This is a genomic window from Dyadobacter sp. CECT 9275 (assembly GCF_907164905.1).
GTDB classification, from domain to species: Bacteria; Bacteroidota; Bacteroidia; order Cytophagales; family Spirosomataceae; genus Dyadobacter; species Dyadobacter helix.
In genome coordinates, this window is the sequence record NZ_CAJRAF010000001.1 from 864,042 (window position 1) to 921,712 (window position 57,671).

Genomic DNA, 57,671 nt, shown 5'->3' on the forward strand with positions numbered 1-57,671 from the left:
AAGAAACACCCCGTCAAAAGATGATTGGAATGATGTATCTGGTGCTTACAGCAATGCTTGCATTGCAGGTAAGTTCGGCCATCATTGAAAAATTCATCCTCTTGAACAATTCTCTGGAGCTGTCCTCCGGAGCAGCCAATAAATTAAACCAGGAAACGGTACTTAAAATAAAAGCGGCAGTCGAAAAGTCGGGTAACCGTGCAAGTGACGTGGCGGTAATGAAACAGGCGGATGAAGTACGCCAGTCTTCTACCGATATGATTAATCAGTTGAATGCGCTGAAACAGGAAATTATTTCCGGTGCAGGTGGCGGGCTGAATGAAGAAGGCGGAATTAAAAACCCGCAGGAGGAAAGCAAAGTGGCGGAATTGATGGTGGGTGTTCAGAAAAACGGAAAGGCGTACAAGCTGAAGGAAGCCCTCAACGGTTATGTTACGAAACTGAATGGGTACGTTCCAAACCAATTTCAGATGCTGGCACTGGATGGTAAAGAAGATCCTATTACCAAGGATAATAAAGAGCAAAAGAATAAAGACTTTGCAGAACTGAACTTTGCCCAAACTCCTGTTGCTGCTGCGCTCGCAGTATTGAGCCAGAAACAAACGGATATCCGCAGAATGGAAGGCGAAGCACTCACTTATCTTGCAAGCAAGGTAGGCGCTGCCGACATAAAATTCGACCGGGTATTGGCCATGGTAAGTGCCGATGCAAAGACTGTCGTAGCAGGTACCAAGTTTAAGGGGCAGATGTTTATTGCTGCTTCTGCTTCGGGTATCACACCGCGCATGAGCTTAAACGGCGCGCCTGTTAAGGTGGAAAATGGCGTAGGGCTCATAGAGTTTACAGCCCAGGGTGGCGGGTACAATGCCGAAGGTCTGGCACGCAGGGAATTGAAAGGGCAAATCACGATACCAACTCCTTCGGGAAGAGACACAACTTATACCATGACACAGGAGTATTTTGTTGTGAAGCCGTCTTATCAGATCGAGACAGGTACTTTACCCCCGTTGTATCTGGGTTGTGCTAACAAATTAAGCATTCAGAGCCCTGCCTTAGGAGCTTTGTGGGCACCAAGTTTTTCTACTGATGGTGGTGAAATTATCCCCAGCGGTGCGAAGGGTAAATTTACGATCGTACCATCGAAGGCGCAGTTGAACATTACAGTAAGCAATGCGGGCAATGTATTGGGTACGGAACCATTCAGAGTGAACCGGGTACCTAAGCCTTCCATTGAAGTAAGAGTGAATGGTGCAACTTTTGATGAGCGACGAGGAGCTCCTGCTGCCGGTACGAGGAGTCTTCAGGTATTGGCTATCCCTGATGAAAGTTTTAAAAACTTCTCTCCTGAGGATGCTAAGTTCCGGGTGTCACAGATTGAGGTTTCACTGGCAAGAGGGAACAGGCGGATTGCAGGGGTAACACTGAATGGAGGTGGAGGGTCAATTTCTTCACTTGCACAGCAGGCCCAGCCCAATGACCGTTACGTGATTACCATTTTGAAGGTTGAAAGACAGAATTTCAAAGGTGCGATCAACGATGTAGAAATGGGAACTCAAATTCGCCAGATCACTTTGTACTAAAATATACTTTTAGTCGTTGCTAAGGCAATAAAACTATATGCTTGATATGAGAAAAATGAATGGTAAAACAATCGCTTGGTCGTTATTATCCTTTTCACTTGGGACTGGCTCGGTTTTTGCCCAGGAGAAGTTGGATTCTACGGTGAACCAGTTTTCGTCGCGTCCGATTAGTGACGGTGATATTATGATGAAGCGAACGCTTTGGAGAAGAGTGGACCTGAAGGAGAAGCAGAACGTTGCCATGTTTTCCAAAAATAATGAGATCACCCGTTATTTGTTGGAAGCAGCCAAAGCGGGGTTGATAGAAGCATATACGAATGATTCCTGTGCCACTCCTTTGACGAAGGAGGAGCTACACAAAAGAATTGTAATCCCTAATCAGACGGCAGGTTTGTCGGCCGAGGAAGTTGCAGCCGGGTTTGGTGCTGCTCCTGCTGCCAACAATGCGGATGGCTGGGGTGATCAAAAACCAAAGACAGATCCAAGCAAACAGGCTAACGCCGCTGGTGACGGTTGGGATACCCCTAAAAAGGACACTAAAAAGGAGGTAGCTGTGGAGGATGATGGCTGGGGACCCCCGAAGAAGAAAAGCAAAAAAGGTTCTAAAAAAACGGAGGTTCCCAAAGAGGAGCCAGTCGTAGAAAAGCCTAAGGTTGACACTACCACTTTTAACACTGCGGTGGCCGTAACAGAAGAGGAGTATTTCCCTGATCAGCTGTCCATTCTGGAGGTTAAGGAAGACTGGGTTTTTGACAGAAAAAGATCAAGACAGTATAACGATATTCAGACACTGTCCATCATTCTGCCTTCGGAGCAGACAGCAACAGGTCTGGAATTGCCGGTAGCTTCTTTCCGATATAAGGATGTGGAGAGGCTTTTCAGAAGTGATCCTAAGAAGTATATCTGGTATAACTCCCGTAATACAGCCCAGAACAAAAATCTTGCTGATGCTTTTGATTTAAGGTTGTTTTACGGAAGGATCGTAAAATACAGCAATGCAAATGACAAGGCATTTCTGGACATCTACGGTGGTGAAAAGGAAGCTTTAACGAAATCATTGAATTACGAACAGGAGCTCATGGAGCTGGAACACGGCCTTTGGGAGTACTGATCAGTAGGATAGCGTAAGAAACGAATATGGAAGAAAAGAGGGACCAGTGATGATCCCTCTTTTCTTTGTTGCCCAGGCGAAGGGTGATGGAGCTAAAAATCTTAAAAACCTTCTTCGTTCGGATACCGAGGGGACATGGCACGAAAGGTGCCGGACATATATATGAGATTTTCTACCTGATCATAAGCCTTCCGGAAAATGAATGAGCTATACCCCTGACTGATCAGCATCAGGAAAATATCCTTCAGTATAAGAAGTTCGTCGGTATGCTGTGAAAAATCCTCCACTACAAACATTTGAAATCCCCGGTCACCGGGGGTGGCAAAGTAGAGCACAAGATGAAGATTGTCTTTATGAAAGAACTTAATGGCCTGGTCGGACTCATAACCGGATGGCATTTCATGATGGTCGGTAAGCAAGTCAATTATGATGACCTCGTCCCGGGTCATATACATGTGCTCGGTAAGATAATTGGTTGCTGATTCCATTGATGCCAAGGTTAAATTATCTGCGCCTGTTCCACTCAACGGTTCTGTAACCAATGAGTAAATCGGATCTTCCGGCAGGTGGACGGTAGTATACCAGAATATCAAAATCGTTTTCAGTAGTGGCATAATTTCCTTCTACATAAGCTTCGTCCGATTTCTGGTCAGTATTGTTAACGGCTACGTAATCGTAATTAATAACACCCTGTTTGATCATTATTTCAACTTCATACACCTTCAAATCCGGGTTATAAGTCATTTTATTCCGCTCGTTCAGCTGCCACAGATTGAAAGCTCCGTTGGCATAGTAGGTGAGGCCGGGATCTTCTTCGGTTTTCAAAGTAAAAAGTACCGGTGTGTAGTCGGCCTCAATACTTCCCCTGCCAGACTCCCGGTGATCTATCACATACTGACCGTTAAAATCATCAATCTGCAAATAGCCATTATCAGCCCTGAATTTATCCGGGAAAAGCAGGAGGCGTGTGAAATCCTGGGTTTTTTCCAGTGCCTGAATACCATACCCCCTTGCAGCGGTGGTCCGGCTATCGAAATACCGGAATTCGTTTCCTCCGGGAAATGTGTTTTCGAGGTCAAAGAAATTATATTCAAGCAACTGGTCAAAAGGTCGTACGTTGGTGGGCTTGAAACCTGTACGGATCTGATCCCATCTGAAATTTTTTCTCATCACCACTTTCAGATCTGACTGCGGAGCGTTCAGGGGCAAACCTTTGTAATCAATCTTGAAATCGATCTGCTGGTCGGAGAACTGCTGTTGAATGCCCTGCGAAAAACGCGCTTGTGCAGTGATATTTACTTTGGTATCATAAAGCATGAACCGACGGCTTAAAACTGGTTTTCTGTCATCGTCATAAATAACCACCAGGTAATTTCCTGAAAGCTTCAACCTCGGTATTTCAAAGCTGTAGTGCACATAGGGTACCTTGGTGCTGAAAGACTGGGTCCTGTCGATCAGCGGGTAATCATTAAATTCAAAGGTGAACTCTATATCATTAAGATTGGATTTCTTCCAATCGGCGTTACAGTGGAAAATCTTGGCACGGTACCCGACAGATCTGCCCGACAGATCATCAAATTCCAGGACAAGAGGTACCTGGCTCAGCAGAGGAATGACAGGAGGGCTCAAAAGTCTTTTGGGGTTTTCAGGGTCATTTATGGCCGGATAAAGCAGTACAGTCGCTATGTTGGGATTATAAATATGATCTTCAAACAACACCGGTGCTTGCTGGGCACGTGATGAAGTGTAACAAAAAACGATCAGGATGATCAGAACGCTTCGCATGGTCGGGGTTTTTGATTTTAACGCAATTTTCCTGGCTTTAAGTACAATGTAGGTTTTATTCCTGGGATGGGCAATACAACAAAAAGAGGAAGCCTTTGTAGAGCCTCCTCTTTCATATTTGATTTGGATAATGTTATCCGGCCAGTTCTTCCACCGCCATCATTGCTTTTTCCCAATCTGCGGTTGCATTATCCAGCTTGTTTTTTACATCGGTATAAAACCTGTTAAGCTCTGCCAGCGCAACGGGATCGTTGTATATTTTAGGGTCCGCCAGTTTAGTTTCGGTATCGGCCTTCTTGTTTTCCAGATTATTGATCGTATTCTCGAGTTCCTCTACCTGTTTTTGTGCTTTCTTCAATTTCTGCACATCCTCATTGCTGGTTGGTTTTGCGGGCTTGTTTTGGTTTCCCGCTGACTGCGCAGATTTCTTTTGGGGTGGTGCGCTGCTCACGACTGCTTTTTCACTTACGGCCGATTGCAAGCCTCTTTCCGCCACCCAGATTTCGTACTCTTCATACGTGCCAGGGTATTCCTTGATCTGATGATCCTCGATGTACCAGATCTTGTTGGCGATATTCTCTACGAAGTAACGGTCGTGGGAAACAACGATGTAACTGCCTTCATACTGCTGCAATGCCTGGATAAGAATGTTAACCGACTGCATATCCAAGTGGTTGGTAGGCTCATCCAGTAAAAGGAAATTGGCTTGCGAAAGCAATACCTTTGCCAAAGCAACCCTGGATTTTTCACCTCCAGATAATACCTTTATCTTTTTGAATACATCGTCTCCCGAAAAAAGAAAACAGCCCAGTACGGTCCGCAGTTCTGTTTCCGTTTTGGTCGAGTTTGCGTATTTAAGTTCTTCTAGCAGGTTATGCTGAACATTAAGGGACTCAAGCTGGTGCTGTGCGTAAAATGTGAAGGATACATTGTGACCAAGCCTTCTCTTGCCTTCAATCGGTTCGGTACCTGCTACCACGCGCAAGACGGTGGACTTACCTCTTCCGTTGGCGCCTATCAGGGCAATTTTATCGCCCCGTTCCATGCTGATATTGGTGCCTTCCAGAATGACTTTGTCGCCGTATGCTTTCGAGGCGTCTTCCAGCTGGAATACATGGCGGCCGGGCTGGGTTGTAAACTGGAACCTGAAATGCACTTTTGCATTTTCATCAATTACTTCATCCACGGTTTCCATCCGGTCAAGCGCTTTCACACGGCTTTGTACCTGTTTGGATTTGGTAGCTTTGGCTTTAAATCGTTCAATAAAGCGCTCTGTCTGGCGGATCTTGGCCTGCTGATTTTCGTATGCGCCACGCTGTATATCATTACGCAGTGCTTTTTCTTCGATATAAAAAGAATAGTTTCCTGCGTAATAATTGAGTTTTCCTCCTGAAACTTCCACGGTTGTATCAATGGTATTGTCCAGGAACTGCCTGTCGTGAGAAACAACGATCACTGCTCCTTCATAGCTTTGTACATATTTCTCCACCCACTGGATAGATGGTAAGTCAAGGTGGTTGGTAGGCTCATCGAGCATCAGCAGCGATGGTTTCTGAAGCAAAAGCTTGGCCAGCATCACACGCATACGCCACCCTCCGGAGAACAACCGTAAAGGCCTGTGAAGATCATCGGTTACAAAACCAAGACCCTCCAGGATAGCCTCTGCCTTGGATTGAACGGTATATCCGTCCAGTGCCTCAAATTCTTCCTGTACACGGGCCAGTTTATCCACGAGTTCATCACGGTAATTGTGCTCCATTTCATGCAGGATTTTATCTATCTGTACTTGCAGTTCATTTTGCCGTTCGAAGGCCTGCATGGCTACGGATAAAATGGAATCGTCGCTTTGATAGGAAAGTAAATCCTGGTTAAGAAAGCCGATTGTACAGTCGCCTGATTTGGAAATGTGCCCACCATCCGGCTGGAATTCACCGTTGATCATTCTCAAAAGGGTAGACTTCCCCGTTCCGTTGAGTCCGATAAGGCCTATTTTTTGTTTTGGCTTAATATGTAACGACGCGCTGTCATAAAGTGCGCGGTCGCCAAGAAAATAACTGAGGTTCGTAATCGCGATCATGTCGCAAAGGTACGGCGAAAGATGCAGATAGCGAAAGGGTAATTGTTGGAATAGTTATAAAATGAAACACTTGGTAAGTAATCCAACATTATTCCTGTAAATTTGGGTAGGAAATTGTGCAAATAATTTCTTGCGTACCTTTCTCAAACCAATAGGGCCTGGTGTTACCAGTTTGCAGACGTAAGCCCAGGTCACTGTACTTAACCAACTATCTTTTGAACAACCTATTTCCCATATTCGTCAAACTGGAACAACTTCATACTTTAATCGTAGGGGGAGGTTATGTTGGATTAGAAAAGATCAGCGCGGTACTGGCCAATTCCCCTCAAGCAATGGTTACACTGGTAGCACCTGAAATCAGGGAGGAAATCAGGGAGTTGGCAGCGAGCAATGCAAAAGTGTCACTGATCAACAGGAAATTTGAAGAAACAGATTTGTTTGAGAAAGATCTCGTTATTGTTGCAACCAATGACAAAGCCGAAAATGAAAATATCAGCAATCTGGCGCGAGCCCGTCACTTGCTCACCAACGTTGCAGATACCCCGGGCCTTTGTGATTTTTACCTTTCTTCGGTTGTCAGGAAGGGTAACCTGAAGGTTGCTATCTCAACCAACGGTATGTCACCGACTATGGCAAAGCGTTTGAAAGAAGTACTTGCAGAGGCACTTCCGGATAACCTGGAAACTGCTATGGAGCAGCTCAAGGCCGTCAGAGAGATGTTGCGCGGTGATTTTACCAGCAAAGTTGATGAGCTCAACAAAATTACCTCGGTTCTGATCAGCAGGAAGGAGGAATAACAACACCGTCAAGGACAGTTCGAGGAATGTTGGTTGCGATTCTTTTTTGGTTCTATTCACGCTCCAATCGCATGCCTCAAAAAATGAAAGTGTTGAAAACATACGCCTGGCTAGGTTGGTGAGATCCGTCTTGCCAGGCTATGTATTGCAACTAGTTCTAGTTTCGGTGTTAAATTTTTTGAAGTAATTTGACAAGGTTGTTTGTGTAAAAGCTGGGAAACCACTTACATTTATGGAATTTAAACGCACGGCAACAGTTCATTCCGGTCAAATCTTTTTTGGTACTACCTTTCTTTTGGGCATTTTATGGCAATTCGCCTCTTAATTGTTGATGATCACTCCGTAGTGAGGCAAGGAATTATAGCCCTTCTTGAAGACGAAGAGGATATTGATATTGTAGGAGAGGCAGGTGATGGGGACGAGGTAGCCGAGGCAATCATCAGGTACAGCCCGGATGTTATTCTTCTGGACATCACAATGCCCAGGATGTCGGGTACGGAGGTGATGCAGTGGATGCCTGCCCGCTTTCCAGAAGTAAAAATTTTGATTTTCAGTATGCACAATAATCCGGATTATATCCTGGCCGCTGTGCATTATGGTGCTTCGGGTTATCTCCAGAAGGATACCAGCCGCGCCGAAATTCTGAGAGCGGTAAGAAGTGTAGCGAAAGGTGAGCTCTATTTTCCACCCAAGGTATCTTCTATCATCATTCAGAACCTTGTAAAAAACGGCAATCATGGCGCGAAACCGAATCTTGTAGGGATAGAGGAAAAAAATGGGGAGTCGGTCTGGAAAAAAATAACTTCCAGAGAGCAGCAGATCCTAGAATGTCTGATAGAGGGCATGAGCAGCAAAGATATTGCCGAACGTTTTGAGCTCAGTACCAACACCGTGGCTAATCAGCGCGCAAGTATCATCAAAAAGGCTAACGTAAAAAATACGGCCGAACTGGTGAGCCTTGCATTGAGAGAAAAGTCCAGGGTATAATTACAATAAAAGGACTTCTAAAATAGTTGTATTAATGAAAAATTGGCCTTTAGGTCAAATCACCCCACGTCGAAGAAAGGTTTCCGGGAATTATTTACCTATCGGTTACCATTCTTGAAATTCTATATTTTACTTTTATTGAAAATTAATTGCGGTCGGTAAGGGATAAAGAACTTCTCGTTTTTTATTTTATTATTGTGTATTATTGATTTTAGGAACCTATAAATCCCTTTTATTTAGCGTTATACCTGTACTTTTTACATATGAAGGTTTATTATCGGATTCGTGGGCTGCGGCTTTGGACGTCTCTCCAGATTGTAGCGTTTATTGCCATATTTTCATTTCTTTCTCCTTTAGGTGTTTCTGCCGCCATTATTGACGTAAAAGGAGTTGTAAAAAGTGGAACGGGTGAAGTACTGATCGGCTCTACGATCAGAGTAAAAGGTACTCAGAAGGGAACCGTTACCAACGAAAAAGGGGAGTTCCAGTTACAGGATGTGAACGAAGGTGCCACGCTTGTGGTGACGATGATCGGTTTCCTCTCTAAAGAGGTACCGGCTTCCCGTAATATGTCCATTGAACTGCAGGAAGATGCCGTTGGGCTACAGGATGTGGTGGTAACGGGGTTTCAACAGATTGACAAAAACAAGTTCACTGGATCGGCGGTTACACTCAAATCGGATGATGTAAAAATTGATGGCCTTCCCGACGTAAGCCGTATGCTGGAAGGCCGTGCGGCGGGTGTTTCCATCCAAAGTGTTTCAGGTACTTTCGGCGCTGCGCCCAAGGTCCGTATCCGTGGGGCTACTTCGCTAAACGGGGATAACAAACCTTTATGGGTAGTAGATGGCGTTGTGCTGGAAGATATCGTCAATATTTCCAACGATCAGCTTTCCAGTGGAGATCCCACCACGTTGCTGGGTTCGGCGGTTGCCGGGCTTAATCCCAATGATATTGAAACTTTTGATATCCTGAAGGACGCTGCCGCTGCGGCATTATACGGTGCCCGCGCCATGAATGGCGTAATCGTGATCACAACCAAAAAAGGTAAAAGTGGAAAGCCCGTTATTTCCTATTCCGGGAACTTCAGTACGCAGATGAAGCCTCAGTACCGCAATTTCAATATTATGAATTCTGCGGAACAAATGTCCGTGCTAGGTGAACTGGAAAGAAAAGGCTACCTGAATTCAGACATCCTGTCTAAACCCGATTATGGCGTTTATGGTAAATTTTACGCCTCTCTGGCCGGGGATGACCAGGGGAATTTCCCGATTGTCAACACGCCTGAATCCAAACGAAATTTTCTTTTAAGGTATGCCAAAGCCAATACCGACTGGTTTGATGTACTCTTTAAGCAGAATTTCATCCAGGAGCATTCACTGAGTATCTCCTTCGGAACGGATAAGTCACAAAGCTATTTTTCAACCAGTTACCTGCACGACAATGGATGGACTATCGCCGACAAGGTAAGCAGGTATACGTTGAATTTCAGAAATAATTATAAACTTTCCGATAAGGTATCGCTCGGTTTTTCAACACTGGCATCTGTCAGGAGACAGCAGGTACCGGGTTCTTTAAACAGGAGAAGTAATCCGGTAGAAGGAAAGTTTGACCGGGATTTTGATATCAATCCATTCAGTTATGCGCTGAACACAAGCAGAACACTTACCGCTTATGACGAAAACGGTGATCTTGAATATTTTCGCAGGAACTTTGCACCTTTTAATATTATCTCCGAACTGGCCAATAACAAGATTGAGCTGAACCTGGCCGACATAAGGCTGCAAGGTGATTTTTCATACAAGATTACGGATCACCTCACGTACGATTTCCTGGGTGCATTAAGGTATATTCAGACAGGGAGGGAGCATCGCATTACGGAACATTCCAACATGGCGAATGCCTACCGCGCCGCTGATAATGCCACCATCGCCGATGCCAACAAGTATCTCTACCGCGATCCGGACGATCCGAACGCTTTCCCGGTGGTAGTACTTCCAAGCGGTGGTTTTTATAACCGGAACGAAGACCAGATGATCTTCTATAATGTCCGTAATAATTTAAGATATAACCAGACCTTTAGGGAGCGGCACGCGGTTAACTTGCTGGTAGGCCAGGAAATAAAATATACCGACCGGAAAAATAGCAACAATACAGGTTACGGTTTTCAGTACGACCAGGGAGGAACACCATTTGTTGACTATAGAATCCTGAAACAGACAATAGAATCCAATTTCCCTTACTATGGGATGAGAGAGGACTATGAAAGGTTTGCCGCCTTTTACGGAAGTGCGGGGTATACCCTGGATGACAAATACAACTTTACTGCCTACCTCCGTTATGACGGGTCCAATGGCTTTGGTAAATCAGCTATTGCGCGCTGGCTGCCCACATATACCGTTGCGGGATCCTGGAATTTTGACCGGGAGAATTTTATTAAGAAATTTTCCTGGCTGAGCATGGGGCGGCTCCGGGCCAGCTACGGTCTGTCGGCAGATACAGGGCCAGCAACCAATTCGGCGGTTTTGTTTCAAAGTATCATTACCAGAAGGCCTTTTGCTGACGAAAAAGAGTCTGCGCTGCAACTTGCCTCTCTTGAAAATACAGAACTTACCTGGGAAAAGCTTTACAGCGGCAATGTCGGGCTGGACCTGGGCTTCATGGCTAACCGTGTAAATGTTTCGATTGATGGATACATCAGAAACAGTTTTGACCTTATAGACGAAATCAAGACGTCCGGAATTGGAGGACAAATCTACAAGGTTGCCAACTATGCGGATATGGAGTCGCACGGTGTGGATGTATCTCTGAATGGTGTAATTTTCAAAAACAAGGACTGGGATCTTCGTTCTACGGTTAATTTTGGTTATGCCAAAACACTGATTACCAGCGTAGATAACAATCCTGGTATTTTCGATCTGGTCAAGGCAGAGGGCGCTAACATGCAGGGGCGACCCGTGAGAAGTTTGTTCTCTATTGACTACAAGGCTTTGAATCCCAAAACAGGTGTCCCGATTTTTGTAAATGAAAATGGAGAGGTAAGCTCTGATGTATATCTTCAGGATCAGAATGTCAGTTACCTGAAATACGAAGGACCCGTGGATCCGCCTTTTACAGGAGGTTTTAACAATACGCTTACTTATAAGAATATTTCGCTCAACATTCTTTTTACGGCCCAGGCAGGAAATAAAATCCGCCTCAATCCGCTTTACAAAGGGTCGTTCAGTGATCTGGACGCGATGCCCAAGGAATTTCTGGACAGGTGGGTAATCCCCGGGGACGAGACGGTAACCAATATGCCTTCCATCAGTGATAAGCTGGAGCAGCAGTATCTGACGGGCACCTACCCTTATAATATCTATAATTATTCAACGGAAAGGGTTGCAAAAGGAGATTTTATCCGCCTGAAAACGGTATCAGTTTCCTATAAAGTACCCTTGCCTGCAGTGAAAAAAGTAGGACTTTCGGGAGCAAATATCCAGATTTCATCCATTAATCCATGGCTTGTTTATGCCGATAAAAAATTGAAAGGACAGGATCCCGAGTTCTTCAACTCAGGAGGGGTTGCCCAGCCTATTCAAAAGCAATTTACAGTTTCATTGAAACTCACGTTATAGGAGTAAGATTGGGTGTGTCAAAACCGGTCTGGATGGGTATCAGGCCACTATCTTCCAAGAACAAGATAAAAGAAATGAAGAAACCGGATATAAATATAAAATTACGATCACTGCGGATACTCGTCGTGCTACCCACCTTATTGGTGCTGGCAGGTTGTGAGGACTTTCTGTCCAAGGAACCAGATAGTACAAGGGCCAGAATTGAGACACCCAAGCAGGTATCTCAGCTATTGACAACCGCCTATCCACAGGCAGGCTATGTTGTCTTTGCCGAATCTATGACGGACAACGTGGCGGATAAGGGCGTAGGGACCGATGATAAAACCAACCGGTTTTCTTTCCTTTTTGAAGAAGTGGAGGCCTCTGTGGACGCATCGGATTCGCCAGATTTTTACTGGGCTGAATGTTACAGGGCAATATCAGTAGCTAATCAGGCACTGAAAATAATAGAAGAATCGGCAGATCCTACCATTTATTCGGCCCAGAAAGGCGAGGCATTGCTGGCAAGAGCTTACGCACATTTTATGCTGGTTACCTTTTTTAGTAAATTTTATAATCCTCAGACAGCTTCCTCGGACGCAGGTATTCCTTATGTGACAGAACCCGAAACGGTAGTTATAAAAGAATATGAACGCAAGACGGTTGCCTACGTTTTCGATATGGTGGAGAAGGACATCCTGGCTGGTTTGCCGCTGATCTCCGACGGGTCTTACACTGTACCCAAATATCATTTTAACCTGGCTGCTGCCAATGCGTTTGCTGCGCGTTTTTATCTGATCAAGAAAGATTACAACAAGGTGATCCAGTATGCCAACGCAGCTTTTCCAAGTAATAATTTCGGAGATAATATGCGTCCGTGGAATACAACCATGCAAAACATGTCGCCAGCCGAACTGTTTGCAATTTATTCCAAAGCAAGCCAGGCAGCAAATCTATTGCTGGTCGAAACGGCTTCGGACATCGGCAGATACATGCCTTCCTACCGCTATGGTATGTCTTTTGCCAAGTCACAGGAAATTATGAGCAGTGAAGGGCTTGTATCATCTTCGGCGAGCTGGGCGTATCCATTATACTATCGTGGGGATAATAACTATTTTGTCCCCAAATGGTACGAATACTTTGTGAGAGAATCCGTGAATGCTGATATAGGGTTTCCTTATGTGATGCTTCCTTTGTTCACCGTGGAGGAATTGTTGTTCAACCGGGCCGAAGCCAATGCATATCTTGGAAACCAGGCGGCTGTTCTGAGTGACCTCAACCTGTTTGCCAGCAAAAGGATTTCGGGTTACAATGCTTCTACCCATAATATTACCATTGCGAAGGTCAGAAGCTTTTATCAGACTACTAACAATACCACCGGGCTGATCAACGCGATCCTGGATTTTAAAAGAGTAGAGTTTTTACAGGAAGGTATGCGCTGGCTGGATATTCAGCGATATAACCTGCCGGTGGAACATATCACCAGGGATGGGCAAGTGATCAGTATTCCTGCTGATTCGCCGCGCAGAGTACTTCAGATTCCGCAGTCGGCAATCCAGTATGGGCTCGAAAAAAATCCAAGATAGAACGGGCAAGTGGTCTTACATGAAACCCTGGCCCCAGTACCTTATAATTTTACTGTAATGATAAGCAAACCAACTTCAAATCCGCTGTATGTAATGCTCCTGCTGCTGGGCGTTGTATTCAGTTCCTGTAAGGAAGAAAAAATAGGAGACGTTGAAAATATTCCCGGCCTGGGCGGTGATACCTGGGCACAGAGCAATATTGACAAATGGATTTTGGACAATATGACAACTCCCTACAACATCTCCGTTAAATATAAATGGGACCAGTTTGAGTTTTCTGATATTACAAAAAATCTTGTTCCGCCGGATGAGAAACAGATCATTCCTTTGCTTTCCAGCATTGATAAGGCCTGGGCAAAGCCTTACACTGAAATTGCCGGCAAGGTTTTCTTTAACAAGTATTCTCCCAAAATTTTTGTTTTGTCGGGCAGTGTGGAATATAACCTGGATGGTTCGGTAACCGGCGGGCAGGCGGAAGGTGGCCGGAAAATTGTAATGATGGGTATCAATACCTTCAAAATAAAAGGAATGCCCGGATACGATGCAAAAACCGATTCCATTTTTGCCAAGTTCTTCATTTTCCATGTTATTCAGCATGAGTTCGGGCACATCCTGCACATGAACAAGAACTATCCGGCCGAGTACAAATCGATCAGTGCAGGGAAGTATTATGGTGCCAACTGGATCAATTTTAACGATGAAGATGCACTTAGGGATGGTTTTGTCTCCAGTTACGCAGCTTCGGGTTTTGATGATGATTTTGTTGAAACCATAGCCATTATGCTCATGGAGGGAAAACAGGGGTTTGACAAAATGGTCAATAGTATACCTGACGGGACTTCTGATAAAGGGACGACCAGGACCCAGGCTCAGGCAGCTTTGCGCCAAAAGGAAGCAATGATCGTAGCGTATTATAAAAACTCCTGGAATATCGATTTTTACGAATTACAGAAAAAAACCAGGAGTGCAATGCTTGAGCTATTCTAGTATGTTATCGTTTTACTCCGTTTGAATCATACTTAAATGATTCATGCTGCAGATATAGGCGGCTTGACATAACACTTGCACAGCAATTAATTATTTGTAAATATTCAGGTGAATGAAAAATTCTGTTTTATACTTCTTCCTTCTGGCAATCCCTTTCTGGTCGTGTAAAAATACTGACGATAGCGTCTTTGAACAATCGACAGATGCCCGCCTGAATGAGGCACTGGCAAGTTATGAAAAAGAACTTGTGGGGGCCCCTTATGGCTGGAATGCGGTGATATATCCCGGCGGCGGAGGCAGTTACGGGTTCTACTTTAAATTTAATGACCAGAACCGCGTGACGATGTACTCTGATTTTTCGGCAGAGTCGTCTGTTACGTCCAAGGAAAGCAGCTACCGCCTAAAAGCGATGCAAACGCCTTCACTGATCTTTGATACGTATTCATATCTCCATGTACTTTCCGACCCCGACCCGGGCGTGAACGGAGGCTCTGCGGGCGAAGGCCTTTTGTCGGATTTCGAGTTTACGATATTCCCTGATTCCGTTAAAACGGATGTGATCACACTTACAGGGACAAAAAACAAAAGCCGCCTTGTACTTACCAAAGCTACCCAGGCTGAGGCCAATGCATTTACCAACGGAGATCTGGCAAAGGCTCTTGTTTTTAATAATATATCAAAATATCTGACCTATTTTAAACGCATTAACATCGCCGGAACCACCTATGAACTTGCTGTAAACCAGGAGGAACGGACCATTAAAATGGGCTGGGCCGAAGGAGCTACCGGAAAGTCGGTCACAACCCGTTATTTTTACAATTCAAGTGGTGTCTCATTTGTGACTCCAATTGTCAACGGCTCACAAACCATCACCGGATTTACGAATATTCAATGGGACGGCAGCAAAACACAACTCAGTTTTACGGCCAATGGAACGAATGTCATAGTGGCCAGTGCTGACAAACCTCTGCTAATAGATACCGGAGCACCAAGCAGATGGTGGAATGCGCCCATTGAGTCGGGAGGGGAATGGCGTTCTGTGGAGGGCTTCCATGTCAACGGAGTGGACAACGCTTTTGGATTGGAAAATCTTAAGCTGGGGGAAGACCCTTATGTAGTTTTAATTTTTCAACCCGGCCTGACTTCCACGTATGACCTTTTTGGTCCTGCTTTTTTTGTGGATGGTTCACTCAGTCTTGATTACTGGTATGCTACCAGAAGGCCTACTTTTAACACCAGCGGCAAAATCACGTTTTCACTGCTGGGCACGGCCGGTACAGCACCCACATCGGGACCAATGTTTGAAACACAAAAACAGCTGTTTGATACCAACGGTTATTATTTTGTGCAGACGTCGGATAAAACTTACGATATGGTAAGCGCCAAAGATGCCAAGGCATGGATAAGCTGGTTCAGGATTTAGGGAAGGTGAATCATTCGATCCAAAATAATGAACCTGGTTCCCGAGCTGTGTGCTACCAGTATTTCCCGTTCCGCCGGGCAAAAATGAACCCGCGCCAGAAAATCCGGATATGATTGAGTAAGGTAGGGAGCAAGCCAAAATGTTTCCGAAGAACCGTGAAACGGCCCATAAGGGACTTTCGGTGGTTGGTAACGGAGAGTCCCCCGAGCAGGTAGCGGCACAAGGGCCGGTTCAGGTACTGGGTGTTGTTTGAATTTTTCAGGCAATTAATCTCCCAGTCGATATCGGCGCTGAGATTGTCGGTCAGGTATGTCGGAGCAATGCTTTTTTTAGCGATAAAAGCCTGATGGCAAACCTTCATTCCCAGTGAAAAGTCCTTCCATGTGAGGTTTTGAGGTAGCAGATGTGCCGAAAATACGCTGCGAAGCCCTACCTCAGAGCCATCTTCCCGAACGAACATGGCATCACTGTAATAAATGTCAGCACCTCCGTTGAGGGCCTTCAGCAAATTATGAAGCGTCCTGCGCTCAAAAATTTCATCTCCAGCGTTCAAAAACCACAGATACCTGCCCGACGCCAGACTTTGCCCTTTATTCATGGCATCGTACAGCCCTTTATCTGGTTCCGAAACAATTCGGGTGATCAGTTCTCCGTACATCGTGGCTATAGCTAGTGTTTGGTCAGTGGAGTTTCCATCTATCAGCAGATATTCCACGCTGTCGGGATTCTCAATTTCAGCCAAAGCCTTTTTCACACTTTCCAGCGTCCGCCGCAGATACCGCTCTGCATTGAAAGTAATCGTGATGATGGTGAGCAAAGGCATGTGTAATTTGAGTAGGTATGCTGACTATAATAATTTCGTGTAGAGCTGGGTGTACCTATCGGCAACAACCTTTTCTGAATAATTGTGCAATACCTTTTCACGGGCGTTGAGGGAAAGGTCTTTGTCCTCATTGTTTTTCAATACCCATTGTATACCTTCGGCAAGTGATACAGAGGATTTGAAATCGGCCAGATACCCATTTTCTTTATGATCAATCATTTCACCAATCCCCCCGGTTTCGAATCCTACGGCGGGCGTTCCGCAGGCCATAGCTTCCATAATGGTATTGGGCAGATTGTCTTCCAGTGAAGGTACTACAATCAGGTCAGCCGTATTATAGGCGTCGACCATATACTCCACTTCCGAAATTTTACCAAGGTAATGGACCCGGGTACCTAAATCATCAAAGGCATTGCTCCCCGACTTCCCGAAGATCAGTATTTCATAACTTTCATCCTGCAGGAGCTGCATGGCCTCCCGGAAATAAAGGAAGCCCTTGCGGATATCCAGGGTATTGGCTCCCGCAAACAGGATCAGTTTTTTGTCCCGAGGGAGGTTCATTCGGTTCCGGATCCCGGTCTTGTCTTTGGGTCTAAAAATATCCGTATCAATACAATTGGGGATAGAGAGTGCGCTCAGTTGGTTGGTGAGAGCGGCATTTTGAACCAGTTGTTGCAGCCAGTGGCTGGGGGATACCAGAGAAAGATTGGCATGCTCATATATCCGGGCTTTGATTTCAAAATGTTCGAAAGATACATCATACTGTCCGGGGCGGGAAAGGTACGGGCAATTGCAGCAGTGAGTCAGGTAATTGTTGCAGCCCCGGCTGTAATGACAGCCTCCGGTGAAGGTCCACATATCGTGCAAGGTCCAGACGACCGGCTTCCCAAGCGCTAAGAGTTTTTTGAGCGATTCCAGAGAGAGAAAGCCAAAGTTAATCCAGTGCAGATGCAGGATGTCAGCTTTTCGCACCAAAGGATGTCCACTGATGTCGTTACCAACAACTGCAGGGGAATAGGCAAACCGGACAGAGCTATCTTTTTCAAAGGGCAGAAACGCGAGTCTTTCGCCTATAAAACGACCGAGCGCCAGCTTTTTCTGCCATTTTGAATGTGCGAGTGGAGTTACGTTATCCTCGGTAATGTCGGAATCATGCACTAACATTTGCGAGGCAATACCATTATTTTGCAATGCACGGTTCAGTCTCGACGCGGCCACGGCCGCTCCTCCCTCCCGGTGAAATGTGCTTAAATGTAAAACCATAGATCGTCAGAACCTGCAAATTTTATGCTCAAAAATAACAAGCCTTCTTGAATTCATTTGATATAATGTTCCAAAGTAGTTTGTTTTACATAACATTTACCAATGGAAATTATGGCATTTGAAGATTTGAGTCATGATGCGCACTCAGGATGGTTTGAAAAAAGATACTCATCTGCCGACCTGCAGGAGAAAGCCATAGAAAGGTGGAAAAAAGATAAGCGTGAAAATACCATCAATTACTGGCTGCACAAACGACTGCTGGACCTGACATTACCCTTCAGTGCAGACTTGTCCAAGACCTGGCTGACAGTGGGTGATGGCTACGGCTTTGATGCCAGTTATTTTTACGAAAAAGGATTACAAACGACTGCCACGGATATTGCCGGCACTTTTCTGCCCTTGTCGGTAAATCATAAGTTAATCGCTGATTACAGTGTTGAAAATGTAGAGGCGCTTTCATTTGAAAACGATAGTTTCGACTACGTGTTCTGTAAAGAGGCTTATCACCATTTCCCGCGGCCTTACCTGGGAGTATATGAGATGATCAGGGTGGCCCGGGAAGCGGTTATCATTGTTGAACCGCATGACCCGATTTCCAAAATGCCACTTTTATTGGCCATGCGTAACCTGTTTGACCGGATCGACACAAGGCTTCTGCAGCGTTACTGGAAAAACCGGTATTCATTTGAAGAGGTGGGTAATTATGTTTTTAAGCTGTCTGAACGCGAAATGGATAAGCTGGCCAACGGCATCGGTTTGCCTATGGTAGCTTTTAAGGGCATCAATAACAACTATTACAACCCTGCCACCGGCGACCAGAAGGCGGATGACTCTTCTCCGGGTTTCAGAAAGATCAAACAAAAACTAGCCATTCACAACCTGCTCACGGATCTAACCCTGATGCCTTCCCAGGTTTTATGCGCGGTGATTTTCAAGAAGGTTCCACAGCCCGGCGTAATGGAAGAGCTGAAAAGACAAGGTTTTCAGATTCACGTGTTCCCGCCCAATCCGTATCTGCGGAAAGTGGCGGCACAATGAGGGAAGTTATTTAGGACGATATCCAAAAATATTCAGCTGAAGGTCCATCACATCGTTATCCCGGTACCGGTGGTTGATGAAAGGATTCCTGCGGTGCTGCATTGTATCCAGGACGTAGCGGAAACCATTTTCTTCTAATACCTGCATAACAGTAGCAAGTGTTTGGTAATGATCAATATAAGAGTGGAACTCAACAAAGATATTTTCCACTTTGCCAAGTACGTTACGACAGTCTTTCAATACCTCGGTTTCAGCACCTTCGATGTCAATTTTTAAAAAATCAACCTTTTGTTCCGTTTTTAAGTAGTCGGCAAGGCGGATGGAAGGCACCAGAATTTTGTTGCCACCCAGGAACATGGAGGATGAGTCGGCCTCTTCGTTAGCGAACCATATTCCGTTGTCGTCCGTCCAGACAGCCTTTTCAATAACTTTTACATCCTCAATATGATTGTCGGAGAGGTTTGAACGCAGAAGATGGGCAATCGCCGGCGAGGCTTCAAACGCAGTGATGTCGGCCTTGGGGAAGAGGTTTTTGAAATACAGGATGCTCATGCCGATGTTGGCGCCACAGTCAATAATAACGGGCGTTTCGCTGCCACTGCTGAACTTGTAACTGCCATCGGCAAAGATTTCCTTGTACTGCCACAGGAAGGACATGCAATCAGGAACCACCATTTTGTATTGATCAAAAGTTACTGCAGTTTTTTTATACCTTGGTTTGTCGCCATACTTCATCAGAAGCCGCAGGAGCATCCGGTCCTCGGGCGTTTTTAATGAATTGTAAGGTTCCTTCAGCAGGTAGCGCAGCCAGTACATATGGTTCAATTGAATTTCGTAGATCAATACCAGCGTCAAAGATATTACTATTGCTTCATTTTTGACTGGCCAGTTGAATTATCCTTCAGGCACTTAATAGTTAGAACAGGATTTTCTCCTGAAAATTAATATGTCTAGATTTATACCCCAGAAATAAATATTTTTTTCATGCCCGAAATTTCGTCTTCTAAAATCGCAGTGATTGGCCTTGGTTATGTAGGACTTCCGCTTGCTGTTGAGTTCAGTCATAAATATTCTGTTTTAGGTTTTGATATCAATCAGGAGCGGATTAAGGAGCTTAGGGACGGCCACGACCGCACGCAGGAAGTAGCTTCTGATCAACTGAGAAATGCCAAAACTTTGAATTTTTCGGCCGAAACAGAGGATCTGAAGACATGTAATGTTTTTATCGTTACGGTTCCGACACCCATCGACAGTTACAAGAAACCCGACCTTGTGCCGCTTCTGAAGGCCAGCCAGACGGTCGGCAAGGCATTGGCGCCGGGTGATATCGTGATTTACGAGTCAACCGTGTATCCCGGATGTACAGAGGAGGATTGCGTGCCGGTACTTGAGAAGGAAAGCGGACTGAAATATAATGTCGACTTTTTCTGCGGTTATTCACCTGAAAGGATTAATCCCGGGGATAAGGTTAATACGCTCACCAAAATAAAGAAGGTGACCTCGGGGTCTACAGCGGAGATAGCGCTTTTCGTGGATCAGCTTTACGGCAGTATTATCGAGGCCGGAACGCATCTGGCATCCAGTATTAAAGTTGCCGAGGCTTCCAAAGCTATAGAAAATGCCCAGCGTGATGTGAATATTTCTTTTGTCAATGAACTTGCTCTGATCTTTGACCGAATGGGAATAGACACCACCGAGGTACTGGAAGCAGCCGGTACCAAATGGAATTTTCTGAAATACAAACCTGGCCTGGTGGGTGGACATTGCATCGGGGTGGACCCTTACTACCTTGCCTATAAAGCCGAGTCACTGGGGTATTATCCGCAGGTAATTTTGTCGGGAAGGCGCGTGAATGATACCATGGGCGTTTTTGTCGCGAATAAGCTGGTGAAACTGCTGATCAGAAAGGGTCATAAAATAGAAGGTAGCCGGGTGCTTATCCTGGGTATAACGTTTAAAGAAAACTGTCCGGATATACGGAATACCAGGGTTGTGGATGTGTACGAGGAACTCACCGATTTTGGTATGAAAGTCGAGATCTTTGATCCGTGGGCTTCGGCAGCGGAAGTTTATGAAGAATACGGAATTTCCATGGCCGATGAGATAACAGGCCATTACGAAGCGGTGGTTCTGGCAGTGGCGCATCACGATTTCCTGAACCTGAACCTTTCGGATTTTACCGATCAGAAATCGGTTTTGTTTGATATCAAATCAACGCTGCCCAAGGATTCCGTAGACTCAAGGCTGTAAAGCTTTCTCACTTTAATTAAAATTCTTTGCGAATGTGTACTTTTGCACTTTCTCAATGAATTAGGTACATGCGTGTTTGTTTTGTCATGGCGGGTCTGCCGCACTATTTCACCCTGATCCTTAATAAAATGGTATCCGAAACCGGTACCGAAGTTGTTCTGATCAAACCGAGCCATAAAAGTAAGGCCCTGGGTTCAGGAGTGAAAGAGGATACCTCCTCCGTAAAATTCCGGTTGATAGAGCTACCCGAATATACAGCCTGGTATGGGAAACCCTTTTTTAAGGATCTTGTTCCCACTTTAGCGGAGATCAAACCGGATATCATTGTAATGTCGGCCTGGCCCTATTTTCTTCAGCTGGTACTTAATCCATTTTTCTATTCTAAATTAAGGGGGTTGGGGGCAAAATTAATCTGCCGGGATATTCCTTTTAATATATCTTACTGGGGCAAAAGCCGGGAATATTATTTTTCAGGACAGAATATTACCGAAGATTTGGACAGAAGTGGCGGCAAAAGCTGGGGTGGTTATCTGTTTTTCTATATACTTACTATCCTTCGCCGACTGTATTTGCCACTTGCCGATGCACATATCAATTATTTTGATGAAGCCAGAAATATCACGGGGAGTTATGGTGTCCCGGATGAAAAGATTTTTATCGCCGCTAATTCGCCTGATACGGACCTGTTGCTGGCTACCTACGAGGAAGTATTAAAACAACCCTTACTTTTGCCGATCAACAATTACCGGCTGATTCATGTTGGCAGGCTGGTGAAATGGAAACGGGTTGACATGCTCATCCGGTGCGTGAAAGATTTGGCTCATGTGTTTCCTGATATTGAACTCGTTGTCATAGGTTTCGGGCCTGAGGAGGAAGCTTTAAAAAAACTGGCTCAAAATGAAGGAGTTGGATTGAAGGTCAATTTTGTAGGTGGTGTTTATGATTCCCTGACCTTGGGAAGGTACCTGCATGCGTCATCAGTCTATGTTTTGGGAGGCATGGGGGGATTGTCCATTAATGATGCCATGTGTTTCGGAAAACCGGTGATTTGTTCGGTGGCGGACGGGACGGAAAAGCGGCTGGTCAGGGAGGGGTACAACGGTTATTATTTCGATAATGGTGACCAGGAAAGTTTGAACACCGCGGTAAAAAACCTGCTTTCCGACCCGAAGAAAATAGAGCGCTTTGGTATTCATTCGTTGAAAATTATACAAGATGAAGTGAATATACACAGTGTGCTCCGAGAATATGATGCAGCGTTTAAGTATGTAATGGCTCACTAAATGAATTTCCCGTATCAAAATGAAAATATTAAGTATTGTTGGAGCGCGTCCGAATTTTATGAAGGTGGCACCGCTTCACAGAGCATTTGCAAAAGACAGTACCATTGAGTCGAGAATCATCCACACCGGGCAGCATTATGATGCCAAGATGTCCGATGTTTTTTTTAACCAGCTGGAATTACCCAAACCGGATTATTTCCTGGGAATCGGAGGAGGCTCTCATACCGTGCAGACGGCAAAAATCATGCTGGAATTTGAGCAGGTAATGCTTGCAGAAAAGCCAGATGTGGTACTGGTGGTGGGCGATGTGAATTCAACAATCGCCTGTGCAACGGTGGCTGTGAAGGAGCATATTCCCGTTGTCCATGTGGAAGCCGGGCTGAGGAGCGGTGACAGAAGAATGCCCGAGGAAATTAACCGGATCATGACGGACAGCATTTCTGACCAGTTATTTGTTACGGAATCGGCAGGTATGGTCAATCTCAGGAATGAAGGGGTAGCGGATGAAAAGGTGCATTTCGTTGGTAATGTCATGATTGATTCGCTGGTGTATTACCGGGAAAAAGCAAGTAAACTGACAATACTGGATGACTTTGGCCTGGAGCCCAAAACCTATGTACTGGTAACCATGCACCGGCCAAGTAATGTGGATGATGAACAGGGGCTCAAAAATATCCTGGAAATAGTAAGGACAACTTCTGAAAAACGGAAGATACTTTTTCCGGTACACCCAAGAACATTGCGTAACATGGAAACTTTTGGTTTGCTGGATGAACTGAAAACTCTTCCGAACGTCATCCTTCTTGATCCGCAGGGGTATCTTGAGTTCCTGCAGCTGATGGCAAATGCTGAACTGATAATTACGGATTCGGGAGGTATTCAGGAGGAAACAACCTTTTTGCAGGTACCATGCATTACTTTCAGAGCGAGTACAGAGCGGCCAGTGACTGTAGAACTGGGGACCAACTACTTGCTAAGTGACCTCAACCCCGCATCTGTGAACACGCTTGTACTGGATATACTGGAAGGCAACGCCAAGAAGGGCACCATCCCGCCGCTTTGGGACGGCCGCGCCGCTGAGCGGATCGCGGCCATTCTTAAGGAAAAATATGCGGGATAATTTATCGACGTAAAATGCTGATTATCCATTTCAATTTGAAAAGGTCGTGGCTGCAGACAGTATCCCGGAGCCTTGCCTTACCTAACACCGAATCAGTATAGTGGGAATCGTAGTCCGTCAGAGTTTAAAAGCAGGGGTTGGGTCCTACATCGGCGTGGGGATAGGTATGATCAACCAAATGTATGTTTCCACCAAGTTTCTTTCGGTTGAACAGCTTGCTTTATCCAGGTTACTTTTTGAAAACAGCCTGTTATTTTCAGCCTTTGCGCATCTGGGCACCCCCTTTATAGCTGACAAATTCTTTGGGCTTTTCCGGGACGAAGAGGAAGAACATCATGGTATACTGCCGTTTCTACTTTTTCTGCCGTTTATCGGGGCCTTACTTTTTACATTGATCTACCTGGCAAGTTCAGACTGGATCCACGCCTATTATGCCGAGCGCTCACCCATGCTGCTGCGCTACCATATTCTGGTGATCCCGCTCACGATTTTCTGGATTTATATTTCTGTCCTGGAATCTTATTGCAGGAACAACGCCCGGATCGCCATTCCCAACTTTATCCGGGAAGTGTACCTGCGGCTGGCTAATTTGGTATTGATCTTTATTTTCGGGCTTGGCTGGCTTAGTTTTGACACCATGTTGTATCTGGTGGTGGCCTCGTATGGTATGGCCATTTTATTTCTGGGATTTTATATCAAAAAACTAGGGAAATGGTACTGGCGTTTTCCAGACAGAAACATCCTGACCAAACCACTCATCAGGCAAATGCTTGGATACGGGAGTTTTACCTTACTGGGGGGGATAGGCGTTAATCTGATGCTTTTTATTGACCGGTCCATGTTAGCGGGTGAACGGGGGCTGGTCAGCACCGGGATTTTTATCATTGCTTCCTACATGGCAGGTGTGATTGAAATTCCAAGAAAGGCGATTGCCCAGATATCCATACCCTTATTGTCAACAGCATTGTTAAACGGAGATCATGCGCATGTCCGGGTAATGAATCAGAAATCAGCCTTGAATCAGTTAATTGCCGGAGGGCTGTTTTTTTTGCTGATCTGGGCGAGTATTGATGATATTTTCTATCTTATCCCGAAAGGGGAGACCTATGGCGAAGGGAAATACGTGGTTTTGTTTATAGCCATCGTCAAGGTTTTTGACATAGCAACCGGTCTTAGTACGGAGATTATCCTGTATTCCCGCTATTTTAAATTTGCCACACTTTTTATCGTAAGTTCGGCCATAGTGGGTTTTTGCCTTAACCTTTGGCTCATTCCTCTCTATGGCTTTACCGGAGCAGCCATTGCTACTGCCCTGACAACCCTGATTTATTCAGTTTCCCGTATGACCTTTGTCTGGATGAAATTTAAAGTACTGCCTTTTACCTCCAAAACGCTGCAGATCGTGCTGGTATTATCGGTCTTATACGCCCTCACATGGCTCGTACCTTCCTACACCCGCACGGTATTTTCGGCCATGTCAATACTTTTTTTACGTTCCGCAGTTCTGCTTGTTATTTTTGCAGTACTGGTAGTCTGGCTGCGGATTTCAGAGGAAATAAATGGATTGGTGGCGATGGCTTTACAAAAGATTAGACGCAATAAAATATAAGATTTTCTAATTATGTTCAGACCAATAAAAAATATCGTTTGGAGTGTACTTAACAGGCTGGGTTTGGGCGGTAGCGTTCAGCTTTATCTGGAAAGTGCTTTGAAACAATACGGATGGTATAAGAGCTTCCATGACAAACAATCCGTTGATGCCTCCGGTAATCCGCTTCCATGGTATACCTACTCGTTTATTTTCTTCCTCGAACCTCGTATTAAACCACATTTTGAGGTATTTGAATATGGCTCCGGAAATTCTACACGCTGGTATGGGGCACGGGTACGCCGAATCACCGCGGTGGAACATGATGCTCAATGGATTCAGATCATCAGACCCCAGCTGCCTGCTAATGCAGAAGTGTTGTCCCGGGAGTTGGGAGAATCGTATATACAGGCCCCAAAAGAAAAGGGAGCGCGGTACCAGATAATTGTAGTGGATGGCCGGAATCGTGTCCGCTGTACCGAATTTGCGTCCGAATATCTCACAAACGACGGCGTACTTATACTCGATAATTCTGAAAGGGCTTTTTACCAGAGAGCAAAAGATCTGATGAAGGAGCGGGGTTTTAAAAGGCTGGATTTTCAGGGTATGGCACCAATTGTCGGGCATGAAACCTGTACGACGGTCTTCTACAGAGAGGGGAATTGTCTTGGTATTTGATTAACTCAAAAACTTCACATAACTTACCTTTTCACCCTCCTGACCGCCAATGTTTTTCTTAAAACGCGCCAGACTGGGTTTGAAATGTCCATTGTGATCCAGGGATATTCCCAGGTCAAGGTATTTAAAGTTCTCTTTTTGGCAGTACCGATACAGGCATTCTGTGAGCATCACCACCGGGCTGAAAGAGCGGTATTCGGGAAGGTCTGCTGCCAGAAAGTTATAAACGACCTGCCTATTAGCAGTCACTACAATGGTAAGCGCTATTATTTTGTTCTGATCCATCACTCCGAAAATAAGGAATCTTTCGGGGAAAGTCTTCATCAGATGGGTAAGTTCTGAGTCTGATAATGAGAGTGTATAACCTCTTTGGAGCCGGAAAGCTTTTAAAAAGTTATAAATATCCTGAGGCGGCAGATCATTGCATAAGGCTGATCTGAATCCTGCTTTCCTGCATTTTTTGATACGCCGTTTTTCCTGAGGCAGGATTCCTGATTCAAAATCGGCCGTTGTAACGGGTATACAGTGGTTAACATGTTGCTGATGCATAAAATATCCGCATGAAGAGTAGAGGCCGGCTGATGTCTGGTTGGCCGCCAGATAAAAAAGGGGGGGAGCTTTGATCGTAAAGCGGTAACCGCCTCTGCTGATAATCAGTGCTTCGGTACAGGATATCAGGAAAGTAAGTGCTTCTTTAGGGCAGTCGGGAGAGGATTCAACACCGCCGAAAGGAGCCTTGGAAGGAGATATCCAGCTTCCTTTCTCCTGTTCTGAACAATGGAGCAATGCAACAATTGCAGGACCGGATTGGTGAAACAGATAAAAGGAAGAGATACCACGTGATCCCTGAGTAACCAGATGCGGAACAGTATTATACAGGCACGGAGTGAAACCCATGGCAGCCGGAGTTTCCTGCAAACCTTCAAAGTGCTTTACCTGCCAGCCGGCTTCATGCCATATGTGATCGGGGTCGGGAATAATTCTTGAAATGGAAGTTACTATTTGTATCATTAGCCCGTCAAATATAGAAATTATGAAAATTACCTGGTACATTATTTTAAACAATTGCTGGCGAGTATGGTTTTTACGTATATAAGTACCTTGTCTTGTACTAATTATGTAATTTTCTAGTTTATTATTCTATAGACTATTATTTTTGGGCACTTAAAATACATTTGCAGTAGAATTCACTGGTATTTAATCTTTTAAAAAAAAGCACAGGATTTAATTGAAATTTGATCGTTTACTCTAACTTTGATGTTGGCGTATTCCCATACTTATTTGTACATAAAACCCATTCATGAAACACATACTAATTGCCGAAGACCATGCTGTGGTAAGAATCGGGACAAAACATCTTCTTCAATCTTTGATCCCGGACGCAGTCGTTTCGGACGTAGACGATTTTGATAAAATTATTCAGGCGATCGACGTTCAGTACTATGATCTTCTTATCCTGGATATTAACATTCCCGGGGGTAACAATACGAAGATGGTAGAGCTGATCCGTGCTAAATCTCCGTCAATAAAGATCCTGATGTTTTCCAGTTATGATGAACAGTTGTATGGACTGTTGTACCTGCAGGCAGGTGCAGACGGTTATTTGTCCAAGGATGCGCCTGAGGAGGAGTTTAAATCCGCGGTTCTCAGCGTTTTGAACAACAGAAAATACATGAGCCAGGATATGCAACAGCTCAATATCAATCGGCTTATAAATCCTAAGGAGTTTATGCCGGATCCGGTTGTGACGCTTTCTCCCAGGGAAACAGATGTTATGAATTTGCTGAAGGAGGGTCTGGGTACAGCGAAAATCGCTGAAAAGCTTAACTTACAGCTTTCTACTGTCAGTACTTACAAGGCCAGGATTTTTGAGAAACTGGGAGTTAAAAATATAGTTGAGCTTATCACCAAGATTAAATAGCTTACCAAATTAAAAAAGCCCCATCGCCGTTAATTGGTGATGGGGCTTTTTGTTTATTTTGAAGTCCTGTTCACAGTACTAACACATTTGATCGAATGAGAAAACTGATGGTGGAGGAGATGAACCGGTTGTCGGTGGAGGAATTTAAGAATTCTGATAAATTTCCTTATGTAATCATTCTTGATAACATCAGAAGTCTGAATAACGTTGGGTCGTTTTTCAGAACGGCTGATGCTTTCAGGGCTTCAAAGCTAATTTTAGGAGGATATACCCCGCAGCCCCCGCACCGTGAAATTACAAGGAGTGCTCTTGGTGCGGAAGTATCAGTGGCATGGGAGAAGGCGGAAAACCTGCTGGAGCCCATAGCGGAGCTGAAATTACAGGGATATAAAATATTTGCAGTAGAACAGGCAGAAGGAAGTATTTTACTTCAGAACTTTGAGCCGGAGGCAGGATCGCCCGTTGCTTTTGTTTTTGGAAATGAGGTAGAAGGCGTTTCAGATGAAATCATTGACGCTTGTGATGCCTGCCTGGAAATACCGCAGTTTGGTACCAAACATTCTTTCAATGTGGCGGTATCTGCCGGTATCATTTTGTGGAAGTATGTCGAAAAAAAGATAACATAAATATAATACGATAAATTTGGTGATCTGGAAATAAAAACTTGACTTTGTAAGTTTAAGTCTGGGGTTTTGATTTAAGGATATTTATCTGATTGTCAGATCTATCCGCATTGCTTCAGGTGGGATATATTAGTAATCAACTATTTTTATGAATTTATGAAATCGGCAACCAAAAAATTATCAACGGAGATCGCAGAAACCCTTACCGGGAAAATTGATAATGTTATCTCAGGTTCAAAAAAAATTAAGAAATCAATAGAGAAGGCTGCTGAAAAACTGGCGAAAAAGGTTGCGAAGTTTGAAAAGGACGAACTGAAAAGAAAAGCCAAAGAAGCAAAAAAGTCGGAAAAAAAAGGAAAAGAAAAGGCTGGTAATAAGCAGAAAGCAGATAAGAAAAAGGTGAAGAAAACGGGTCAGATCGCGGATATCGTGGCTACAGTTACCGCAAAAGTACCAGTTGAGCGTCCAAAGACTGTCCCAAAACCTGCACCGGCCCCTGTAAAAACACCAAGGACCACTAAAAGTAAAGTTGTTCCCCCGGCACCGGTGGCGGTGATTACCGAAACGGAGTCTAACTAAATGTAATACCTTTAAGGAAGTTAATTACGAGAGCCTGACCCCGGGGAGGATTAGGCTCTCTTTTTTTTCTGAAAGTCTCTTCTGAACCCGAATACCCACAGCAATCCCAAGATCGCAGATCGATCTAAGCGATTTTCCTCTTAGAGAAAAATTTTTTCTACGTGCTCTATGGCAACAGCTGTGGGTGCTTAGCGTCTGTTATCAGTTTTGTTAACGGGGTATAGTCCACCAAAAAAAGCCTCGACCTTTCTATTGGGACGCTAATATTTTCAACTTTCTCACCCGGTTTTCCAACCGTTGGATTTCAGCTTTCCTTCTTTCGATCAGGATTTCAGCTTTCAGGGTTGGTTCCTTGTAAGGTAGTTTATCCCGAAGGATATGGTATGCAGCTGTTAGTATCTGATGGGCGATAGCCATTGCCGCCTTTTTCTTTCCTCGCCTCTGCGCCAGTTTGTGGTACTTGAATGACAAGAAAGTGTTCAGGGTATGGCTGGCAGCCCAGGAAGCTTCGATCAATGTGGTTTTCAAATAGGTATTTCCGTGGGTTATCCTTGCTGACCTTACTTTACCCGCACTCTCGTTATTTCTCGGGCAGACCCCGGCCCAGGAAGCCAGGTGTTTGTCAGAGAGAAACTGGGACATATCCAGACCGATTTCTGATACGATACCAATAGCTGATTGCCTTGACACACCCGGGATGGTTTGTAGCAATGCGAGCTCGGCCTGCTTATCGGCCAGGCAAAGTTCTATCTGCTGGTCAAGCTGGCTGATGAGCTCGTCTAAGGCATGCATCGTCTGGATAATCAAGCTCAACATAAAACGGTGGCGTTCACAGAAGCGGCCGTAAAGTGCTTGCTGCAAAGCTTGCTTTTTGTTCACCAGCGAACCTTTGGCCTGGTTTGATAACACAACAGGATCGGTAACACCGGCCAATAACAAATCTATAATCCCCTGCCCGGTTTTGGAAAACACATCGCTGACCACGCTGCCGAGCTTAATGTTGGCATCCTCTAAGATATTTTGTAAGCGATTCTTTTCCCTGCTGCGCTCATTGACCAGCTTTTTACGGTGTCGCAGCAATGTTCTTAGCTCTCGCACCCAGCTTTCGGGGACAAAACTATGCCGGAGAAGACCACTCAAAAGTAGTTTAGCGATCCATTCAGAATCCTTTTTATCGGTTTTATGGCCGGGAACATTCTTGATATGACGGGCATTAACCAAAATAATCTCAAAGCTGCCTTCCAAAACATAATATACAGGCCGCCAGTAAACGCCGGTACTCTCCATAGCAATATGGGTAATCTGGTGGTCCTCAAGCCATTGCAACAACTCTTCCAGATCTTTGGTGAACGTGGCGAAGGTCCGGGTTTCTTCCTTGATTCCAGTTCCTTTGATCGAAGCAACTACTGTATCTTTGTGTACGTCCAGGCCACAACCTCGGGCTATGAGCTGGGGGAATTCTACTACTGCCATGTCGTTTGATAGGTTGGTCTCTATTTAAACGACTTTCATGCGCGTGGGTGAATTCCCCAATTCATAATTGTTTTGTTTTATCTGACCGAATACCGTTACCACTACCTGGAAAATACGTATAAGGGGTGTTGATCACACACTAACTCAGACGTATATGAACAGGATTTTATCCCTCGCGTTCTTTTTATTGCTCCTCACGATTCGTCAGGGCGCTGCACAGCGCTACAATGATATTCTGATAACGGAGATCATGGCCGATCCAAGTCCGGCTGTGGGTCTTCCGGAAGTGGAATACATTGAACTTTATAACAGGACTGATAAGCAAATTTCATTCAAAAACTGGCATCTGAATTTGGGATCAAAAAAGATACCCATGCCGGATTCTGTGCTGGGAGGTCATGAACATGTGGTTATAAGCCAGAAAAATAATGCGGTTAAATTTCAAGGCCTGGCAAAAAGCTGGGGGGTAAACGGCTTTTCACTGGTAAATGAAAACGGGCTGATCGCAATTTACAACAGCCGGAACCAGCTTGTTTGTGCCACAGATTATAAAGCGGGCTGGTGGGCCCCTGAAAAACGGGATGGAGGGTATGCACTGGAAATGGCCGATATTGAGGCACCTTGCACCGGCAGGAAGAACTGGGATGTTTCTTCAGATGCGCATGGAGGTACCCCCGGAAGAAAAAACAGCCTTAGCCGCCCTGTTTCTGACAAAATAGCGCCATGGCCGGAGCGGGTTGATCTGAATTCTGCCAGGGAGCTGCTGGTATATTTCAATGAGACCATTGACAGCGCAAGTGCGGTCAATACAATCAATTTTAGTATTCAGGGAAGGGATGTCCTGGATGCGGAGGTAGAAATGCCCCTGTTCAGGCAATTGAAACTGACGCTTCATGATGCTCTGGCCGATAATCAGAGATATACGCTTACGATCAAAAATATATCAGATTGTGCTGGCAATATTCTCCGGCAGGCGGTAATGGATATTGCATTGCCGATTGGTGCGGATTCGGGCGACGTGGTACTCAACGAAATATTATTTAATCCCCGCGACAACGGAGTCGATTTTGTAGAGGTATACAACCGGTCGGCAAAGTATATTTCCTTAAAGGATTGGTCTTTGGGTAATATCAAAAAGGGCAATCCTGACGCATTCGAATCATTAACTGCCCAAAATTTTGTAATGCCGCCCGGTTCCTTTCTCGCATTATCTGCAGATTCGGATGTTGTGCGGGAACAGTATCCGGTAGAAGTTACAAGAAGTTTTCTGGAAATGGAAAGATTTCCGGTTTATGCCAATACAACCGGAGGGGTGGTACTGAGGGATGCTCAACAGCGGATTGCCGACAGGTTTGATTATGCAGAAAGCATGCATAGCGTTTTACTCAACAGTGTGGAAGGAGTTTCGTTGGAAAAGGCAGATGCCTCAAAAAGCTCGCAGGAGTCCGGAAACTGGCGGTCGGGGTCAGGTGTAACGGGATACGCAACACCGGGTTACAGAAATTCGCAAGTTTACGCAATGAATGAAGAGGAATTTGTAAGGTTTCAGCAGAGCGGGGTGAGTCCAAATGGCGATGGACAGGATGATCAGGCTGTTTTTGATTACCAGTTTTCAGGAGCAGGTAATTTTTGTAATATGAAGATTTTTGATATCCAGGGAAGGCTGGTTAAAAGCCTGTTACAAAATCAATCCGTTGCTGCCAGCGGGCAGGTTGTCTGGGACGCTACCGATAATAAAAATACGGTGGTCGCACCGGGCTATTATCTCCTGCTTACAGATGTCTGGAATGCTTCGGGAAGCACGCGTAAATTCAGGAACCGTGTAGTGGTGGCCCGCTGAAGTATTCTCCTCTAATCTCATAGCGTTTAAGAAACAGTTAACTGATTGTAGTTTGAATTAATCAGGATAGCGGACGGCGTAGGTCCTTGTTGCTACCCGATTTATTTACATTCGCTAAAAGAAATCAGTATACGATAAGGGTTTGGCTCTCTTTAAAATGTCTTTATCCAGAAGACTTTACATGTAAAACTGTAAAGCTCTGGCTTATTTGATATTTTCACCAATCCCGACTTATGAACTTCAAGAATTCTCCGATCCGTTCCGTCCTGCTTTTGCTTATTTATGTTCCGTTTCTGGCAGGATGCAGTCAGAAATCAGAGAAAAGGGAAACAGTACCTAAACCGGTGGTTATCGGTTACGTGGGTGGGTTCAGAGGATTGGTCAATACGGATGAAATAGATGCAGCTAAGCTCACGCATATTAACTATGCCTTCGTAGATATCAAAAATGGCAACGCATTTCTGACCAACGAGAAAACGGATAGTACTAATTTCAGAAAACTTAATTTGTTCAAAAAGACAAATCCTGATCTCAAAATCCTGATATCCATAGGAGGCTGGGCCTGGAGCGAAAACTTTTCGGATGCGGTACTGACAGATTCGTCCCGAAAGGTTTTTGCAGCAAGTTCCGTGGAAATTATCAGAAAATACAAACTGGATGGTGTAGACATAGATTGGGAATACCCGGGTATGCCAGGTGAAGAAGATAATGTTTACAGGCCGGAGGATAAGCAGAATTTCACCTTGATGTTTGAAGCGATCCGGAAGGAACTGGATGTGCTGGAAAAGGAAACCGGTCAGGAAAAGCTCCTGACAACCGCCGTAGGTGGTTTTGCCAAATTTCTGGAACACTCCGAAATGGATAAGGCATCCGCATACCTGGACTACATCAACCTGATGACCTATGATTTATTTGTTGGCGATACTGCTGTAAACCATGCTGGGTTGTATCAAAGTAAATTTTACACTTCTGACCGGAATGCGGATCATTGTGTGAAAGCATTCGTAGCCGCAGGGGTACCGGTTGAAAAGCTGGTGTTGGGTATACCTTTTTACGGACGCTCATTCACTGTTGATAAAAATGCCAAAATTCCACTAGGTCAGAAGTTTACGAAACAAGCCTATATAGACGGGTATAGTTACATTAAAGATAGCCTTGTCAACAAAAAAGGTTTTAAGGAGTATCGGGATGAGGTTGCAAAGGTGCCCTATATTTTTAATTCGCAAACAGGTGAGATGATCAGTTATGAGGATGAAGAATCGCTGAAGGAGAAATGCAAATATGTTAAAGATAACAAACTTGCCGGAGTGATGTTCTGGGAGACTACATCCGATCCTAAGGGTTATCTGCTTAATGCTATCAATCAATCATTCAGATAACTATGTATCGGATACTATTTACAATGATGTTGTTTGCTGGTGTAATGGCAGGCAATCGGCAACTGGCCGCCCAGACTCCCAAGTTCAGGGTGTTGGCTATGTATGAGAATGGCGGACATCATGTGGCTTATTCCAGGGAAGCAAAAGTATGGCTGGATAAACTCGCTTCTGATGCGCAGTTTAGCATCGATTATATCCAGAATACAGATCAAATAAATGATGCGTTTCTGGTTAATTATCAGCTTATTATCCAATTGGATTATGTCCCATATGCCTGGAAACCCGAAGCGGTAACTGCTTTTGAAAGGTACATAAGTGAAGGAAAGGGTGGCTGGATCGGTTTTCACCATGCCACCCTGCTGGGTGAATTTGACGGATATAAGATGTGGCCCTGGTTTTCTGATTTCATGGGCGGTATTCGTTATAAAAACTATATTGCCACTTTTGCGCAGGCAACTGTAAAAGTGGAGGATCATAGACATCCGGTTATGAAAGGTATATCCCGCTCATTTCAGGTCAAAAAAGAGGAATGGTATATCTACGATAAAAGTCCGCGTCCCAATGTGCATGTGATAGCCAGCGTGGACGAGACGACCTATTCGCCGGATTCAGATATCAAAATGGGAGACCACCCGGTGATCTGGTCCAATCCCAGGATGAAGGCGAGAAATGTTTATATTTTTATGGGCCATTCACCTGTATTATTTGAAAGCGAGGACTATAAAAGGCTGTTCAAAAATGCTATTTTCTGGGCAGCTGCCGGTATGCGTCATAAGAGGTGATGACGTAAGTATGCGGCAGACTGCGGGACTACCGCTTTTTTTACCCTTTAAACCAGAGGCTCCTGCTGGCTCAGGCAATGGAAACTTCCCTGGCCCCAGATAATTTCCGTAGCGGGCAGGGGAATCACTTCTCTTGCCGGGAATGCTTTTTCCAGAATATCCACGGCAACCTGGTCGTTGGGGTTATTGAAAACCGGCACAATCACACCTGCGTTGCATATCAGAAAGTTGGCATAGGAGCCCGGTGTCCGAAAGCCATCGATTACAACAGCCTCAGGCATAGGCAACTCGATGATATTGAGCTGTTTGCCGTTGAGCAGCCGCATCTTTTTGAGCATTTGCAGATTGGTATCTAATATTTTATGATTTTCATCGCCTGGGTTATATTCAACACAGGCAACCACGGTATCTTCATTAACAAAACGCGTGGTATCGTCAATATGCCCGTCGGTATCGTCTCCCGCAATACCATCTTCTACCCATAACACCTGCCCGGCTCCGTAGAAATCGAACAGGTACTGTTCAATTTCAGCCTGATTAAGATGCGGATTACGGTTTTTATTGAGCAGGCAGGATTTGCTGGTCAGGATGGTTCCGGCCCCGTTAAATTCTACTGAGCCCCCCTCCATAATAATACCCGGGCTCACGAAGGGTAATCCGAGGTAGGAGGCAATTGCTTGCGGTGTCCGGTTGTCGTCGTCAAATGGCGGATACTTTCCTCCCCATGCATTATGGCCCCAGTCTACTACCATCCGCTCCCGGGTGCCAGGATTAATCAGAAACGCCGGACCGTGGTCGCGGCACCAGGCATCGTTAGTGGGTTTTACAACGAATTCAATTTTGGAAAGATCAACCTCCTGCTTGTCAAGTTCAGCCATGATGAATGATTTCAGCGTTTCATCATGCGCGACTATCCCCACATTTTCGGCCCTGCTGATCGCCTTTATAAATGCAAGATACTGAGGCCGCATTCTGGCCAGTCTGTTACCCTGCCACGACGATTCATTGTGCGGAAAGGTCAGCCAGGTGGCTCTGTGCGGATGCCATTCAGGCGGGAAAAAAAATCCGGATGTTTGGGGTATGTATGTGTTTAAATTGGCAGACACGGTATTTTACTGTATGAGTGAGCTGACTTAATGAAGATGTAAAGTTCGTAAAAGGTTCAATTTTAAAAAGGATAATGCTGGATTGTATCTCGTAAATACCTGATTAATTTCCTGAAACATATACATTTGTATTCATTGTGACCATAACTTCATCAGCGAAAATATATTTATGAAAGATGTTATTTACTATGCCATACCATTTTTTGTAATATCGATCATAGTCGAAATTCTGTATTTCAGGCACCTCAAAAGTCATGAGGATCATTTTGATACACGAGATACCGTAGGAAGTTTGTCGATGGGGATCGGCAACGTTCTGACCGGTCTTATTTCAAAGGGTGTTGTTTTCGGAGCGCTGATTCTGTTTTATAAATATCATTTTTTCGAGCTGAACAGAAGTACCTGTTGGTACTGGGTTGCCATTTTTTTTGCTGATGACTTCAGCTATTACTGGTTTCACAGGGCCAGCCATATGGTCAGGTACTTTTGGGCCTCCCATGTGGTACACCATTCCTCTCAGTTTTATAACCTGGGTACGGCATTACGACAGACCTGGACCGGCAATATCACCGGTGCATTTATTTTTTATTTATGGATGCCATTGGTCGGCTTTCATCCGGCGGATATTTTTCTCATGCAGACCATCAGCCTGATCTACCAGTTCTGGATACATACTGAGGCTATTGGCCGCCTGCCATGGTTTCTTGAGTATATATTCAATACACCCTCACACCACAGGGTGCATCATGGGTCCGACGTGCAATACTTGGATAAAAACCATGCAGGTGTACTCATTATTTGGGACAGGATGTTTGGTACATTTCAGCAGGAAATGGAGCGGCCGCATTACGGATTGACCAAAAACCTGGCAGGTCATAATCCTATTCAAATTGCCTTTCATGAATGGTATGATATGGTAAAAGATATATCCAGGGCACCTGACCTCAAAGCAGCATTGGGGTATATCTTCGGCCCGCCAGGGTGGAGCCACGACGGCTCTCGAATGACTTCAAAACAGTTACAGGAAAAAAGAAGCCAAAACCGGGCGAGGGATAAGGAATGAAATGGTCGCCGGTAAAATATTACCGGGTCATCTCCTCCTGTTTGGAAACCTTCAAAAATATTTTGGAGAGCGCATTGGGAAGCAATCCCAGGCATATTAGAATGAGCCCGGCAGTCACCAGTCTGGTTATGTCGGTAAAGAACGGGCCGGATGAAAGTACTGCGAGGATCAGGGTTGTGGAAAAAGGTAAGGAAAATGCAAGCAAAAGGACCGCCAGTTCAAGGTCAAAAGTGCGTTTTTCTTTGGGTAATGACCTGGCGTCTTCCCGCAGGTTAAAAGCTGAAATATGCGCCAGGGGCCAGAAACTTGCTGCACTCAGTGGAATGACAATCGCTAACAGGATCATGGAAACATCATCCAGGTGGAGTACATATATCATTCCGGCGCTGATCAGCATGGTAATACCCGCGCGGAAAAACAGAATACTCATTACAAGTCTTTTCTTCCCCTCTTTGAGTTGTACGGCCAGTCCTATGAAAAGTAAGACCAGGGGAGTCATCAGTGCACTAGTCTTATCCAGCAGGTCTGTCACTACAGAAGGCAAACTTTTGTAATTGACACCAAGGCTTAGCAGGAAGATGGCCAGGAAAATCAGAAGGTTGATCGGCTCCTGAAACATGCTTACAAAGAGGCTTTTCAGCTTGCTGCTTATTTTCGTGTCTTTGTCCTCGCTGTTTTTCAGGAACATGTTCATTGCAAGGATGTAAAGTGATATCAAAACAAAAAATTTGTTTCCGACATCGGCGAGAGCAGCTATGGCGAGGCTTTTTTCTCCCAGAAACTCGGCTATTAACGGGAAGCAGGAAAGGCCCGGAGCGAGTGATGGGATGAGCATCAGAAGGGTTCTTCCGGTGGGGCTGTTCTTTTCAATGCCAAAAAGGGTAAGTCCAATGGGCGCTGAAAAAAACATCAGGAAGTTAAAGACCAATGTGATGAGCGGAATGAAGATCATCGAGGAGTCGATTTCGATCTTCATCAGCGATATAAAAATGGTTGAGGGAAGCGCTACGGAAAGAATGATTTCTTTAATTCCGTTCGTCTGTTCCCGATTTCTGAACTTTCCCTTTAATAAAAGGCCCAGGCCAATTAATAGTAGAAGCGTTATGGTTTTTTGTAATGCATCACTCATGACAAAAATAATAATCCTGATCCGGTAGTGACGGTAACGGGGTATCACACACTTAAGGCCAAAATGTTCCCCGCTGTCATCCGGACATTCTTTTGATGAAGAATCCTCCCTTCTTAACTGAGCTGCCCCAGCGCATTTACGAATACCTTCATTTCTTCCATTGTGCCGATACTCACCCGGCACCACGGCCTGTTCTGGATATCAAATGCCCTTATACCAATACCCTTCGTCGTCATTTTTGACAATAATTCTTCTCCCGGGATTGTGACAGGAAACAGCACAAAATTGGTATAAGAGGGGATGTATTTGTATCCCAGTTTATCCAGGTTTTTATAAAGGTATTGTTTTGCTTCGTGGTTAAGTTTGCGTGTAACATTCTGGAAATCCTTGTCGTCGAGACTGGCTGAAGCGGCAAATACGGAGGTGTAAGAAATACCCATCCCACCGCGGGTAATTTTATTTATCTTTTCCAGAAAAGCCGGCAAAGCCGCCATATAGCCTACGCGCAAACCAGCCATCCCCATGATTTTAGAGAAGGTACGGGCCACGATCACGTTTTTCTTTTCTGCCAGAAGCGAAACCATGCTTTGGGTATCTGCCCCCACGGCCAGTTCGATGTAAGCCTCATCCACAAATACCGGTACTTTTTCGGATACCCGCGAACAAAAATCGAGCAGATCCTTGCCTGTCGTAATTGCTCCCGTGGGGTTGTTAGGGTTGCAGACGTACACAAGCCTGGTGTTTTCGTCTACAGCCGCTTCCATGGCTTTGAGGTCATGCGACCAGTCGGCCGTACAGGGGACTGCTTTCCATGTAGCACCCACCGATTCTGCCACTTTAATCAGAGACATATAACAGGGGTCTGCCGAAACCACATTGCCACCGTTCATAAAGAGTACCATCGCTACTTTTTCCAGCAGATCGGAAGAGCCGGGGCCCATCATAATATGATCGGTAGGTACTCCTTCCTTTTTGGCGATTTTGTCAACCAGGTCAAACATTTCTTTCCAGGCATAACGGTTGCCATTTTTAACCGAATCCATCACCGCTTTTTGGGCTGACTGAGGCGGGCCATACGGATTTTCGTTGGCATTAAGTCTGGTGAGTAGCTTCGGAGCCTTGAAACCGGCTGGTAAAAAATGCTCTCTTACCATCGGGCTGCGGTAAATGCGGTGCTCGGGGTCTAGCGAAAATGGTGCGTCTGCGAAAGCTCCCATGCTCAGGTGGGGTGCCAGAGCCATTCCTCCGATGGCCATTAAGCCTGATTTTAACAGATTCCTGCGGTCTATTTTTGGATTCATTGCGCGCTGAGTTTAGAAAGTTTTAATCATCGGTGGTGAAGAGGTGCGTCCAGGAATCTAATTTACGATTTCGTTTCCATAATCTGATATATCGCAAAGAGAATCATTGCTTTATGCGAAATTTAAAGTACTGGGGAAGTATTAAAATCAACGTTTTGGCGGAAGGGAAGCGTATGGAAGCTCAACAGTAGGGAGTGGGAGAGATGTCCTTTTCTGAATACCGTTTTAAAGGTAAAAAGTTATGGCTGTGTGGTGCCCACGTTGCTGTGCGCCGCACACACGTTCACGTGGACAAATCAAACACAGCCATAAGCTTGCACAACTGCTTTTCCGGAAAGCAATACCCTCTTTAATCGAGGACAAACAGCCGGTCCATAAGGGTAGACGATCAACTTCCAGACCCTGATGGATATCAATGTTTGTCCCTGTTACAGGGATTTAATATTAAAATTATAAATGCCGGGATTGGAAATGAATGCTTCATGTTTCAGCGATGCTTCCATTCATATCAATTATCCCCCCTGCATTCAGATATATTCAGTGCGGCTAAAATACATCTGGTATCTTGGAGTCTTGCTATTGATTTAATAACAGATCAAATATACTGACTATGTGAAAAAATACAATATAAATTATCTTAAAAATAATTTTATCTGCAATAATAGTTGGCTATTGTGGTTTCGGATAAAATTTATTGAAATAATCCTTTATTTTTTATTAAAAATTTTATTCTACCAGCCTCCGTAGTTCCGAATTTGGAATTGTAATGAATATTTAGGTATAATTTGTTTATAATCAGTTAGTTGTGTTTATTTTTTGAGGTGGCCAGTATGGATTGCAGGTTTTTATTTTCAACCTACCATATATATGCTTCAACGCAAAGGAGAGCCACCTGAGCGACTCTCCTTTACTAATTCTTAGAAACAATTACGGTTACCGGTGAGCTACTGGTCTATAAACCTTTTCAATATGGGCTGATAGGAATCCACACGGCGGTCGCGCAGGAAGGGCCACGTGGTACGGTACTGGTCCAGTTTGTCAAGATCCAGGGTTTCGGTATGAATGACTTCTTTATCATGGGGGGCCAGGTATAAAAGTCTTCCCTGGGGGTTGGCAATAAAGGAACCGCCCCAGAACTGCTGGTCGGCCTCGCGGCCCACACGGTTGACCGAAACCACATAGATTCCGTTAGCAACTGCATGCCCTCTTTGTATGGTTTGCCAGGCGCCATATTGTTCTTCATTGATAACCGGATCCTTTTCGTTGGTATCCCAGCCAATTGCAGTGGGGTAAAACAGAATATCTGCACCCATGAGGCTGGTGATCCGGGCAGCTTCCGGATACCATTGATCCCAGCATATCAGTACTCCTATTTTCGCGAATTTTGTCTCAAAAATCCGATAGCCCGTTTTGTCGGTTTCTCCTGGCAGGGGTGCATCCCCAGGGGTAAAATAGAATTTTTCATAGTAGCCAGGGTCATCAGGGATGTGCATTTTTCTGTATTTCCCCAGATACGTACCGTCTGCGTCCAAAACAGCGGTAGTATTGTGGTACAAACCTTGAGCACGTTTTTCAAATAGGGAAGCGATAATCACAACATGAAGTTCTTTGGCAAGCTCGCCAAGTACCTCAGTGGAAGGGCCAGGAATAGGCTCAGCCAAATTAAAGTTGCTATGATCTTCAACATCGCAAAAATAAAGTGATTTAAAGAGTTCCTGAAGACAAATGACCTGCGCGCCCTGTGCGGCTGCCTCACGAATTTTTTCTACCGCCTTGTTAAAGTTAGCATCGATGTCCGCAGAGCAGCTCATCTGTACGATCCCTATATTAACTTTTTTGTTCATCAATAATGTAGATTATTCAATGGCAAACGAAATGATACCTCACGTGGCAACATTATTTATTGCCGGGTAGTTCTTTGATACTAAAATCGAATGACGACTCGGTCATACATTTAAAGTGTTTTTTCGGGCACTCCTTGTATCCGATCTTGGAACATGGCCTGCAGCGCAGGTTATTATTTTCGATTACTTCAAAAGATGTTTGGTAAGGATACATCCCGAAGGCCGGCAGCGTATTGCCCCAAATGGAATAGGTTCTTTTTTTGAATGCCGCTGCTACATGCATCAGCCCGGTATCATGGGTAAATACTATCAGGGATTGTTTAAGTATCGACGCCGACTGGTTAAAGTTGTACTGGCCGCAGGCATTGTAGACAAGTTCCTTTTCAAAAGAGTCGGTTATTTTTTTTCCGGCGTCAAAATCTTCTTTCCCGCCGAGTAATACAATAGGGTAATTTATTTTTCTGCAAAGCTCGATCATCCGGTTAACCGGCAGTTTTTTGGTACCGTGCTGACCGCCTATGGCATAAGCCACGTATCCGTCCCGATGAGTAATGGGCAGCCATTCCTTTTGAATAATATCTTTATCAGGTATAAAATAATCCAGGCCTTTGTTGTCATTAACGACCTGGAATGAATGGAGCGTCTGAAGATAGCGGTCAACTATATGAATGTCCGGCATCCTGTTGATTTTAAAGGATGTGAGCAAAAACTTCTCGTAATTCAGCTTGGCAAAACTGAACGAGGGAGTGCCGAGGGACAATTTGATCCTTAAAGTTCTGATATTGTTGTGAAGGTCAATAATGTAATCATACTGTTCTTTCTTCAGCTCTCGCAGAAGCTGTCGTGTATCTTTTTTAAGAAGCCATACTTTATCTACGAACGGGTTGTGATCCAGCAAAAATCCGAATTTTTCTTTGGTGAAATAATGTACTACGGCATTTGGGTGTTGTTCCTTGAGGCACCTGACAACAGGAGTGGTGAGAATAATATCTCCAATGGACGAAAAACGCAGTATAAGAAATTTGACAGGCTTGTTCACGTGTTATCTGGCTTCAAGTATCTGGTCCCTTTGTAAAACCTCAGGGCGCTTATGTTTCCAGCGCTTATGGCTCCATAGCCAATTGTCCGGCTGGATGAGAATATCTCGTTCCAGAAGCTCAATTTGTTTTTCTATAATGGCATTTTGGGGTTCATCCTGTGGAGAATCGGTTATTTCTTCCACTTTAATCTCGTAATGGCCACGTTTATCCGAGTCTCGCATGATGGACGCATACAATACCGGTGCATTAAGAGAGCGGGAGATTTTTTCGACTCCCCGGAAAACACCGGTGTCCTGATTCAAAAAGCGGGTCCAATAGGCCTTGCCTGGGTTAGGAGACTGGTCATTTACCAAAAAAAACATAAACGGTTTTTCCCGCTCCGTAATGGCTTGCACATAGGCTTCCCGCATGGGGATGAGCTCGCTCCCAAACCGGGTGCGCACCTGATATATCCAGTTTTCAAAAGTTTGGTTGGCCAGCCTGTGATATACCACCACCACCTGATGCGATAATCTGGCAGCTGCGAACAGGTTGGCCATTTCCCAATTACCCAGATGCCCCATGACCACCACTAGGTTTTTCCCCTGAGAGTAGTACTTGTCGAATAAGTAGGAATTTAAATGGAAGCGTTCAAGGACTTCGTTCCGCGAGATAGAGTTTAACTTTACCGATTCTACCATAATGTCGGTTACATTGCGGTAAAATTTGTTAGCTATGTCTTGTATTTCGTAATCGGCTTTGTCGGGAAAACTGTTTCTCAAATTGGCGAGAACTACTTTTTTTCGGTATCCGGCAATTCTATTAAGGATAAAACTCAGTACATCGGATAGTTTATACAAACTGTTCCAGGACCACCGTGACACAAAACTGATGATTGTAATGGATACTTGTGTCAATATATTATTCATAGGTAATGCGAACTTTGTGCAAAGTTAAGTCATAACAAAAAATTATAGAAATAACTCCTTATTACTTTTAAAAGACGTGTTCGGTTGTCAGTGCATCGTTCTTTTACCTACCCCAGCAATTGTTCAGGTTTTATTGTAGCGGGCCGGCAATGTTTCCAGCGCCGGTGGCTCCACAGCCAGTTATGCGGCTGGTTACAGATATCTTGTTCCAGTATCCTGACTTGTTTTTCCAGAATGCCGTTGGCGGGCATACTTTTTGGCTCATCAGTGATCAGTGAAATTACTACTTTGTAATAACCGCGTTTAAACGGTACCTTACTAAAATCAGCGTATAGGACGGTCAGGTTATAACGGCGGGCGATGGTTTCCACTCCCCGGAAAATTCCGGTATCCTGGTGCAGGAAGTTAGTCCAGAAAGCAGTACGCGGATTGGGAGACTGATCATTGGCAAGTACAACGCAATAAGGCTTGCTTCTGGGCTTTTGCAATTCTCTGAAAATATTATCCATCGGTACAAGCTGTGCTCCAAACCGTGTTCTAAGATCCAGAAACCATTGGTCGGATTTTTTGTTTTGCAACGGCCTGTATACCACTATACACTCATGTGTGAACATCAGGGATGAAAACAGGTTGGCAAGTTCCCAGTTTCCCCGGTGCCCCATGAGATAAATAAGGTTTGTCTTACTTTCGAAAAAACCGTCCATGATGCTGATATCACCTTGCAGACGATCTCTGATCTCGTCAGGAGATGCCGTACGGAATTTGATGGTCTCTACGAGCAGATCAGTGAAATGTGTATAATAGTCTCGGGCTATGGCATGAAGTTCTTCATGCGATTTCTCAGGAAAACTGTTTTGAAGATTTGCCAGTACAACTTTTTTGCGGTAACCACCGATGTCAAAAATGAGCCAGCGCAGTGCATCAGACAACCGAAAGGCATTTTTCCAGGATAATCTTGAAAGTGAATCTAGTATGTAAAAGAGGACCTTGTAGGGTATCTGTGTCATTGAAAATTTTTGTAATGATACAGATATATAAGTTGATAAAATTACAATTAGTATTATTTTGTAAATTTTGTTATTTTCACTTTTGAAAGCAATCGTAATTCGCTGTGTTAGAAGGACTGTTTGATATTAAGAACGATCGCCGCCTGGGTATGTACCTCTACCGGATGGGATTTGGTATGTGGTTGCTTTACCTGGTGCTGGGAGCACCTGCCATGCGAACGTATCTGCATTACCGTACCGACTGCGGTGTACTGTCTTTCGCGCTGATGGTCATTAGTTTTTCCATAGCCATGGTATATGATTATTTTCATAACCCTGTTGCGTATGAAACAAAAAAGAAATGGCTTTTTATTAGCTATGTAGTGCTGGCCGGGGTCATTTATTTTCTGGAATTCAAAGGATCAAATAACTTTCTTGACCTTAAATGGTTACTGAACTTTATGTGATTATTCTTCTTTCTGAAGATCTTCCCTTTTTATCATGTTCTGAATTTTCTCCAAGGAAAGATCCGGAAGGGCTGCCACAGGGCCAATCACAATGATAGCAGGGGAAGCCATTTCGCTGATCCTGGCAAGCGCGGCGATATTACTGATTTTCCCGGTTACCACTTTCTGATTTTCCAGGGTCCCGTTCTGAATGATACTGATCGGAACATCCAGTTTATTGATGCTGGCGTATAAATTCACGATCTCTTCCAGTTTGTGCAGGCCCATTAATACTACTACTGTTGCGGTGGATCTTGCGGCGAGTTCCAGATCTTTTGAAATTTCATGCGCCTTGGTAGTACCGGTTATCACCCAGAAACTTTCGCTCATACCGCGGCTTGTCAGCGGTATGCCGGCCAGCGCGGGTGCGGCGTAACTACTGGAAATACCGGGTATTACTTCGGACTCGATACCATGCTGCGCCGCAAAGACGATTTCTTCATAACCTCTTCCAAAAATAAAGGGATCACCACCTTTTAACCGGATCACTTCGTCGTACCGACTGGCATATTCCAGTATCAGGTTGTTAATATCATCCTGTCCGCAACTGGTTTTTCCAAAACGTTTACCAACCAGAATCTTGACGGTATCTTCAGGACAGTATTCCAGAAGCGAAGGGTGAGCCAGGGAATCGTAAAGCACAACTTTTGCTTTTTGCAGTGCCTTAATTCCTTTTAATGTAATGAGGTCAGGATCACCTGGGCCGGCACCTATTAATGTGAGTTTCATATTTGATGGCCTTTAGCTGCTAGCCATGGGCTGTTAGCTTTGAGGAATTAAAGAGATGGAGCAATATTTATTGCCCCATCTCTTTAATTTGTGAAGATCTTCTTTAGAATTTCTGCGCATGATAGCGAATGGCTTGCCGCCGATCGCTATCAGCTACTAGCTGTCTTTACCAAAAGAAAGTTCCTGTAAGGCCGGTTCGCCGTTTTCAAGCAGTTGGGCTTCACGTGTGGAACGGACAAAATTTAAGAATTGCTCTGCAGTATCCAGGAAGTAACTTGCGAATTCTTCTGTTGGTTCAAACTTATTTATGCTGAAAGCAAGTGATCGGAAAGGTGTTTCTTCCGCATCGGGAAGTACAAACTGAGAGGGGGTTTCATATTTAAACTCCTTGCCAAAGTTACTTTCGAAATCATTGATAATGCCATACTGCGTATTGGTGGTTACGTCTTTGGTCATCAGCAGCCCTTTTGCCCCGGTAATCAACACGTTATACGCATGATAGATGGCATCAGCCCAGATACCCGACTCAAAGTTTTCTTTTGCCAGATTCAGTTTTTCCTGTCCCTCGGTGATCGTTGTAGCAACAAGGTCAACCAAAACGCTCGCACACTCACCCACACCAATTTCAGTTTTAAACAGTTCGTCATGATCCCAGTCGCGGTAATCGTCCTCCTGAAGGGTAGACAGGTCTGCGAGGGGTTTCAGAAGCTGGAAAAAATAGTTTTTGGTTTGCCGGGCGTAATATTGGTTAAAGTATTCACCATCGTATGCGTTAGCTTCGAAATCGGCAAATAGCATACGGAGCACTTCCGGGCCGCGTTTGGTCGGAACCTTGATCACCTTGTCGCCGATCAGCCCGATGCCATCGCCGGAAAATCCTCCTCCCAATAAAACCTGCAGAGCCGGAAGTACCAGTTTACCATTTTTTATTGAACTACCGTGGAACCCGATGTTGCAGGCATTGTGCTGTCCGCAGCCGTTCATACAACCACTGATCTTGATCTTGATATCCTGGTTGTAAATCATTTCCGGGAACTCGCTTTTCATCATATCTTCCAGTACACGGGTAATACCGTAGCTGCTGGAAATAGCGAGGTTACAGGTATCCGTTCCGGGGCATGTAGTGATGTCCATGGTACTGTCAAAACCAGGAGCTGCGAGCCCAAGGCTGTTTAGTGCATGATAAATGGCCACCAGGTCTTCGCCTTTCACAAATCGCAGGATATAACCCTGATTTACCGTCACACGGATGTCGTCGGCAGCATACTGACGGACGATGTCAGCCAGTTTACGAGCCGTATCAGAGCTCATATCTCCCAGTAAAACACGAAGCTGAACCGCGTACCAGCCTTTTTGTTTTTGTTCAAATGTGTTGGTTCTGAGCCATTTGGTAAAAATCTCCATATCGGCTCCTGAAATGCTCTCAGCAGCGATTTTCATGATTTCTTCTTCACTGACAGAAGGCCGGGGAGCGTGGTTTATTGACTCGGAAGCGTTTGTTCCAAACAGATCTTCCGGAATTGCAAAAACTTTATTTTTAACCGCAGTACGCTCCTCTGCTACCCTGGCCATCATTCCCTCCAGTCCCAGGTCGTTAAGAAGGAATTTCATACGTGCTTTATGACGGCGCACCCTTTCCCCGTAACGGTCAAAAACCCTCAGCAATGCTTCAATAAATGGGATCACATCTTTTTCTTCCAGGAACTCAAAGGCCGTTTGCGCAGAAAATGGCTGTGCGCCCAGTCCGCCGCCGATCAGCACTTTGAAACCTTTTACCGATTCACCTTTTTCGTTCACACCCATTTTGGCGATCAGCCCAACGTCATGGATGAATGCCAGCGCGGAATCTTTTTCGGAGGAAGAAACAGCAATTTTAAATTTCCTGCCCATATCCTGGTTGATAGGATTGCGGAGGAAATAGGTGAATATGGAATGCGTAAGCGGGGTTACGTCAAACGGTTCGTCGGGATCAATCCCGGCAACAGATGATGCCGTTACGTTACGGATGGTATTACCACAAGCTTCTTTTAAAGTAATTCCTGCGTCTTCCAGGTCCGCCCATAATTGAGGAGAATCGGAAAGTTTCACAAAATGCAGCTGTATATCCTGGCGTGTGGTGGCATGCAGGTTCCCGGTTGCAAATTTGTCGGAGGTATCAGCAATACGGACGAGCTGATCGGCAGTGATCCGACCGTATGGTAGTTTGATACGGATCATCTGTACTCCTGGCTGGCGCTGGCCATAAACACCGCGTGTCAGACGAAACTTGCGAAAAGCCTCTTCCGGAGTTTCTCCTGAATTGAATGCATTGATTTTGTTATTTAAATCAATGATATCCCGTTTTGCCACGGAAGATACTTTTTCTGAAATTACTAAATTACTCATGGTGAATGTATTCTTATTGCCTATCGGAATAGTATATTAACTCTTATCAGTTTCAAAGCGGCCAGAACTGTGTCGTCTATTCCGGCTGCGATGAATATCGTTTTAATCCTGCTTATTCAATCATACAAGCCCCTACAGTAATATTCGAGGTCTCATCTATAAGTATCGCAGCACCTGTTGCTCTGTTCTTCTGATAAGGATCGTAGGCAATAGGCTGCGCGGTCCGCAGAACGATTCTTGCTACGTCATTCAGTTTCAGACTTTCCACATCGTCCAGCTGCTCGTATGAGTTGATGTCGATCTGATACTCAATACTTCTTACCGAACATCTTGACCTGGCAGTTCCGTGCTGAAGTACATATTTACTTCCTGGTTTCAGTTGCTTTTTGTCATCCATCCAGCAGACCAGCGCTTCCAGGTCCTGGCTTACGATCGGCGAATTGTTAGCGGTAACAATAGTATCTCCGCGGCTGATATCGATATCGTCTTCGAGTAAGATCGTTACAGATTCAAGAACAGAGGCTTCCGTTCTTTCGTTTCCTCCAAACTCGATTTTTGCAATTTTTGATTCCTGTTCTGAGGGCAATACCCTCACTGCGTCGCCTTTGCGGAAGGTACCACTCTGTACCCTGCCGGCATATCCTCTGTAATCATGCAGTTCGTCTGTCTGGGGACGAATTACATATTGTACTGAAAAACGGCCGTCTTCCGTATTCTGATCTTTCAGAACATTTACTGTTTCCAGTACAGAGAGCAATGTTTCACCGGTATACCAAGGCATATTAACGGATCTGTCAACAATGTTATCTCCATTGAGCGCACTCACCGGGATGATGGTAAGGTCTTTGATGGAAAGCTTTTGCGCCAGTTCCTTATAAGCCCTGGCAATTTCCAGAAATGCATCTTCCGAATTGCCTACCAAATCCATTTTGTTGATTGCAACCACCACATGAGGAATACCCAGCATGGAAGCGATCAGCGAATGCCGGCGGGTTTGTTCAACCACACCGTGGCGGGCATCAACGAGAATAATAGCCAGGTCGGCGTTTGAAGCGCCGGTTACCATATTTCTGGTATACTGGATATGTCCGGGTGCATCAATACTGATGAATTTCCGGTTAGGTGTCTGAAAATATTTGTAGGCTACATCAATGGTGATTCCCTGTTCACGTTCGGAACGAAGCCCGTCGGTGAGTAAGGCCAGGTCAATTTCACCTGCATTGCGGGTTTTGCTTGCCCGTTCAATGGCTTCCATCTGGTCGGCCAGAATATTTTTTGTATCGTAAAGCAATCTGCCGATCAGGGTACTTTTACCATCATCAACGGAGCCTGCTGTTATAATTTTAAGTAAATCCACTTTTTATTGATTATGAATGAAGAATTAAGAATGAGAAATAAAAGGCAAACGCCATTTAACACAATCCTAATAGCTTAAAAATATCCTCCTTTTTTGCGGTCTTCCATAGCAGCTTCCGTCTGCTGGTCGTCGATACGGGTTTCACCACGCTCACTGATCCTCGAAACTGTGATTTCGGCTATAACCTCATCCAATGTGGCTGCGCTGGATTCAACCGCTGCGGTACAGGTCATATCTCCCACGGTTCGGAAGCGAACCTGGCGGGTTACGATCTGGTCTTCGGTATCTTTTTCAATAACCGGTGTATTGGCAAGCAAGCGCCCGTCACGCAGGATGAGCTCTCTTTCGTGCGCAAAGTAGATGGAAGGGAGGCTGATATTTTCTCTCTTCAGATAAGCCCATACATCCAGTTCTGTCCAGTTGGAAATCGGGAATACACGAACGTTTTCTCCTTTATGGATACGTCCGTTGAACAAATTCCAAAGTTCAGGTCGCTGACGTTTCGGGTCCCATTGGCCGAATTCGTCCCGGAAAGAGAAAATACGTTCTTTTGCCCTGGCTTTCTCTTCGTCTCTGCGTGCTCCGCCAATACAGGCATCAAACTCAAATTCTTCGATAGTATCAAGCAAAGTGAATGTCTGGAGCCAGTTACGGCTTGCGTTTTTTCCGGTGGGTTCTTTAAGCCCTTTGGCTTTAATGGTATCCTCCACATAGCGCACAATCAGCTTTGAGCCGGTTTTCTCCGCTAGTTCGTCCCGATAATTTATCGCTTCGATGAAGTTGTGGCCGGTATCAACATGAACGAGCGGGAAAGGTATTTTTCCGGGCGCAAAAGCCTTTTGCGCCAGACGTACCAGTGTTATAGAGTCTTTCCCTCCGGAGAAAAGCAAAGCAGGGCGTTCAAACTGACCTGCAACTTCACGCATGATGTAAATTGCCTCCGCCTCTAACTGATCCAGATAATCAAAATTCATATTCTCAATTTATTATTTACAAATTCATTGGCCACGGGCCGTTTTTAATCCAATTTACCTGGCGTGGAGCCCGCATTCTTTTTTTGATTCATCTTCCCACCACCAGCGCCCTGCGCGGAAATCTTCACCTTCCTGAATGGCACGGGTACAGGGTGCACAACCAATACTTACAAATCCTTTGTCGTGAAGCGGATTGTAGGGTATACCGTTCGATTTTACATATTGTTTTACCTCATCAAAAGTCCAGTCAAGAATGGGGTGGAATTTGATCAGGTCATGCGCTTCGTCAACTTCGAGCTTGGTCATAGCCTGACGGTTGCCCGACTGTTCCGCTCTGATACCCGTTACCCATATTTTGGCTCCTTTCAACGCACGGTTAAGGGGTTCTACCTTACGGATAAAGCAGCACTCCTTTCTGTTTTCTATTGAATCATAAAAGCTCAAAGGGCCTTTGGTACTTAAAAGGTTCTCTGCCGCATCTGTTTGCGGATAGTATACCTTTATTTTAGTGTCATAGCGGCTGTTGGTTTTTTGAAGGGTCATGTACGTTTCATTAAACATCCTGCCGGTATCCAAAGTAAATATGGAAATATTGAGGTTGTTTTTTAAAATGAAATCGGTAATAACCTGGTCTTCATATCCCAGACTGGTTGAGAATACGACTTCTCCAGGAAACAGATCAGCTAAAATGGCCAGTGCTTCCGTTTCACTTTTGCCGTCAATGGCTGCGTGTAATGAAGATATGCTTGTGTTCATGGTAAGGTATCAAATTTCAAATATCAAAATATGCAACCTGCAAGAAGTGCTTGTGCAGATGTTGAAAATCTTTGTCCGTCGTAATGAGGGTCGCATTTAACACACTGGTGATAGCGGCAATCCACAGATCGTTTTTACCCATATTACGAGCAGAATCGGCAAATGGTTTAGTGTCTAATTTTCCCTGGCTATAAGCATCAATTTCTGCATAGCGATTCACTATCTCATTTGTCATTTTATCAATTCTTACAAACTCATTTAGGTATATATCCAACTCTTGCCTTTTGATAATTCCCCATTTATTTTGTAATGCAAGAGACCTTAACTCTGCAACGACCATTGATGGTACAAATATGATTGATTGCTGATCAAATATTTTTAAACGGAATTCTATTAAACTCCAAACAGGGTGCTTTCTTAGATAAGCTAAAATGATATTTGTATCAAGAACATATCTCATTTTTCCAACTGGGAAAGCAATAAATCAAGGGGCTCCTGGATATCAATATTATCTCTTAGAGTTTCCATTCTTTGTTTACTTAATCCATTGTAATTTTGCTCTTTTATTAATTTATCAACCCACTCTCCGGTAGATTTATAATGATTATCTGGCTTTATTAACTCTTTTAAAGGATCGTCATCTGCCAGCGAACTATATAGTAATTCATTCATATCAACACTTGCTAGGTCCGTGGCTTGTGAAGACGTTAGGGCTCCCTGAAGATATAGTTGTCCGGCAATAGAAAGGAGCACTTTCTTTTTCTCGAATTCTTCTGGTATTCTGATCGTCAGAGTCTTCATGGATACATTAGGAATGACAATATAAACTGATTTTACTCCAATATATCACTTTTGACCGAAACTTCCACCGCATTGGTGAAATCCTCAATCAGGTCGTCAACGTGTTCAAGCCCAACGGAAATCCGGATCAAACCTTCGGTAATGCCAAGGGCCAGCTTTTCTTCTTCCTTCAATTTGGCGTGTGTTGTTGTATAGGGGTTGGTCACGATGGTACGGGTATCTCCCAGGTTAGATGAAAGCGTAGCGATTTCCAATGCCTTCATAAAACCAGAAACACGTTCAAAACCTCCGTCCAGTTCAATTGTTACTATAGCACCACCGCCTCTCATTTGTTTTTTTGCAAGAGCATGTTGCGGATGTGATTCCAGAAATGGATATTTCACCTGTTTTACATCCGGATGGTTATCCAGCGCCGTTGCAAGTTTCAAAGCATTGGAACAATGTTTTTCCATTCTTAATTCAAGCGTTTCCAAACTTTTACTCAGCACCCATGCATTAAACGGGGACATCGAAGGACCAGTTTGCCGGCAGAAAAAACGCAGTTCTTTGATATACTCTTTCTTACCAACGACAATACCTCCCAAAACTCTTCCCTGTCCATCCATAAACTTGGTTGCAGAATGTAAAACGAGGTCGGCACCGTAGGCAACCGGATTCTGGAGGGCGGGTGAAGCGAAGCAGTTATCTACGTTAAAAATAAGATTATGTTGCTTGCATATCTTTCCGATCATTTCAAGGTCAACCAGGTCCAGTCCGGGGTTTGACGGCGTTTCCAGATAGATCATCCGGGTATTGGGCTGAACAGCCGCTTCCCATTCTGCCGCCGTAGCGGTAGCATCCAGATAAGTGTAAGTGATGTTCCACTTGCTGAGTATCTGCGTGATGATCTGGTGTGCGGAACCAAAAAGCGCACGACAGGCAAGAATATGGTCTCCGCTTTTGAGCAGGGCCGCCATACTAGCAAAAACCGCAGCCATGCCGGTAGCCGTAGCTACACCATCTTCACAATCTTCCAGGATACAGACTTTGTCAATAAATTCCTGCACCGTCGGATTGGAAAAACGACTGTATAAATTACCCTGCTCTGTTTCTTCAAACAGCGCTTTACCTTGTTCAGCACTTTCAAAAGAGAAACTGCTTGTCAGGAATAACGGAGTGGAGTGCTCACGGTAATGGGTTTTTTTTGTCTGCGTTCTTACTGCCTTGGTTTGCTTTCTCATTTTTTGGGCTGATAGCTATAAGCTGTGAGCTTTTTTTAATTGATACGTTACTTTTTCCTGATGTGAAGTATCCTGATACTTCCGGGGCTATACTAAAAGATAACCATATAGATGATCCTTAAACTGACGATAATGACAATGGTGCCCACCATAATCATCATTGTTTTTACGGGCAGTTTTCTGGAAAGACTCGCCGCAATAGGAGCGGCAACCATTCCACCCAGTATCAGTCCTAAAACCACCTGCCAGTGCGAAAATCCGATCAGGGTGATGAAGGTTACCGAGCTGGCCAGTGATACAAAAAACTCCGCCAGGTTAACCGACCCAATGGTGTACTTTGGATGACGGCCTCTGGCAATCAATGTGGATGTTACGATGGGTCCCCAGCCTCCTCCGCCAATGGAGTCCAATGTGCCGCCAGCCATGGCCAGCCATCCTATTTTCCTGATCGGGCGTTTTTCAACACGTTTCTTTAACGCTTTCTGAATGATAAGAATTCCCAAAATGAGGGTATATACAGCAACAAGCGGTTTGATAATGTAAATATATTGTTCCAGAGACGACAGCAGGTAAGCACCGGTAATGGCTCCGAGGACTCCCGGGAAAAGGATTTTCTTGAAGAGTTTGCTGTTTACATTCCCAAACTTCAAGTGCATGTAACCCGAAACGCCACTCGTGAAAATTTCGGAAGAGTGTACGCTGGCACTAACCGCCGAAGGAGGTACTCCCAGGGTGAGCAAAAAGGTGGCAGCGGTAACCCCATAGGCCATCCCAAGCGCTCCGTCGATCATCTGGGCTACAAAACCTCCCAATACATAATAGAAGAATTCTTCGTTCAGTTCAAGCTCGTTCCAGAGTACCGAAAGCCTGTCGTAGGTAATGTAGGTAAAAATCAGGTGGCCAATTACCATGAGAGCAATGGCCGCAAATAGGTTTACACCTATTTCTGTCCGGCTGCGTTTGCGCAAAGTGGCTGCCCATATTTTCTGCTGAACGGTTTCCCAGGTCAGCTTTGTTTTTGTATCATGTTGAGAAGTTGAAACGACATCAATAGGAGCCTGAGTCTGTTTGAAGAAGATGTCGTCCGACTCCTCCGGAAGATCACGAAGAAATACTTTATTCCCGTTCTTTCTAGCCAGGGCAGCAAGTCGCCTATCTTCCTCAGGATCACCACTCGCAATGATTGCCACAGGATGTGTCTCCCATACTTTGGATTCAGCCGTGTGAGGGGTGGGCAAAGCGTTCGCGTCTTCCTTCAAGTCTATAAAGTATAGTATTATTATAGAGTAAATCCTTACTAAAAATAGCAAACACGGGGTCTGCTATTTTTGACGCAAAGGTAAAAGTAATTTATTAACTTTCAAAGGTAAAGCCGGAAGAAGGGTACCACGCACGCCTGCTTCCGGCCTCTGAGTCTGATGCAAATGGTTATTTTTTCAGACAGCTTCGTCTAATAACAACGTACTTCAAATAAGGAAAGAGGAACATGGCCGCTGCTGCCTTTAAGGCAGACTTTAAGCTGCTGGGTAAGTACAGGTTTTTCCAGGAAAACGGATCTGCGGCTTTGGTGATTTTCGGTGATTGCAGCAAGTACTTCGTCGTTGCAATTGGTAATAATGATATCCGTTGCGCAAAAAGGCATCACCGTTTCGGGGTGGACGTAAATAACATTTTCCATCGGATGGTCGTAATCGGTATCGAATACCAGCTCAATTTGTCTGATTTCCTCGGGTTTGTCCCAGGTAATGGTGATTTTCGGATCTCTGTCTGCAAAATCCGAAACCCAGGCATTGGGCTTTTCTATGGGTCGGTTAGAGCCGTTTACCAGATTTTCAGTCCCGAAAAATTCAATCGCTTTGTCCAGTTTAAACGCGAGATTCCGGCCATTGGGGCGGCGTTGCGGGCACCAGAATTCAAAAGTATCCACCCCTATATCTTCGGTTGGTTCTTGTTTTCCATAATTGGATACCGCCGGGTTGGTAGCGTTGAAAACGGTAAGCAATCCGGTAACCCGCTTCTCACTGTACTGTAACCTGATATTTTCATTTTTCATGAAACAGACAAAAGCATAACAGTGCTCATCGAAGACGGAAGTCCAGTCAAGTGTAATGGCATGTTTCCCTACAGGTAGCATTATCCTTTTGGTCTCAAGTGTTACGTCCGGCGTATGGTTGAACGACTTGCTGCTTTTTCTTAATTCTACCACCAGTTCTGTTCCTGTGAGGGCCTCAATCTGCACGGTCATGGCGGGTATAGCACCCTTGACCGGGAGCATTTGGGCCACGGAATGCTTAATGGTTTCCCAATGGTCTGAGCCGGGCAATCCGGATAACCTCAAAGTGGAGGACGCCGTGATGGAGGCCTTTGAAACAAGGTTGTCGGTGTCGCTAACTTTTACCTGAGGCAAATACGATCCGGAGCGGTAAAGCTCCAGCTGTAATTCCTGCAAATGCTGCTGTCCTACTTCCCGTGGGCTGCAATTGTATTTTTTACATAAAGCAGCAGCTACGGCTACGGCTTGTCCCGTTGTTGCACTGGTCGCCATCACGCGGGTGGAGGCAAACGCCACATGGGTGGCGCTGATGATACGTCCAGCTATAAAAAGATTATTGATATTACGGCTATAAAAACAGCGGTAAGGAATAGGATAAACACCTTTGCTATGCCACTGATTACAGCCCGACTGGTCGCTATATACCCCGTCGGCGGGGTGTAGGTCAATACTCCATCCGCCAAAAGCGACGGTATCCTCAAAGGCTTTTTGTTCAACTATATCCTGCTGTTTAATCATATAGTCGCCTTCAAAACGGCGACTTTCCCGTTTGCCCGGAATGGTACCTACCCATTCCAGGGTCATATTTTCAGCTTCGGGAAATTCGCCCGAGTTTTTGATATAATTCCAGGCGCCATAAACGACTTTCCACAATTCCCATTTAATTGTTTCGGTATCATGCACGGTATCCAGCCTTCCACCGAACTCCAGCCACCAGAGCCGGCAACCGAAATCTTTGGGGTTAAAAGTTTTGTAACGGGGTATCTGGGTGATATCCTGCAGGGCAAATGATGGTGGCGTAAACTTTACCGGCCTGCCGATATCCTTGGAATAGAAATACATGGAATGTCCCAGTAGTTCACCGTAGGCCTTGTCCGGAGCAAATTTCTCACCAAATTCTTCGAGAGCCTCGGCACCCATCCTGAAAGCCGCTCCGGAAAGAAAGCCGACAATCCCATCGCCGGAGGCGTCGCAAAATAACGGAGCAGAAAGACTATACTGTGTACTGTTCTGGCTGCAAAAGGCATGTACCAGTGAGATTGTCTCTGCATCTTTTTTGTCCAGATCATATACTGCGGTATTCAGTAAGAGCGTGATGTTTTTTTCTTCCACCACTTTTTCCAGCAGCACCGTATCAAATATCAGCGGGTTACCATCCGGATTACGGTTGATGTTTTCCAGCAATATCTCATCCACCACGCCTGTTTCTCTGGCCCAGCGGTTATTGTTGCCCATGTGTGAGGTAGCACCTAAAATCCATAGCCTTACCTCACTGGAGGTGTTGCCGCCCAGTACGGGCCGGTCCTGCACCAGTATAACTTTTACTCCCTGCCGTGCCGCCGTGATCGCCGCACATGTGCCGGTCAGGCCACCTCCCACAATGACCAGATCGCCATTCAGGGAAATGGACTTAGGAGTTCTTTTGAAAGCTGATTCTTCTTTTATCATGATAAATATTCTTAAAGCACTTGTAGTCAGGAGTGATTATTTCAATTCGGTACGGGTTTCCGTAACCAGAAAACCCGTTGGTTTGTAAATTTTTAGCACTATGTTTTTATCAAAACCCTTTACCGGAATGTTCAGCTCTTTGCTCTCTCCCGGTTTCATGGCTGGAATAGAGAATTTGCTGTTTCCTGCCTCCAAAACATAACCGCTGGTTTCATAAGCCGGGAAGTCTGCCCGGGATCTGATCAGTAATTTTAGCTGATGAATACCTTCCGTCCCCGTTGTAAAACCGGTTTTTTCAATAGTCAGGACGGCCATTTCTTTTTGATAGGTTTGATAGGCAGGACGAAGGCTGCGGTCCGGGCGGACAATTCCCCAGGGACGGTAGCCATTGGGGTTACTCAGAAAGTGCCGGCTCCGATAGTCGTTATAACTCCACCAGGAAGCGCCGACTACGAAGGGGCGTTTGCGTACTTCGGAAACCACATCAGACACGTGTTTGGCCTGATTTACTTCACTTTCATTAAAATGATGAACGTCTGTCCTGGGTTTCTCATACCAGAATTCCGTCTTGTCATCTGCTCTTACCCCCCATTCACTTACCAATATGGGCTTGTCGGGATACAGTTTATGGATGTGGTCCAGTGTTTTGGCATGGCCTCCGTAAATATTGGCGCAGACAATGTCAACATACTGACTGGCTTCGTCCTCAGGCTTTGCCGGCAGGATATTAAGGCGCATGGAAGCGAAAGTGTAGAGGCGGGTCGGATCCAGTTCACGTGCATATTCAATCATGTCTTTTGTCCATCTCTGGCCTTCGGGAAGTTCGGATAAATACTCGTTACCTACGCTGTATGCAATCACACTCGGATGGTTCCAGTCTCTTTCAACCATTTCCTTAAACTGCTGCCGGAAATGCGCCCTGATGGTATCATTTTCCATCTGCCGGGGAGTAAGCTGCCAGTTTCCCGCTTCCGTGATGATGAGCATGCCATAGCGGTCGGCCAGGTTATAAAAGTTCTCGGAAGGGGTATAGTGGGTGAGGCGCTGAAATTCCATACCCGCCTCCTTCATCAGACGGAAATCTTTCTCCACCAGCCAGTCGGGTTCAAGAGATCCGAGGCCTGGATGGTCCACTACGCGGTTCCCTCCGGCAATGCGCATGGGTTTGCCATTCAGGAGTAACTGTGCATTTTTTACTTCAACCTTTCGTATACCGAAATGACTGCGAATGGTGTCTGATCCTGTAACGGCTGTTAGCTGATACAAATGAGGGGAA

At 45.0% G+C, this 57,671-nt stretch carries 48 protein-coding genes (2 of these 48 cut by a window edge); 22 read left to right on the plus strand and 26 right to left on the minus strand.

The genetic code is table 11. The features are described from left to right. Nucleotides 1-1,580, plus strand: the 3' portion of a protein-coding gene (gene porM, locus KOE27_RS03530; protein WP_215237461.1) for a type IX secretion system motor protein PorM/GldM. 13 nt of this gene lie to the left of the window's left edge; 1,580 of the gene's 1,593 nt are visible here — the last part of the coding sequence; the start codon falls outside the window, past its left edge; its stop codon occupies nucleotides 1,578-1,580. Between the two features lie 37 nt (nucleotides 1,581-1,617). After that, nucleotides 1,618-2,691, plus strand: coding sequence for a type IX secretion system ring subunit PorN/GldN (gene porN, locus KOE27_RS03535; protein WP_215237462.1), 1,074 nt, complete (start codon nucleotides 1,618-1,620; stop codon nucleotides 2,689-2,691). Nucleotides 2,692-2,792: 101 nt separating this feature from the next. On the opposite strand, the gene KOE27_RS03540 is transcribed toward porN, so the two are convergent. The 3 genes from KOE27_RS03540 to KOE27_RS03550 form a co-directional block, all read right to left on the minus strand. Further along, nucleotides 2,793-3,179 (minus strand): hypothetical protein, encoded by a 387-nt coding sequence (locus tag KOE27_RS03540; RefSeq protein ID WP_215237463.1) that lies wholly within the window; start codon nucleotides 3,177-3,179, stop codon nucleotides 2,793-2,795. Nucleotides 3,180-3,195: 16 nt separating this feature from the next. Next, complete coding sequence (locus KOE27_RS03545) at nucleotides 3,196-4,476, minus strand: type IX secretion system plug protein (RefSeq protein ID WP_215237464.1); 1,281 nt, start codon at nucleotides 4,474-4,476, stop codon at nucleotides 3,196-3,198. A 133-nt stretch (nucleotides 4,477-4,609) separates the two neighbouring features. Continuing rightward, the gene (locus KOE27_RS03550; RefSeq protein WP_215237465.1) at nucleotides 4,610-6,553 is read right to left on the minus strand and encodes an ABC-F family ATP-binding cassette domain-containing protein; all 1,944 of its coding nucleotides are present in this window, start codon (nucleotides 6,551-6,553) and stop codon (nucleotides 4,610-4,612) included. Between the two features lie 215 nt (nucleotides 6,554-6,768). Here KOE27_RS03550 and KOE27_RS03555 point away from each other — a divergent pair, with 215 nt between their 5' ends. The 6 genes from KOE27_RS03555 (at nucleotide 6,769) to KOE27_RS03580 (ending at nucleotide 15,929) form a co-directional block, all read left to right on the plus strand. Next, nucleotides 6,769-7,350, plus strand: coding sequence for a precorrin-2 dehydrogenase/sirohydrochlorin ferrochelatase family protein (locus KOE27_RS03555; protein ID WP_215237466.1), 582 nt, complete (start codon nucleotides 6,769-6,771; stop codon nucleotides 7,348-7,350). A gap of 306 nt (nucleotides 7,351-7,656) precedes the next feature. Then, nucleotides 7,657-8,337 (plus strand): response regulator transcription factor, encoded by a 681-nt coding sequence (locus KOE27_RS03560; protein WP_215237467.1) that lies wholly within the window; start codon nucleotides 7,657-7,659, stop codon nucleotides 8,335-8,337. A gap of 263 nt (nucleotides 8,338-8,600) precedes the next feature. Beyond that, a complete protein-coding gene (locus KOE27_RS03565; RefSeq protein ID WP_215237468.1) occupies nucleotides 8,601-11,954 on the plus strand; it encodes a SusC/RagA family TonB-linked outer membrane protein in 3,354 nt (1,117 codons plus the stop codon). Between the two features lie 74 nt (nucleotides 11,955-12,028). Further along, nucleotides 12,029-13,519 (plus strand): RagB/SusD family nutrient uptake outer membrane protein, encoded by a 1,491-nt coding sequence (locus KOE27_RS03570; protein WP_215237469.1) that lies wholly within the window; start codon nucleotides 12,029-12,031, stop codon nucleotides 13,517-13,519. A gap of 57 nt (nucleotides 13,520-13,576) precedes the next feature. After that, a complete protein-coding gene (locus tag KOE27_RS03575) occupies nucleotides 13,577-14,506 on the plus strand; it encodes a zinc-binding metallopeptidase (protein ID WP_215237470.1) in 930 nt (309 codons plus the stop codon). 112 nt (nucleotides 14,507-14,618) lie between these two features. Next, nucleotides 14,619-15,929, plus strand: coding sequence for a DUF4302 domain-containing protein (locus KOE27_RS03580; protein ID WP_215237471.1), 1,311 nt, complete (start codon nucleotides 14,619-14,621; stop codon nucleotides 15,927-15,929). A gap of 52 nt (nucleotides 15,930-15,981) precedes the next feature. On the opposite strand, the gene KOE27_RS03585 is transcribed toward KOE27_RS03580, so the two are convergent. Next, a complete protein-coding gene (locus tag KOE27_RS03585) occupies nucleotides 15,982-16,752 on the minus strand; it encodes a glycosyltransferase (protein WP_215237472.1) in 771 nt (256 codons plus the stop codon). 24 nt (nucleotides 16,753-16,776) lie between these two features. Then, on the minus strand, nucleotides 16,777-18,015 hold the full coding sequence (locus KOE27_RS03590) for a glycosyltransferase family 4 protein (RefSeq protein ID WP_215237473.1): 1,239 nt from the start codon (nucleotides 18,013-18,015) through the stop codon (nucleotides 16,777-16,779). A gap of 111 nt (nucleotides 18,016-18,126) precedes the next feature. On the opposite strand from KOE27_RS03590, the gene KOE27_RS03595 reads away from it, so the two are divergent. Beyond that, complete coding sequence (locus KOE27_RS03595; RefSeq protein WP_215237474.1) at nucleotides 18,127-19,053, plus strand: class I SAM-dependent methyltransferase; 927 nt, start codon at nucleotides 18,127-18,129, stop codon at nucleotides 19,051-19,053. A gap of 6 nt (nucleotides 19,054-19,059) precedes the next feature. Here KOE27_RS03595 and KOE27_RS03600 read toward each other — a convergent pair whose 3' ends face one another. After that, nucleotides 19,060-19,869, minus strand: coding sequence for an FkbM family methyltransferase (locus KOE27_RS03600; RefSeq protein WP_215237475.1), 810 nt, complete (start codon nucleotides 19,867-19,869; stop codon nucleotides 19,060-19,062). A gap of 168 nt (nucleotides 19,870-20,037) precedes the next feature. Here KOE27_RS03600 and KOE27_RS03605 point away from each other — a divergent pair, with 168 nt between their 5' ends. The 5 genes from KOE27_RS03605 (at nucleotide 20,038) to KOE27_RS03625 (ending at nucleotide 25,972) form a co-directional block, all read left to right on the plus strand. Continuing rightward, complete coding sequence (locus KOE27_RS03605; protein WP_215237476.1) at nucleotides 20,038-21,303, plus strand: nucleotide sugar dehydrogenase; 1,266 nt, start codon at nucleotides 20,038-20,040, stop codon at nucleotides 21,301-21,303. A gap of 68 nt (nucleotides 21,304-21,371) precedes the next feature. Beyond that, nucleotides 21,372-22,586, plus strand: coding sequence for a glycosyltransferase family 4 protein (locus KOE27_RS03610; protein ID WP_215237477.1), 1,215 nt, complete (start codon nucleotides 21,372-21,374; stop codon nucleotides 22,584-22,586). A gap of 19 nt (nucleotides 22,587-22,605) precedes the next feature. Continuing rightward, nucleotides 22,606-23,706 carry a non-hydrolyzing UDP-N-acetylglucosamine 2-epimerase gene (gene wecB, locus KOE27_RS03615; RefSeq protein WP_215237478.1) on the plus strand — a complete coding sequence of 367 codons (1,101 nt, stop codon included), beginning with the start codon at nucleotides 22,606-22,608 and terminating at the stop codon, nucleotides 23,704-23,706. Nucleotides 23,707-23,806: 100 nt separating this feature from the next. Further along, nucleotides 23,807-25,315, plus strand: a complete 1,509-nt coding sequence (locus KOE27_RS03620) for a lipopolysaccharide biosynthesis protein (protein WP_229252624.1) — start codon at nucleotides 23,807-23,809, stop codon at nucleotides 25,313-25,315. A gap of 12 nt (nucleotides 25,316-25,327) precedes the next feature. Then, entirely contained in the window at nucleotides 25,328-25,972 is a 645-nt protein-coding gene (locus tag KOE27_RS03625) for a class I SAM-dependent methyltransferase (protein WP_215237479.1), read from the plus strand. On the opposite strand, the gene KOE27_RS03630 is transcribed toward KOE27_RS03625, so the two are convergent. After that, the gene (locus KOE27_RS03630) at nucleotides 25,973-26,983 is read right to left on the minus strand and encodes a GNAT family N-acetyltransferase (RefSeq protein WP_215237480.1); all 1,011 of its coding nucleotides are present in this window, start codon (nucleotides 26,981-26,983) and stop codon (nucleotides 25,973-25,975) included. A 289-nt stretch (nucleotides 26,984-27,272) separates the two neighbouring features. Between KOE27_RS03630 and KOE27_RS03635 the strand changes: the two genes are divergently transcribed. From KOE27_RS03635 to KOE27_RS03645, 3 genes are all read left to right on the plus strand, one after another. Beyond that, nucleotides 27,273-27,893 carry a response regulator transcription factor gene (locus KOE27_RS03635; protein ID WP_215237481.1) on the plus strand — a complete coding sequence of 207 codons (621 nt, stop codon included), beginning with the start codon at nucleotides 27,273-27,275 and terminating at the stop codon, nucleotides 27,891-27,893. Between the two features lie 95 nt (nucleotides 27,894-27,988). Continuing rightward, nucleotides 27,989-28,519: an RNA methyltransferase gene (locus KOE27_RS03640; RefSeq protein ID WP_215237482.1), complete on the plus strand. Its 531-nt coding sequence runs from the start codon at nucleotides 27,989-27,991 to the stop codon at nucleotides 28,517-28,519. Between the two features lie 153 nt (nucleotides 28,520-28,672). After that, a complete protein-coding gene (locus KOE27_RS03645; protein ID WP_215237483.1) occupies nucleotides 28,673-29,095 on the plus strand; it encodes a histone H1/H5 family protein, HCT subfamily in 423 nt (140 codons plus the stop codon). Between the two features lie 249 nt (nucleotides 29,096-29,344). Here KOE27_RS03645 and KOE27_RS03650 read toward each other — a convergent pair whose 3' ends face one another. Then, nucleotides 29,345-30,568, minus strand: a complete 1,224-nt coding sequence (locus KOE27_RS03650) for an IS110 family RNA-guided transposase (RefSeq protein ID WP_215236942.1) — start codon at nucleotides 30,566-30,568, stop codon at nucleotides 29,345-29,347. 154 nt (nucleotides 30,569-30,722) lie between these two features. Between KOE27_RS03650 and KOE27_RS03655 the strand changes: the two genes are divergently transcribed. From KOE27_RS03655 to KOE27_RS03665, 3 genes are all read left to right on the plus strand, one after another. Then, complete coding sequence (locus KOE27_RS03655) at nucleotides 30,723-32,408, plus strand: lamin tail domain-containing protein (protein WP_215237484.1); 1,686 nt, start codon at nucleotides 30,723-30,725, stop codon at nucleotides 32,406-32,408. Between the two features lie 233 nt (nucleotides 32,409-32,641). Then, on the plus strand, nucleotides 32,642-33,787 hold the full coding sequence (locus KOE27_RS03660) for a glycoside hydrolase family 18 protein (protein WP_215237485.1): 1,146 nt from the start codon (nucleotides 32,642-32,644) through the stop codon (nucleotides 33,785-33,787). A 2-nt stretch (nucleotides 33,788-33,789) separates the two neighbouring features. Next, complete coding sequence (locus KOE27_RS03665; RefSeq protein ID WP_215237486.1) at nucleotides 33,790-34,569, plus strand: ThuA domain-containing protein; 780 nt, start codon at nucleotides 33,790-33,792, stop codon at nucleotides 34,567-34,569. 47 nt (nucleotides 34,570-34,616) lie between these two features. Here KOE27_RS03665 and KOE27_RS03670 read toward each other — a convergent pair whose 3' ends face one another. Beyond that, nucleotides 34,617-35,675, minus strand: a complete 1,059-nt coding sequence (locus tag KOE27_RS03670; protein ID WP_215237487.1) for an agmatine deiminase family protein — start codon at nucleotides 35,673-35,675, stop codon at nucleotides 34,617-34,619. Between the two features lie 169 nt (nucleotides 35,676-35,844). On the opposite strand from KOE27_RS03670, the gene KOE27_RS03675 reads away from it, so the two are divergent. Next, the gene (locus KOE27_RS03675) at nucleotides 35,845-36,738 is read left to right on the plus strand and encodes a sterol desaturase family protein (protein ID WP_215237488.1); all 894 of its coding nucleotides are present in this window, start codon (nucleotides 35,845-35,847) and stop codon (nucleotides 36,736-36,738) included. Nucleotides 36,739-36,757: 19 nt separating this feature from the next. On the opposite strand, the gene KOE27_RS03680 is transcribed toward KOE27_RS03675, so the two are convergent. The 6 genes from KOE27_RS03680 to KOE27_RS03705 all read right to left on the minus strand — a co-directional run bounded on the left by KOE27_RS03680 (nucleotide 36,758) and on the right by KOE27_RS03705 (nucleotide 43,967). Further along, nucleotides 36,758-37,867, minus strand: a complete 1,110-nt coding sequence (locus KOE27_RS03680) for an AEC family transporter (RefSeq protein ID WP_215237489.1) — start codon at nucleotides 37,865-37,867, stop codon at nucleotides 36,758-36,760. 113 nt (nucleotides 37,868-37,980) lie between these two features. Continuing rightward, complete coding sequence (locus tag KOE27_RS03685; protein ID WP_215237490.1) at nucleotides 37,981-39,168, minus strand: pyridoxal phosphate-dependent aminotransferase; 1,188 nt, start codon at nucleotides 39,166-39,168, stop codon at nucleotides 37,981-37,983. A 944-nt stretch (nucleotides 39,169-40,112) separates the two neighbouring features. Next, the gene (locus tag KOE27_RS03690) at nucleotides 40,113-41,012 is read right to left on the minus strand and encodes a carbon-nitrogen hydrolase (protein WP_215237491.1); all 900 of its coding nucleotides are present in this window, start codon (nucleotides 41,010-41,012) and stop codon (nucleotides 40,113-40,115) included. A gap of 52 nt (nucleotides 41,013-41,064) precedes the next feature. Next, a complete protein-coding gene (locus KOE27_RS03695) occupies nucleotides 41,065-42,051 on the minus strand; it encodes a glycosyltransferase family 9 protein (protein WP_215237492.1) in 987 nt (328 codons plus the stop codon). Nucleotides 42,052-42,054: 3 nt separating this feature from the next. Beyond that, the gene (locus KOE27_RS03700) at nucleotides 42,055-42,960 is read right to left on the minus strand and encodes a lysophospholipid acyltransferase family protein (RefSeq protein ID WP_215237493.1); all 906 of its coding nucleotides are present in this window, start codon (nucleotides 42,958-42,960) and stop codon (nucleotides 42,055-42,057) included. 107 nt (nucleotides 42,961-43,067) lie between these two features. Beyond that, entirely contained in the window at nucleotides 43,068-43,967 is a 900-nt protein-coding gene (locus KOE27_RS03705; protein WP_215237494.1) for a lysophospholipid acyltransferase family protein, read from the minus strand. A 104-nt stretch (nucleotides 43,968-44,071) separates the two neighbouring features. On the opposite strand from KOE27_RS03705, the gene KOE27_RS03710 reads away from it, so the two are divergent. After that, nucleotides 44,072-44,413, plus strand: a complete 342-nt coding sequence (locus KOE27_RS03710) for a hypothetical protein (protein ID WP_215237495.1) — start codon at nucleotides 44,072-44,074, stop codon at nucleotides 44,411-44,413. Here KOE27_RS03710 and cobA read toward each other — a convergent pair whose 3' ends face one another. The 11 genes from cobA to KOE27_RS03765 all read right to left on the minus strand — a co-directional run. Further along, nucleotides 44,414-45,181 (minus strand): uroporphyrinogen-III C-methyltransferase, encoded by a 768-nt coding sequence (gene cobA / locus KOE27_RS03715; RefSeq protein ID WP_215237496.1) that lies wholly within the window; start codon nucleotides 45,179-45,181, stop codon nucleotides 44,414-44,416. Nucleotides 45,182-45,337: 156 nt separating this feature from the next. After that, nucleotides 45,338-47,566: a HEPN domain-containing protein gene (locus KOE27_RS03720; RefSeq protein ID WP_215237497.1), complete on the minus strand. Its 2,229-nt coding sequence runs from the start codon at nucleotides 47,564-47,566 to the stop codon at nucleotides 45,338-45,340. 112 nt (nucleotides 47,567-47,678) lie between these two features. Next, nucleotides 47,679-48,923, minus strand: a complete 1,245-nt coding sequence (locus tag KOE27_RS03725) for a sulfate adenylyltransferase subunit 1 (RefSeq protein ID WP_215237498.1) — start codon at nucleotides 48,921-48,923, stop codon at nucleotides 47,679-47,681. 74 nt (nucleotides 48,924-48,997) lie between these two features. Then, a complete protein-coding gene (cysD, locus tag KOE27_RS03730) occupies nucleotides 48,998-49,897 on the minus strand; it encodes a sulfate adenylyltransferase subunit CysD (protein WP_215237499.1) in 900 nt (299 codons plus the stop codon). A gap of 54 nt (nucleotides 49,898-49,951) precedes the next feature. Then, on the minus strand, nucleotides 49,952-50,653 hold the full coding sequence (locus KOE27_RS03735; RefSeq protein WP_215237500.1) for a phosphoadenylyl-sulfate reductase: 702 nt from the start codon (nucleotides 50,651-50,653) through the stop codon (nucleotides 49,952-49,954). A gap of 16 nt (nucleotides 50,654-50,669) precedes the next feature. Then, complete coding sequence (locus tag KOE27_RS03740) at nucleotides 50,670-51,113, minus strand: type II toxin-antitoxin system VapC family toxin (RefSeq protein ID WP_215237501.1); 444 nt, start codon at nucleotides 51,111-51,113, stop codon at nucleotides 50,670-50,672. After that, entirely contained in the window at nucleotides 51,110-51,454 is a 345-nt protein-coding gene (locus KOE27_RS03745; protein ID WP_215237502.1) for a hypothetical protein, read from the minus strand. Before KOE27_RS03745 ends, KOE27_RS03740 begins: the two co-directional genes overlap by 4 nt. 32 nt (nucleotides 51,455-51,486) lie before the next feature. Then, nucleotides 51,487-52,674, minus strand: coding sequence for a trans-sulfuration enzyme family protein (locus tag KOE27_RS03750; RefSeq protein ID WP_215237503.1), 1,188 nt, complete (start codon nucleotides 52,672-52,674; stop codon nucleotides 51,487-51,489). Between the two features lie 92 nt (nucleotides 52,675-52,766). Continuing rightward, nucleotides 52,767-53,933, minus strand: a complete 1,167-nt coding sequence (locus KOE27_RS03755; protein ID WP_215237504.1) for a sulfite exporter TauE/SafE family protein — start codon at nucleotides 53,931-53,933, stop codon at nucleotides 52,767-52,769. Between the two features lie 191 nt (nucleotides 53,934-54,124). Beyond that, the gene (locus KOE27_RS03760; protein ID WP_215237505.1) at nucleotides 54,125-56,395 is read right to left on the minus strand and encodes an FAD-dependent oxidoreductase; all 2,271 of its coding nucleotides are present in this window, start codon (nucleotides 56,393-56,395) and stop codon (nucleotides 54,125-54,127) included. A 36-nt stretch (nucleotides 56,396-56,431) separates the two neighbouring features. Beyond that, a protein-coding gene (locus KOE27_RS03765) for a glycoside hydrolase family 2 protein (RefSeq protein WP_229252625.1) crosses the window boundary here: on the minus strand, nucleotides 56,432-57,671 show its 3' portion. It continues 842 nt past the right edge of the window; only the last 1,240 of its 2,082 coding nucleotides appear in the window; its start codon lies beyond the right edge, outside the window — the gene reads right to left on this strand; its stop codon occupies nucleotides 56,432-56,434.

Coding starts and splice junctions, on each gene's coding strand:
- porN (WP_215237462.1), top strand. CDS start 1,618: ATGCTTGATATGAGAAAAATGAATGGTAAAACAATCGCTTGGTCGTTA.
- KOE27_RS03540 (WP_215237463.1), bottom strand. CDS start 3,179: ATGGAATCAGCAACCAATTATCTTACCGAGCACATGTATATGACCCGG.
- KOE27_RS03545 (WP_215237464.1), bottom strand. CDS start 4,476: ATGCGAAGCGTTCTGATCATCCTGATCGTTTTTTGTTACACTTCATCA.
- KOE27_RS03550 (WP_215237465.1), bottom strand. CDS start 6,553: ATGATCGCGATTACGAACCTCAGTTATTTTCTTGGCGACCGCGCACTT.
- KOE27_RS03560 (WP_215237467.1), top strand. CDS start 7,657: ATGGCAATTCGCCTCTTAATTGTTGATGATCACTCCGTAGTGAGGCAA.
- KOE27_RS03565 (WP_215237468.1), top strand. CDS start 8,601: ATGAAGGTTTATTATCGGATTCGTGGGCTGCGGCTTTGGACGTCTCTC.
- KOE27_RS03570 (WP_215237469.1), top strand. CDS start 12,029: ATGAAGAAACCGGATATAAATATAAAATTACGATCACTGCGGATACTC.
- KOE27_RS03575 (WP_215237470.1), top strand. CDS start 13,577: ATGATAAGCAAACCAACTTCAAATCCGCTGTATGTAATGCTCCTGCTG.
- KOE27_RS03580 (WP_215237471.1), top strand. CDS start 14,619: ATGAAAAATTCTGTTTTATACTTCTTCCTTCTGGCAATCCCTTTCTGG.
- KOE27_RS03585 (WP_215237472.1), bottom strand. CDS start 16,752: ATGCCTTTGCTCACCATCATCACGATTACTTTCAATGCAGAGCGGTAT.
- KOE27_RS03590 (WP_215237473.1), bottom strand. CDS start 18,015: ATGGTTTTACATTTAAGCACATTTCACCGGGAGGGAGGAGCGGCCGTG.
- KOE27_RS03595 (WP_215237474.1), top strand. CDS start 18,127: ATGGCATTTGAAGATTTGAGTCATGATGCGCACTCAGGATGGTTTGAA.
- KOE27_RS03600 (WP_215237475.1), bottom strand. CDS start 19,869: ATGTACTGGCTGCGCTACCTGCTGAAGGAACCTTACAATTCATTAAAA.
- KOE27_RS03605 (WP_215237476.1), top strand. CDS start 20,038: ATGCCCGAAATTTCGTCTTCTAAAATCGCAGTGATTGGCCTTGGTTAT.
- KOE27_RS03610 (WP_215237477.1), top strand. CDS start 21,372: ATGCGTGTTTGTTTTGTCATGGCGGGTCTGCCGCACTATTTCACCCTG.
- wecB (WP_215237478.1), top strand. CDS start 22,606: ATGAAAATATTAAGTATTGTTGGAGCGCGTCCGAATTTTATGAAGGTG.
- KOE27_RS03625 (WP_215237479.1), top strand. CDS start 25,328: ATGTTCAGACCAATAAAAAATATCGTTTGGAGTGTACTTAACAGGCTG.
- KOE27_RS03630 (WP_215237480.1), bottom strand. CDS start 26,983: ATGATACAAATAGTAACTTCCATTTCAAGAATTATTCCCGACCCCGAT.
- KOE27_RS03635 (WP_215237481.1), top strand. CDS start 27,273: ATGAAACACATACTAATTGCCGAAGACCATGCTGTGGTAAGAATCGGG.
- KOE27_RS03640 (WP_215237482.1), top strand. CDS start 27,989: ATGAGAAAACTGATGGTGGAGGAGATGAACCGGTTGTCGGTGGAGGAA.
- KOE27_RS03645 (WP_215237483.1), top strand. CDS start 28,673: ATGAAATCGGCAACCAAAAAATTATCAACGGAGATCGCAGAAACCCTT.
- KOE27_RS03650 (WP_215236942.1), bottom strand. CDS start 30,568: ATGGCAGTAGTAGAATTCCCCCAGCTCATAGCCCGAGGTTGTGGCCTG.
- KOE27_RS03655 (WP_215237484.1), top strand. CDS start 30,723: ATGAACAGGATTTTATCCCTCGCGTTCTTTTTATTGCTCCTCACGATT.
- KOE27_RS03660 (WP_215237485.1), top strand. CDS start 32,642: ATGAACTTCAAGAATTCTCCGATCCGTTCCGTCCTGCTTTTGCTTATT.
- KOE27_RS03665 (WP_215237486.1), top strand. CDS start 33,790: ATGTATCGGATACTATTTACAATGATGTTGTTTGCTGGTGTAATGGCA.
- KOE27_RS03675 (WP_215237488.1), top strand. CDS start 35,845: ATGAAAGATGTTATTTACTATGCCATACCATTTTTTGTAATATCGATC.
- KOE27_RS03680 (WP_215237489.1), bottom strand. CDS start 37,867: ATGAGTGATGCATTACAAAAAACCATAACGCTTCTACTATTAATTGGC.
- KOE27_RS03685 (WP_215237490.1), bottom strand. CDS start 39,168: ATGAATCCAAAAATAGACCGCAGGAATCTGTTAAAATCAGGCTTAATG.
- KOE27_RS03690 (WP_215237491.1), bottom strand. CDS start 41,012: ATGAACAAAAAAGTTAATATAGGGATCGTACAGATGAGCTGCTCTGCG.
- KOE27_RS03700 (WP_215237493.1), bottom strand. CDS start 42,960: ATGAATAATATATTGACACAAGTATCCATTACAATCATCAGTTTTGTG.
- KOE27_RS03705 (WP_215237494.1), bottom strand. CDS start 43,967: ATGACACAGATACCCTACAAGGTCCTCTTTTACATACTAGATTCACTT.
- cobA (WP_215237496.1), bottom strand. CDS start 45,181: ATGAAACTCACATTAATAGGTGCCGGCCCAGGTGATCCTGACCTCATT.
- KOE27_RS03720 (WP_215237497.1), bottom strand. CDS start 47,566: ATGAGTAATTTAGTAATTTCAGAAAAAGTATCTTCCGTGGCAAAACGG.
- cysD (WP_215237499.1), bottom strand. CDS start 49,897: ATGAATTTTGATTATCTGGATCAGTTAGAGGCGGAGGCAATTTACATC.
- KOE27_RS03735 (WP_215237500.1), bottom strand. CDS start 50,653: ATGAACACAAGCATATCTTCATTACACGCAGCCATTGACGGCAAAAGT.
- KOE27_RS03740 (WP_215237501.1), bottom strand. CDS start 51,113: ATGAGATATGTTCTTGATACAAATATCATTTTAGCTTATCTAAGAAAG.
- KOE27_RS03745 (WP_215237502.1), bottom strand. CDS start 51,454: ATGAAGACTCTGACGATCAGAATACCAGAAGAATTCGAGAAAAAGAAA.
- KOE27_RS03750 (WP_215237503.1), bottom strand. CDS start 52,674: ATGAGAAAGCAAACCAAGGCAGTAAGAACGCAGACAAAAAAAACCCAT.
- KOE27_RS03760 (WP_215237505.1), bottom strand. CDS start 56,395: ATGATAAAAGAAGAATCAGCTTTCAAAAGAACTCCTAAGTCCATTTCC.